The sequence below is a fragment of the Deinococcus sp. JMULE3 genome, from assembly GCF_013337115.1.
In the GTDB taxonomy this organism is placed as follows: Bacteria; Deinococcota; Deinococci; order Deinococcales; family Deinococcaceae; genus Deinococcus.
In genome coordinates this window covers 52,151-94,091 of the sequence record NZ_SGWE01000003.1, presented here as the reverse complement: position 1 = coordinate 94,091, position 41,941 = coordinate 52,151, and the positions used below count along the sequence as shown (strand labels likewise).

General features: G+C 67.7%; 45 protein-coding genes and 3 pseudogenes (1 of these 48 only partly in view). 41 read left to right on the top strand and 7 right to left on the bottom strand.

All coding sequences use genetic code 11. The features are described from left to right. A partial coding sequence (locus EXW95_RS02845) for a hypothetical protein (RefSeq protein WP_217449159.1) occupies positions 1–332 on the top strand: 332 nt, incomplete at its 5' end. Between the two features lie 43 nt (positions 333–375). Here EXW95_RS02845 and EXW95_RS21245 read toward each other — a convergent pair. Beyond that, positions 376–501, bottom strand: a pseudogene (locus tag EXW95_RS21245) (IS701 family transposase); the annotation flags it as partial. 103 nt (positions 502–604) lie between these two features. On the opposite strand from EXW95_RS21245, the pseudogene EXW95_RS02840 reads away from it, so the two are divergent. Then, a pseudogene (locus tag EXW95_RS02840) lies at positions 605–1,410 on the top strand (IS5 family transposase). A gap of 33 nt (positions 1,411–1,443) precedes the next feature. Then, positions 1,444–1,932, top strand: coding sequence for a HEAT repeat domain-containing protein (locus EXW95_RS21240; protein WP_174366171.1), 489 nt, complete (start codon positions 1,444–1,446; stop codon positions 1,930–1,932). Positions 1,933–1,945: 13 nt separating this feature from the next. Here EXW95_RS21240 and EXW95_RS02830 read toward each other — a convergent pair whose 3' ends face one another. From EXW95_RS02830 to EXW95_RS02810, 5 genes are all read right to left on the bottom strand, one after another. Continuing rightward, positions 1,946–3,010, bottom strand: a complete 1,065-nt coding sequence (locus EXW95_RS02830) for an IS4 family transposase (protein ID WP_174366170.1) — start codon at positions 3,008–3,010, stop codon at positions 1,946–1,948. A gap of 532 nt (positions 3,011–3,542) precedes the next feature. Then, positions 3,543–4,037 carry a hypothetical protein gene (locus EXW95_RS02825; protein WP_144012425.1) on the bottom strand — a complete coding sequence of 165 codons (495 nt, stop codon included), beginning with the start codon at positions 4,035–4,037 and terminating at the stop codon, positions 3,543–3,545. Positions 4,038–4,480: 443 nt separating this feature from the next. Beyond that, on the bottom strand, positions 4,481–5,356 hold the full coding sequence (locus EXW95_RS02820; RefSeq protein WP_174366169.1) for a thioredoxin fold domain-containing protein: 876 nt from the start codon (positions 5,354–5,356) through the stop codon (positions 4,481–4,483). Positions 5,357–5,596: 240 nt separating this feature from the next. Then, the gene (locus tag EXW95_RS02815) at positions 5,597–6,661 is read right to left on the bottom strand and encodes an IS4 family transposase (RefSeq protein WP_174366168.1); all 1,065 of its coding nucleotides are present in this window, start codon (positions 6,659–6,661) and stop codon (positions 5,597–5,599) included. A 402-nt stretch (positions 6,662–7,063) separates the two neighbouring features. Further along, a complete protein-coding gene (locus tag EXW95_RS02810) occupies positions 7,064–7,903 on the bottom strand; it encodes a DUF4238 domain-containing protein (protein WP_174366167.1) in 840 nt (279 codons plus the stop codon). 328 nt (positions 7,904–8,231) lie between these two features. On the opposite strand from EXW95_RS02810, the gene EXW95_RS02805 reads away from it, so the two are divergent. The 26 genes and pseudogenes from EXW95_RS02805 to EXW95_RS02685 all read left to right on the top strand — a co-directional run bounded on the left by EXW95_RS02805 (position 8,232) and on the right by EXW95_RS02685 (position 26,452). Next, on the top strand, positions 8,232–8,624 hold the full coding sequence (locus EXW95_RS02805) for a hypothetical protein (protein WP_174366166.1): 393 nt from the start codon (positions 8,232–8,234) through the stop codon (positions 8,622–8,624). Between the two features lie 164 nt (positions 8,625–8,788). Beyond that, on the top strand, positions 8,789–9,088 hold the full coding sequence (locus tag EXW95_RS02800) for a hypothetical protein (RefSeq protein WP_174366165.1): 300 nt from the start codon (positions 8,789–8,791) through the stop codon (positions 9,086–9,088). Positions 9,089–9,232: 144 nt separating this feature from the next. Beyond that, a complete protein-coding gene (locus EXW95_RS02795; protein WP_174366164.1) occupies positions 9,233–10,405 on the top strand; it encodes a hypothetical protein in 1,173 nt (390 codons plus the stop codon). A gap of 295 nt (positions 10,406–10,700) precedes the next feature. Further along, positions 10,701–10,937 (top strand): hypothetical protein, encoded by a 237-nt coding sequence (locus EXW95_RS02790; RefSeq protein ID WP_174366163.1) that lies wholly within the window; start codon positions 10,701–10,703, stop codon positions 10,935–10,937. A 58-nt stretch (positions 10,938–10,995) separates the two neighbouring features. Further along, positions 10,996–12,333, top strand: coding sequence for a DNA methyltransferase (locus tag EXW95_RS02785; RefSeq protein ID WP_174366162.1), 1,338 nt, complete (start codon positions 10,996–10,998; stop codon positions 12,331–12,333). Then, complete coding sequence (locus EXW95_RS02780; protein ID WP_174366161.1) at positions 12,330–13,034, top strand: hypothetical protein; 705 nt, start codon at positions 12,330–12,332, stop codon at positions 13,032–13,034. Before EXW95_RS02785 ends, EXW95_RS02780 begins: the two co-directional genes overlap by 4 nt. Next, positions 13,031–14,122, top strand: coding sequence for a DNA cytosine methyltransferase (locus EXW95_RS02775; RefSeq protein ID WP_174366160.1), 1,092 nt, complete (start codon positions 13,031–13,033; stop codon positions 14,120–14,122). Before EXW95_RS02780 ends, EXW95_RS02775 begins: the two co-directional genes overlap by 4 nt. After that, a complete protein-coding gene (locus tag EXW95_RS02770; RefSeq protein ID WP_174366159.1) occupies positions 14,119–14,301 on the top strand; it encodes a hypothetical protein in 183 nt (60 codons plus the stop codon). The genes EXW95_RS02775 and EXW95_RS02770 overlap by 4 nt, the downstream gene beginning before the upstream one ends. 69 nt (positions 14,302–14,370) lie before the next feature. After that, positions 14,371–14,796, top strand: coding sequence for a hypothetical protein (locus EXW95_RS02765; protein ID WP_174366158.1), 426 nt, complete (start codon positions 14,371–14,373; stop codon positions 14,794–14,796). Positions 14,797–14,825: 29 nt separating this feature from the next. Beyond that, entirely contained in the window at positions 14,826–15,686 is an 861-nt protein-coding gene (locus EXW95_RS02760; RefSeq protein ID WP_174366157.1) for a terminase small subunit, read from the top strand. 139 nt (positions 15,687–15,825) lie between these two features. Continuing rightward, a pseudogene (locus EXW95_RS20950) lies at positions 15,826–16,578 on the top strand (terminase large subunit domain-containing protein); the annotation flags it as partial. A gap of 3 nt (positions 16,579–16,581) precedes the next feature. Further along, on the top strand, positions 16,582–17,163 hold the full coding sequence (gene terL, locus EXW95_RS20945; RefSeq protein ID WP_371809873.1) for a phage terminase large subunit: 582 nt from the start codon (positions 16,582–16,584) through the stop codon (positions 17,161–17,163). Positions 17,164–17,176: 13 nt separating this feature from the next. Further along, positions 17,177–18,604, top strand: coding sequence for a hypothetical protein (locus EXW95_RS02750; protein ID WP_174366156.1), 1,428 nt, complete (start codon positions 17,177–17,179; stop codon positions 18,602–18,604). Between the two features lie 50 nt (positions 18,605–18,654). Then, positions 18,655–18,996, top strand: a complete 342-nt coding sequence (locus EXW95_RS02745; RefSeq protein ID WP_174366155.1) for a hypothetical protein — start codon at positions 18,655–18,657, stop codon at positions 18,994–18,996. 34 nt (positions 18,997–19,030) lie between these two features. Then, the gene (locus EXW95_RS02740; RefSeq protein WP_174366154.1) at positions 19,031–20,473 is read left to right on the top strand and encodes a hypothetical protein; all 1,443 of its coding nucleotides are present in this window, start codon (positions 19,031–19,033) and stop codon (positions 20,471–20,473) included. Between the two features lie 52 nt (positions 20,474–20,525). Further along, positions 20,526–20,954, top strand: coding sequence for a hypothetical protein (locus EXW95_RS02735; protein ID WP_174366153.1), 429 nt, complete (start codon positions 20,526–20,528; stop codon positions 20,952–20,954). Positions 20,955–21,033: 79 nt separating this feature from the next. Further along, positions 21,034–22,260 (top strand): hypothetical protein, encoded by a 1,227-nt coding sequence (locus EXW95_RS02730; RefSeq protein ID WP_174366152.1) that lies wholly within the window; start codon positions 21,034–21,036, stop codon positions 22,258–22,260. A gap of 83 nt (positions 22,261–22,343) precedes the next feature. Then, positions 22,344–23,009: a hypothetical protein gene (locus EXW95_RS02725; RefSeq protein WP_174366151.1), complete on the top strand. Its 666-nt coding sequence runs from the start codon at positions 22,344–22,346 to the stop codon at positions 23,007–23,009. Positions 23,010–23,014: 5 nt separating this feature from the next. Continuing rightward, the gene (locus EXW95_RS02720; protein ID WP_174366150.1) at positions 23,015–23,425 is read left to right on the top strand and encodes a hypothetical protein; all 411 of its coding nucleotides are present in this window, start codon (positions 23,015–23,017) and stop codon (positions 23,423–23,425) included. Beyond that, positions 23,422–23,799: a hypothetical protein gene (locus EXW95_RS02715; protein WP_174366149.1), complete on the top strand. Its 378-nt coding sequence runs from the start codon at positions 23,422–23,424 to the stop codon at positions 23,797–23,799. Before EXW95_RS02720 ends, EXW95_RS02715 begins: the two co-directional genes overlap by 4 nt. Beyond that, entirely contained in the window at positions 23,799–24,236 is a 438-nt protein-coding gene (locus tag EXW95_RS02710) for a hypothetical protein (RefSeq protein ID WP_174366148.1), read from the top strand. The genes EXW95_RS02715 and EXW95_RS02710 overlap by 1 nt, the downstream gene beginning before the upstream one ends. 16 nt (positions 24,237–24,252) lie before the next feature. Beyond that, the gene (locus EXW95_RS02705) at positions 24,253–24,945 is read left to right on the top strand and encodes a hypothetical protein (protein ID WP_254605467.1); all 693 of its coding nucleotides are present in this window, start codon (positions 24,253–24,255) and stop codon (positions 24,943–24,945) included. Between the two features lie 73 nt (positions 24,946–25,018). After that, positions 25,019–25,204, top strand: coding sequence for a hypothetical protein (locus EXW95_RS02700; protein WP_174366147.1), 186 nt, complete (start codon positions 25,019–25,021; stop codon positions 25,202–25,204). After that, positions 25,201–25,614, top strand: a complete 414-nt coding sequence (locus EXW95_RS02695) for a hypothetical protein (protein ID WP_174366146.1) — start codon at positions 25,201–25,203, stop codon at positions 25,612–25,614. Before EXW95_RS02700 ends, EXW95_RS02695 begins: the two co-directional genes overlap by 4 nt. Next, a complete protein-coding gene (locus EXW95_RS02690) occupies positions 25,611–25,976 on the top strand; it encodes a hypothetical protein (protein ID WP_174366145.1) in 366 nt (121 codons plus the stop codon). Before EXW95_RS02695 ends, EXW95_RS02690 begins: the two co-directional genes overlap by 4 nt. Next, a complete protein-coding gene (locus EXW95_RS02685; protein WP_371809872.1) occupies positions 25,973–26,452 on the top strand; it encodes a hypothetical protein in 480 nt (159 codons plus the stop codon). The genes EXW95_RS02690 and EXW95_RS02685 overlap by 4 nt, the downstream gene beginning before the upstream one ends. Here EXW95_RS02685 and EXW95_RS02680 read toward each other — a convergent pair. Next, the gene (locus EXW95_RS02680; protein ID WP_174366144.1) at positions 26,449–26,898 is read right to left on the bottom strand and encodes a hypothetical protein; all 450 of its coding nucleotides are present in this window, start codon (positions 26,896–26,898) and stop codon (positions 26,449–26,451) included. The genes EXW95_RS02685 and EXW95_RS02680 overlap by 4 nt on opposite strands. 41 nt (positions 26,899–26,939) lie before the next feature. Here EXW95_RS02680 and EXW95_RS02675 point away from each other — a divergent pair, with 41 nt between their 5' ends. The 12 genes from EXW95_RS02675 to EXW95_RS02620 form a co-directional block, all read left to right on the top strand. Continuing rightward, complete coding sequence (locus EXW95_RS02675; RefSeq protein ID WP_174366143.1) at positions 26,940–32,195, top strand: phage tail tape measure protein; 5,256 nt, start codon at positions 26,940–26,942, stop codon at positions 32,193–32,195. Beyond that, entirely contained in the window at positions 32,192–32,608 is a 417-nt protein-coding gene (locus tag EXW95_RS02670) for a hypothetical protein (protein ID WP_174366142.1), read from the top strand. Before EXW95_RS02675 ends, EXW95_RS02670 begins: the two co-directional genes overlap by 4 nt. Before the next feature lie 8 nt (positions 32,609–32,616). Continuing rightward, positions 32,617–32,961, top strand: a complete 345-nt coding sequence (locus tag EXW95_RS02665; RefSeq protein WP_174366141.1) for a hypothetical protein — start codon at positions 32,617–32,619, stop codon at positions 32,959–32,961. A 4-nt stretch (positions 32,962–32,965) separates the two neighbouring features. Beyond that, positions 32,966–35,209 (top strand): hypothetical protein, encoded by a 2,244-nt coding sequence (locus tag EXW95_RS02660; protein WP_174366140.1) that lies wholly within the window; start codon positions 32,966–32,968, stop codon positions 35,207–35,209. Further along, positions 35,202–35,393, top strand: a complete 192-nt coding sequence (locus tag EXW95_RS02655; protein WP_174366139.1) for a hypothetical protein — start codon at positions 35,202–35,204, stop codon at positions 35,391–35,393. Before EXW95_RS02660 ends, EXW95_RS02655 begins: the two co-directional genes overlap by 8 nt. Next, complete coding sequence (locus tag EXW95_RS02650; RefSeq protein WP_174366138.1) at positions 35,386–36,885, top strand: hypothetical protein; 1,500 nt, start codon at positions 35,386–35,388, stop codon at positions 36,883–36,885. Before EXW95_RS02655 ends, EXW95_RS02650 begins: the two co-directional genes overlap by 8 nt. A gap of 17 nt (positions 36,886–36,902) precedes the next feature. Next, entirely contained in the window at positions 36,903–37,559 is a 657-nt protein-coding gene (locus EXW95_RS02645) for a hypothetical protein (RefSeq protein WP_174366137.1), read from the top strand. Beyond that, positions 37,556–38,941, top strand: coding sequence for a collagen-like protein (locus tag EXW95_RS02640; RefSeq protein ID WP_174366136.1), 1,386 nt, complete (start codon positions 37,556–37,558; stop codon positions 38,939–38,941). The genes EXW95_RS02645 and EXW95_RS02640 overlap by 4 nt, the downstream gene beginning before the upstream one ends. Next, the gene (locus tag EXW95_RS02635; protein WP_174366135.1) at positions 38,941–39,663 is read left to right on the top strand and encodes a hypothetical protein; all 723 of its coding nucleotides are present in this window, start codon (positions 38,941–38,943) and stop codon (positions 39,661–39,663) included. The genes EXW95_RS02640 and EXW95_RS02635 overlap by 1 nt, the downstream gene beginning before the upstream one ends. A gap of 78 nt (positions 39,664–39,741) precedes the next feature. Then, a complete protein-coding gene (locus tag EXW95_RS02630; RefSeq protein ID WP_174366134.1) occupies positions 39,742–40,737 on the top strand; it encodes a hypothetical protein in 996 nt (331 codons plus the stop codon). Next, positions 40,734–41,930 (top strand): hypothetical protein, encoded by a 1,197-nt coding sequence (locus EXW95_RS02625; RefSeq protein WP_174366133.1) that lies wholly within the window; start codon positions 40,734–40,736, stop codon positions 41,928–41,930. Before EXW95_RS02630 ends, EXW95_RS02625 begins: the two co-directional genes overlap by 4 nt. After that, positions 41,927–41,941, top strand: partial view of a hypothetical protein gene (locus EXW95_RS02620; RefSeq protein WP_174366132.1) — the beginning only. 312 nt of this gene lie beyond the right edge of the window; the window shows 15 of its 327 coding nt (coding positions 1–15); the start codon lies at positions 41,927–41,929; its stop codon lies off the right edge, out of view. Before EXW95_RS02625 ends, EXW95_RS02620 begins: the two co-directional genes overlap by 4 nt.

Here is a 41,941-nt window from a genome sequence, read left to right as displayed (position 1 = left end):
GGCTGCTCAGACCGACCGAGGCGGACGTGGACGGCCTGCACACCTTCCTGTTCTGGGAGCTGCTGGCCATCTTCGGCGCCAGCAGCGGCCACGGCTTCCCCGACGTGTTCGAGGGCGGGGCGATGCACCTCGTCCCCTGGAACGCCCCCACCCCGGCAGGCATCATGGTGCGGGACACGACGACCGGCGCGACCGCGACCTACGTCGCGCACGCCACGCACGTCGCCGGACGCGGCCCCGCGCAACCCGCCGCGCTCCTGCACGTGGACGGCCACCACTTCACCGTGAACGCCGAGCACTTCGCGCGGCACTTCGTGGCGGTCGTGCCGTGAGTGAGGAGATCACGTGGCTATGTGGCAAGCCCGTCTAGGACCGCCCCAGATAAAGGAACATGCCGAGCGCAGCCTCAACGCTGCGCTGCTGGTAGATCGTGCGGGGGGCGGAGAGCAGGTGATCTGCCAGAATACGAGCGCGCTTCCCGGAAAGTCTGATGTCGTTCACACTCTAGTTCTCTCCTCTGGGAGCGCGTTTTGACTACCTATTCAGGTGCAAGATCTGAGGGACACTAAGACTCTGTTTCACAGCCGGGGAGTAGGGTGGCCGGATGGTGGAAACTCTCGTCCCCGACCGCCTCTGGGCGCTTGTCGAGCCACTCCTCCCTGCCGTCGAACAGCCCAAGGGTGGCAGACGCTTCGCTTGTCCTCGAGCGACCCTGGCTGGGATCGTCTATGTCCTCAAGGAGGGCATTCGCTGGAACGCTCTTCCCAAAGGCTATGGCTTTCCCAGCGGCGTCACGTGCTGGCGACGCTTGCGTGACTGGCAAATTGCCGGAGTATGGCAGGCCGCGCATCACGTCCTCCTCCATCAACTCCAAGCCTTGGGTTGTGTGGATTGGAGCCGCGCCGCCCTCGACTCGGCGAGCGTCCGCGCCGTAAAAGGGGGGATCTAACCGGCCGTAACCCCACCGACCGCGGCAAACTCGGGACCAAACGTCACCTCCTCGTGGATCGGTAGGGACTTCCCCTCGCGGTCCTGCTCTCGGGGGCAAACACCCACGACAGCAAGATGTTCGAAACTCTTCTGGACGCCGTTCCATCCCTACGCACTGGACGGCGAGGACGACCACAACGAAGACCCGATAAGGTGCACGCTGACAAAGCATACGATTCCGCACGGTGCCGTCAAGCCTGCCGCGCCCGCGGTATCCAACCGCGCATCGCTCGTCGGGGGATCGAGTCGAGCGAGCGTTTGGGCCGCCACCGTTGGGTCGTTGAACGGACGCTCAGTTGGTTCAACGGCTTCAGGCGACTTCGTTGGCGCGGGGAGCGTGACGCTGAGCGCTTCTTCGGACTTCATCTGTTGGCTTGCACATTGCTGTGCGCTCGCGCCCTCGAGCGGCATGTTGCATGAGGGGTGGCGTGATATCGGAGGCAAAATAGTAGGGTGGATTCTGGCATCGCGAAACTGGTCGAACACCTCATCGCGGCTCGTCGTCAAGGCGATATCGGCCACCTCATCACTCAAGTTCGGGTTCTGGACGACAAGTCTCGGCAGGAGGCGCTGAGTCTCGCTTGGCGCCGCATGCAAGAAACTCAAGGGCAGGACCAGGAAGAGGCGCTGGATGTCGGTCGCATGATCGTTGGGGACGCCCCGACCTCCTTCTTGAATGAGGTGCTCATCGCACCTTTCCCGGATGATTTGAAGATACATGCGTGCTGGCTTTTGGAGGGGTGGGGTGACGCGTCATCTCTCCTTGCCCTCCAACAACTGCTGCACTCGCCAGCTGGGTCGAGTGTCAAACAAGCGGCACTTCTTCCGCTTGCGATGATCAAAGACGTGAGCGTCGACGACGTGCTCTTGGAAGCGACTTTGGATGACGACGAGGCTGTGACGGAGCTGGCACGCGAGCTACTCGAGGAGCGGCGGAGATGAGGCCTTTCCCTGACTACCCCTCAAAACGGGGCATGAGTGTGCTCAAGGCGCGCCAGGATGCGCCGGACGGATGCAGCAGAAGATCTTGGAGATGATCAAGCCCGAGTCGAAACACGGACACCGCACGGTGTCCGTGTTTCTTTACTTTGGTCGCCGTTCGACGTGCTACGACCTCGCCCGTCACGCACGCCCAGATGAAGGCGACGCTGACGACCGTCAGGAGCGAAGACACTCGTTCGGCGCGTGTCAGACCCGTATCTTCCAGGTTGAACCCTCTGGTTTTCAACGCGGCGTGCAGATTCTCTGTTTGCCAGCGCAGGGCATACCGGCGCATGTTCGGCAGGGCGCGGCCCCGATACGCCAGGTACAGCATTTCACCGGCTGCGTTTTTCGTGGCCGCCACCCGCAGATTCACACCGTAGATGCGGGTCTGGCGATGCCAGACCCTGACTTCACCCACCTGAAGGTTCTTGAAGACTGCCCAGACCGGCATGCAGTACGCGCCGATCGTAGCGCGAGCTGGGAGACGAATGCAGGGCGCAATCCCGTGCTGGTCGAGGAATCGAAACCAGTGCTGCCCAATGAATTCACGATCCGCGAGCAGGCACCGGATCTCCCGATCTGGGCAGAGCTTCAGGAAGCGCTCCACGAGCGCTTCCCGGACACAGGAACGACTGGCCCCCCCGTGCGGGAGCAGTGTCCACATCAGCGGCAAACTGAACCCGTTCCACACGGCAGAGAGCAGGACAATATTGACGTCCTGCTGTCCAAGTTTCCAGTTGGTGCGGTCGAGAATGAGGTCGACTGGGCCGGGCGGGAGAAAGGACAAGGCGAATCGGGGGAACAGCGCCTCAGGAAACGGGAACTGGACGAACCGGCAGAGCCGCTGATACCGAGTCGTCAACGAGCCTGGGAGAGCGACGTGTGTCTTCAAGCTGTACAGGACGACGGTGCGCGCCTGAATGACCGCCAGGATCAGTGCCGTGAAGACGACGAGGCGGCGGGCGTCCACAGGGAAAGCAGACCGCAAGGCGGTCTGCAAGGTATCGTGAGGTGGTCGGTTCCCAAGGGTTTTCATCGCAGAAATACCGTACAGGAGCCGACTTTCTGCTGCCTACTGTGCGTTTTGAAGGGTAGTCAGGTCGTTGACACTTAGGAGCTCGGGTGGACTGGAAGCCCCTCGCTCTCACAGGCGCTGTTTGCCGGTGGACACCGTACTTTCGGAAACGCTGGGCACTTGGGCGGGCCTTTTTGGAACTAGCTCGTTTGCGGTGAGAAGCTGCTGGGCACACAAACGCCGTTCTTGCGGTGGTTGATGGGTCAAGCTGAAGATTCGCCATACACGGAGTACTTCCCAACTCGGTCTTCCGTCGCTCGCTCATACCGGAATAAATAAGAGAGGGCCCCCACACCGGGGGCCCTCTTCGCCGTCAATTGCAATGAGACACTCCAACAATTCACCAACTGTCGCTTCGCCTCCAGCGTCTGGCGCTCAAACGCGTGCCCCAGTAAGGGTGGTCCGGCCAGAGCGTCTTGCGCGTGATCGAGCCTTCCGCACAGCGTGGGTGCATTATTTACCCCGAATGTTTGAGCCGAAGCGGCCCACGACCTCACTTCCGCCGAACAAGCTCCCACTCATTGACAATCGCTTCCTGGGGCCACTCGAAACGCTCGCGTACGATTCCGAGCCCAGCAACCCACCAGCGGTCGAAAGTGATCGCATCTGTAGCCGTACGAACTACGTAACACGGCCGTTCTTCCCACTTCGTCACGTCTAAGAGCGACAGTTGCCCATCTTCTAATCGGTCACTCTTGGCAACCGTCTGACCATGCTCAGCTGCTGCTGGCAACTCAAGGACAGGGCTAGACGATCGCACATCGTCGCCATTCTCACTGCGAGGAATCTGGGCTCCGTGGCAGTAAATTCCGTCCGGGGCCACCAAATACACTTCTTTGGTTTCTCCGGCTTCGGAGTCGCCCATTGAACTAATGACCTCGAATCGTTGGTCATCAATTTGAGAGACTTTTCGGTGCAATTCCTGTCCAGTCGCCATCTGGAAAACGAACTCTCCAGGAACCAAGAACTCAGTTGGGTTGATTTGCATTGTCGCCCACCGCCTCAATATTTTTTGAGGGGCACGAGAGGCCCCTCAAGTTACTCATCCAAAGCTATTGACTGTTGGCCTCGCACACTGCCGTACAAGCAATGTAGCACGCGGCAACAAGCGGCGGCGAAACTGCACGTGGGCACAGCAGTGAGCATCTCAAGAAACAATCCAAAAGGTCCTGCGGTTCCGCCTCACCAGCGTTTTCCTCTACGAGGGCTGCCCAAGCAGCATCAGCGGACACCGGGGTGGACGCGGCGCTGCCAGTGGTGGAGACGCTCACCTCCGGCAGGTTTGCCCCAACCAAAGCTCCTGCTGGAGCACTCGAAGCCGCGTCTCCAGCTTGCGCCTGCGCGACTGCCCCCCACCCCACGACAGGGCCAAAAGAACGAAGACACTGACAAATCCTTTCATGATTTCTCCCTTCGCAACCTTCGTAGACATCACCTAATGGGTATCTTCTGCAAAGATGTGTTGCCTGTGCCTGATCCAGTAAGTCTCCATGTGATCTCCCCAAGTTCATTGATGAGTATGAATGTCGGCGTTGCTTTGACGTTATACTCATTATATATTTTTCGATTACTTAACTCATCAGATAAAATATCTATGTTGTTTTTTGCGCCAGCACTCTTAAATTGAGATTGCGTTTCGCTTATATTACTTGGAGCGATCACAAACATCCGCAGACTTGGCTTGTCATAGCTTAACTGGATGACTTTAGGCAATTCTTGCCTGCAAAATTCACAATCAAATTGATGGAAGACCAGCAATGTATACCTGGAGTCAATCCAAGCCACACCTTCTATTGGCGTAGCTCTGGCGCCGGGGGCACCTTTGGCGTACAACACAGTTTTCAAATCACCTTGAGAAAATTCACTTGCCAACTTCTCCAATTCCTCTAATGACAGTAGACCTTCGTAGAATCCCCGAATGACACTCCCTGAGTCGACAAATACGATTGCAGGGATGGATTTTAAGCCGTACTGGACGGCGATTTTGGCGTCCCTGTCCTCTTGTACTTCCGCAGTTATAGAGCTGCCAGCCAGCAGAGTTCTTCGAGCGACCGCTTCATCTGGAACGATGAGCGAAACTCGGATGCCGCCAAGTTGCTTCTGTATTACGGCCAAATGCGAGATTTGTAATGCACAGGATGAGCAGTCCGGTCTGACAAATAGATAGATGGTCGGCTGGACAGCCGAAGTACTCATGTCCTGTTTAAAGGATGAGCCATGTAGATCACCTCTCGTTATGCCAGCGAAAGCCTGTGCTGATGAGACAAGCAGGCAGACGAAGAGACAAATGAGCGCAATGGCACGCATTGAAGTACCCCCGATGTCTTGAATTTCGATGAGCGTAACAGTCTCAGCTCGACTGGTTGGCGCAAGTGTGGAGTCATGGCGGAAGTTAAATAAATAATTAATGTTTTAGAACATAACTTTAAACATTAAACTGTTTGAACTAAAGGAACGTAATTTTATGGTGTGACTTCCTGTGGCGTGATTTCCTGTAAAAAAGATTGAATGCCGTTTAGCACAAAAGCTGGGGAGGCTTATTGCTGACTACCCCTCAAAACGGGGCATGAGTGTGCTCAAGGCGCGCCAGGATGCGCCGGACGGATGCAGCAGAAGATCTTGGAGATGATCAAGCCCGAGTCGAAACACGGACACCGCACGGTGTCCGTGTTTCCTTACTTTGGTCGCCGTTCGACGTGCTACGACCTCGCCCGTCACGCACGCCCAGATGAAGGCGACGCTGACGACCGTCAGGAGCGAAGACACTCGTTCGGCGCGTGTCAGACCCGTATCTTCCAGGTTGAACCCTCTGGTTTTCAACGCGGCGTGCAGATTCTCTGTTTGCCAGCGCAGGGCATACCGGCGCATGTTCGGCAGGGCGTGGCCCCGATACGCCAGGTACAGCATTTCACCGGCTGCGTTTTTCGTGGCCGCCACCCGCAGATTCACACCGTAGATGCGGGTCTGGCGATGCCAGACCCTGACTTCACCCACCTGAAGGTTCTTGAAGACTGCCCAGACCGGCATGCAGTACGCGCCGATCGTAGCGCGAGCTGGGAGACGAATGCAGGGCGCAATCCCGTGCTGGTCGAGGAATCGAAACCAGTGCTGCCCAATGAATTCACGATCCGCGAGCAGGCACCGGATCTCCCGATCTGGGCAGAGCTTCAGGAAGCGCTCCACGAGCGCTTCCCGGACACAGGAACGACTGGCCCCCCCGTGCGGGAGCAGTGTCCACATCAGCGGCAAACTGAACCCGTTCCACACGGCAGAGAGCAGGAGAATATTGACGTCCTGCTGTCCAAGTTTCCAGTTGGTGCGGTCGAGAATGAGGTCGACTGGGCCGGGCGGGAGAAAGGACAAGGCGAATCGGGGGAACAGCGCCTCAGGAAACGGGAACTGGACGAACCGGCAGAGCCGCTGATACCGAGTCGTCAACGAGCCTGGGAGAGCGACGTGTGTCTTCAAGCTGTACAGGACGACGGTGCGCGCCTGAATGACCGCCAGGATCAGTGCCGTGAAGACGACGAGGCGGCGGGCGTCCACAGGGAAAGCAGACCGCAAGGCGGTCTGCAAGGTATCGTGAGGTGGTCGGTTCCCAAGGGTTTTCATCGCAGAAATACCGTACAGGAGCCGACTTTCTGCTGCCTACTGTGCGTTTTGAAGGGTAGTCAGGGCCTTTCCACGATCGGCGGACGTCAATTTGAATGCGTTCGACGCTGGATGGAGTTGTGAAACGAGTTCTAAGCTGCCTCAATACCTCTCTGTGGCGACTTAAGTTTGAATAATTGGCAATCAATGCATTCCAACCATTGGACCTCCCTGCGGAGTGCACATGATACGGACGACGGTGCGATTGAACACTGCATTACTGAGGTCGGGTACGTTTCAGATGGTTGCGACTCACCCATACGGAATGACGGCGGAGATGTTTATGGCGTCCAGTATGGTTTTTGATCGATAATTACTTAATAAGTATTACTCAAGAAGAATCTCGTAGATTCATTAATGTATCTAGTGCATTTTTATCTGAGATAGCAATTCAAAATCTAAGTAATGATATGCCGTTGTAAAAGATTCATCCGAGGGGAAAATTAGAATTCTGACGCCTGAATTGGCAATAGCCATCGCTAGTTTTCTATACAATGCTTCATCTAAGTTGATTACACTTCCATTGCTACTAAATGTGTCTCTCTCTTCGGAATCGTATATATAAATGATGTAATCCTTCGTGATGGGGAATATAAAATTGAAGGAAAAGGCATCAGATCCGATATCGTAGGTTTTATTCATAAATGTATTTAGATCAAATGATGCACCTTCTTCATTATTGTAGAAAGGTATAACGGGGTTATCGCTGGTAAATATTGGGAATTCGTTTGAACCTTTTAATATTACCCACTTCGCAGATAATGCTCTTCGGGTAAATCTTTCAATTCGATTCCTATTAAACATATATCTAATATGATCTATTTTTGATTCTTCGGATCTTCGCTCTTTTGGCAATTCTTGTGGAACTCTCACAAACTGAAAATAAATGTACACCACGCAGAGTTCTTTAAATCTTTCGATGCTAATTCTACCATTCCCTAAGTCTGCACAATATTCTGGAAATTTGCTGGGCCTTGAATCTGCGTGTTCAGAAAAAAATTTTTCAATAACATTATCATCCACTTCAATGCTAAAAATGGAAGGATTTGCTTTATAGAAATCATCCTCAGCTGCAATCTGATTATTGGCTTTGCCTAAGCGCTTTGAATTGCTCAGCTTATCATATACAACAAAGTTGCCACTTTCATTATTTAAAAAATTTCTTAGATAACTTTTAGGTACATAATGTTGTTTCTGTCCCATACATCAAAAATATACTCCATCCCGTTTAGGGTTGGCTCAGCACCTGACACTGATGTCCTGTCGGTTGGGAACGGCATTCCGAGGAGCCGTAGGCAGTCCCAGAAGAGCTCGCCGCCCCACCCCGCCGGTTGATTTAGGATCTGCCACCCGATCCGAGTCACGCTCACGACCGCTCGGCCGCGTACGAGGTCGAAATGCTCGTCAGCCTGGACGCCGACACGCACCCATGCGAGCCCGCTCACCTGACACCACGTGAGTGGGTGAGCTTGTGAGCACAGATGTCCAGCCGTTCCCCACCGATCACCTCTCCCCTCCCCGAGGTCACCCTATGAAGAAATTCCACCTGCCTCTCCTGGCCACTGCCCTGCCTGCCCTGCTCGCCGCGTGCGCGGACGACGTGGATCTCGACGGGTACGGCCGCCGCGCGTTCCGCACCGACGCGGAGTGCCGCGTGGCGTACAAGCGCGAACTCCAGCGCGGCCTCACCAACCCCTGCGCGGGTGAGCGGGTCGGCAGCAGCGGCCGCGTCATCTACTGGGGGCCGTACACCAGCCGCGGCGCCAGCGGCACGTCCTACCTCGGCTACGACCAGACCGGGAAGGTCGCCCGCAGTGGCCTGCAGCTCTCCCCCACCGGCCGGGTCAACACGTACAGCGCCCCGACCGTCAGCCGCGGCGGGTTCAGCAGCAGCGCCCGCGCGGGCAGCACGGCGGCCAGCTGATGGCCCGGTGCAGCGGCGCCGAGCGCCGGGCCACCCGCCGGCAGATCGAGGATCGGCAGGGCGTGCAGCGCGTCGAGCAATCGCAAAGTGCGGCGCGGATCCTTTCCGATCAACCGCAAAGTGACCCCCCGGCGCTCGAGGCGCAACCGCCAGTCGAGATCCCGGTGCAGGCCCCCGACCCCCGCCCGGCTGGGCAGGTGGTGGGTGAAGCGCTGCGGGCGGCCTCGCGCCGTCCCCGCCCCACGGTCTCCCTCCCGCCGTCCCTGGTGCCGCAGCCTCTGCCGGAGCGCGCACGGGACGCCCACCCCGCCTACGGGCTGACCACGGGACAGTGGGTGCTGCTGGAACTGACCCGGGAGAGCATGCGCACCGCCGCCCCGGACTTCCCGGCCGTGAACCAGACGCTGAGCGACCTGCAGGACCTGGAGCAGCTCGCCCGGCGGATTCTGGAGTTCCGCCCCTGACCGCGTGGGAGCGAATCAACCTGCCCGCGTGACACCCCGCTCCCTTGACACCTCGCTCCCGTGACATCACGACATCATGACAGCGTGCTAGCCTGCCCGCGTGACTGCTAGCCTGCACGCCCTCCTGCACGCACGGGAGCCCGTATGACCACCCGCACCCGCGCGAAGTCCAGCCCGACGCCCACCCACCTGCCCTGCCCGGTTCGCGGCTGCGGGGCCGTGGTGCGCCGGGCAGGGGAGAGCGCCGAGCACCTCGAACCCCACCAGATCCAGATCACGGCCAGCCGCGCCACACACCCCTTCCCATGCGTCTGCCCGCGCGCGGCGCTGCTCGAAGCGGGCCGCACCTCCACGGGCGAGTGGACCCTCGCGGAAGTGCGGCCCAGCCAGGAGCACCGCGAGCATCACAACCTGATCGCCCACGCCCTGGTCACCGGGCAGGCCTTCCGGGACCGCGCCGGGTACAGCCCCACCAACCGCGCCGCCGACCCGAACAGCGCCGGGATGGTCGACGCGTTCATGGCCGGGCACAACGCCGCCATCCAGGCGTGCGTCGCCCTGAGCACGGGCCGCGTCGCCGACGCGCAGCGCCTCGCCGAGCGGGCCCTGGCCGCCAACGCCGCGTACCAGGGGCACGCCCGCGCCGTGAAGCGCGCCCGACGCGCCGACGCCCAGGTGGGCCGCTGGCACAACGCCGAGCGGTTCTGGATCAAGTTGCCCGTCACCGTGCCGCCCGTGCCGGGGCAGTCGCCCGCCGCGCCGGTCCTGCGCCGCTTCCAGTTCGAGTTCCTCGCGGTGTGGGGCACGGCCCTGACGCTGCCCGGCGCGGCCGACCGGGCAGGGGAGAGCACGGTGCAGCGCGGCAGCAACAGCCTCACTGTCCTGAACGGCCCGGACATCGAGCGGGACAGTGGCATTCAGGTGGGCGTGGACGGCTGGCGGCAGCTGATCGACCTGCTCACCCGCTTCGACGACCCCGGCAAGAGCGGCAAGGCGCCCGACCCGCTGGAACTGGTGTGGCACCGCGACGGGGAAGGCCTGAGCCTGCGCCGCCACATCAAGCAGCGGTACCCCCGCGCCGTGCACGCCCTGGAGGCGGTCCGCCGCACGCTCACCCCGGTCCCGGAGCGCCAGAAGGGCCGCGGCGACGAGCCGGACGTCCACTGGGAAGCCAGGACGCCGCAGTGGGTGTATGACGCGATCAGCGACCCGATTGAGCGGGAGGAGGACCAGATCACGGACGTCGTCTATGGTCTCGCCGACGCCCTGGACTCCTACACGCACGGCGTGCCTGTCGTGCACGACCTCGAAACGTAGGCGCCGCATTGACCGCGCCCGAACATTCCCCTAGACTCGCATTACTCTGCCCTCAGTCCACTCTCAGGCACGCCCAGCGCGTGCCTGCGCTGCTTTTCCAGCCTGACTCGTGACCGTTCACCCGCACACAGGCGCTCACGCTGTCATGCTCACACGCTCACGCGCCTACCGTTCGACCTGCACGCACGCGAGCACGTTCACACGCCGTCACGTCCGCCCGGTAACATGGCCTCACCCGAGGCCACGAGCCTGGAAGCAACGGCCTCGGGATTCCAAAAATTGTGGAGGAATCACCGTGGAGGATAGCAGCAGCGGCGACCCGCACAGGGCCGTCGAGATCAACGTCGTTCGGAACACCAGCACCGGCGAGTACCGGGTGATCATGAACATGCACCTGACCACCGCCACGTCCGTGCTGGACGATCTGGAACGCAGCGCCACCAGCCCCTACGCCCGCACCGTCGCGGGCAGCCTGCGCGAGGTCCTGACCGGCGCGGGCCTGATCGACCGCCCCCCCCGCCACACCAACTGACCCCCCCCCCACCCGCCCCGCCAGCCCCGTGCCGGCGGGGCGGGCCGCATTGGAGCCCATGACCCCGACCCCGACCGCCCGCCTGCTGAACGACCAGACCGAACTCGTGCCGGTACACGACCTCAAACCCCACCCGCTCAACCCGAATCGCAACAATCCCGAGGAGATTGCCGAGAGCATCCGCGCCTCGGGCTGGTGGGGCACCGTCACGGTGCAGCGCAGCACCGGGCAGATCCTGGTCGGCGAACACCGCTGGCGCGGCGCGATCCTCGCCGGGCTCACGCACGTGCCGGTCTTCTGGGTGGACGTCGACGACGACCGCGCCCGGGTCATCCTGCTGGCCGACAACCGCTACGCCGAACGCGCCACGCGCGACCCGGAAGCGCTGCGCCGCCTGCTCGACCAGCTGCGCGCAGGCCAGGGCCTGGACGGCACCGGGTACAGCGAGGCGGACCACGACGCCCTCCTGACCGAACTGGCCGGAGAGGTGCAGCGCGAACTCCTCACCGACGAGGATGACGTCCCGCCCCTGCAGGCCACGCCCGTCACCCGCCCCGGCGACCTCTGGACGATCGGTGAGCATCGCCTAAGCTGTGGGGACAGCACCGACCCCCACCAGCTCCAGCGGCTCACCGCGGGCCTGCAGGTGCGGCTGGTCTGGACCGACCCTCCGTACAACGTGAACTACGAGGGCAAAACCAAGGACCGGCTGAAGATCCAGAACGACGCGATGACCCCGGAGCAGTTCCGGCAGTTCATCGCGGCCGCCATGAGCGCCACGGCCAGCGTCATGCAGCCCGGTGCGTGCATCTACGTCGCCTACGCCGAGGTGGAAGGCGTCGCGTTCCGGCAGGGCTTCGACTCGGCCGGACTGAAGTACTCGCAGACCATCGTCTGGGTGAAGAACGCCGCCGTCATGAGCCGCCAGGACTACAACTGGCGGCACGAGCCCATGCTGTACGGCTGGAAGCTGGGCGCCGGGCACTACTTCGGGCAGGACTTCACCAACACCACGGTGATCGACGGCAGCGCCGACCTGACCAAGCTCAGCAAAGGCGAGCTGGTGGACCTTCTCACCCAGATCCGGGACTTCAGCACGGCCATGTACGAGAACAAACCCACCCGGAACGACCTGCACCCCACCATGAAGCCACCCAACCTCATCCGCCGGATGATCCTGAACTCCAGCAGGCCAGGCGACATCGTCATGGACCCCTTCGGGGGGAGTGGCAGCACCATGCTCGCCGCCCACCAGGCAGGCCGGATTGGTGTCCTCAACGAACTCGACCCGCACTACTGCGACCAGATCATCCGCCGCATGCGAGACGCGACCGGGCTGATCGCCACCCGCCATGACGGCCGCACCTTCCACGACCTCGAACAGGAGCCCAGATGACCCCCAAGATCCAGAGTCACCGCCTCGGCCAGCACGACATCCAGCACCTCGCCACCCTCGCGTGGGACCGCAACCCCAGGCGGCACGACCTGGAGGCCATCGCGGCCAGTCTCGGAAAATACGGGTACGGCTCCCCGATCCTGATCGACGACACCAGCGGCCGCATCGCCGCCGGGCACGGCGTGCTCGCCGCGATGCTCATCGACCAGGCCGAAGGCCGCAAGGCCCCACGCCGCGTCACGGTCGTCGGCGATCAGTGGCAGGTCGTCACCATCCACATCCAGCTCAACCCCGGTGAGGTGGACGGCTACGCCCTGAGCGACACCCGCACGAAGGAACTCGGCGGGTGGGACGATGCGCTGCTGCTCGACGTGCTCGAAGAACTCAGCCACCTCGACCCCACCCTGTACGGGACGGGCTTCACGCCCACGGACCTGGAGATGCTGCAGGAGAAGATCGGCGGCGAACTGCCCGCCAGCTTCCACGCGGTACCTGACCCTGACCCAGCCCGCCTCGCGGCCCCGGCCCCCACCCCCGCTATGCCGCCCAGCGCCCCGACCGCACCCGCCGCGGGCAGTGCCCCCCAGGCCGCCCACGCGCAGCCCGCCGCGCACGCCCCCACCCTGCCGCCCGCCAGCCTACCCGCCCCGGCGCTCCGGACCCTGACCTGCCCGCACTGCGGCGAGACCATCCAGGCGTGACGCCCTGGTTCATCAGGCAACCCAGCTACCCGGCAGAACTCCAGCGGGCCTGGGCAGACGCCACCGCCCCCCGCGCCCCGGACGCCCCGACCGTCATCAGCACCTTCGCCGGACGGGGCGGCAGCAGCACCGGCTACCACATGGCCGGGTACCACGAACTGCTCGCCGTCGAATGGGACCAGCACGCCGCCGACACCCTGCGCCTGAACTACCCCGCCCTGGACGTCTACCACGGGGACATCGCGCAGCTGAGCGTCGCCGAGGTCCTGCGCCGCACCGGCCTCCGACCCGGCGAACTCGACCTGTTCGACGGCAGCCCGCCCTGCCAGGGGTTCAGCATGACCGGCACGCGGCAACTCGACGACCCCCGCAATCAGCTGTTCCGCGAGTTCGTCCGTCTCCTCGACGGACTCCAGCCCAGGGTGTTCGTGATGGAGAACGTGCGCGGCATGGTCACCGGGCAGATGATCCAGATCTACCAGGAAGCCATCGACGCGCTGCGCACCGCCGGACCCGGGTACCGCACTGTCAGCGGCCTGATCAACGCCAAGTACCTGGGCGTCCCGCAGTCCCGCACCAGACTCATCGTCATCGGCGTGCGTGAGGACCTCGGCATTCAGCCCACCCTGCCCTCACCGCAGACCGGCGTGATCACGGTTCGGCAGGCCCTCCACGGACTGCCCGACGTGCAGGACGGCATGAAACTCCACGACAAGTGGCTCCCGGTCTGGGCCCGCACCGGCGACGGCCGTAGCTTCAAGGACCTGCACCCGCGCGGCCACATGTTCAGTCACAGCAAGATCCACCCGGACCGGCCCGCCCCCACCATCCTCAAGACGGTCGGCGTGCAGCGCGACGGCCGCGCGAACAACGGGCTGTACCACTGGCGCTGGCCGCGCCTCATGACCATCCCCGAACTCAAACGCCTCGGGTCGTTCCCTGACCCGTACCAGTTCGCGACCACCGGCGACCCGATCGACGACTTCGTGAACGCCTGGAACGGCATCGGCAACAGCGTCCCCCCGCTCATGACCCGCGCCATCGCCCAGCACATCCGGCAGACCATCCTCACCCCCGGAGACCGATGAACGACAACATCCAGCGCGAACTCGTGCAGCGCACCCCCTGGACAACCGAGCAGATCCAGGCACACCTCCAGCAGCACCCTGGCCTGAGTGCCATGCAAGTCCGCCAGCTGGTCACGCTCGCCAACGACGGCTGGACGCCCACCCGCGCCTTCGCCCAGCTCAGAGCAGCCCGGCGCTAACCCACCCCCCAGCGGCCCGCCTCCCACCCCGGAGCGCGGGCCGCACCCCACCCATGCGAGGTGATCACCGTGGCCACCCCCGGCCGGAAAACCAAACTCACCGCCGACGTCCAGTCGAAGTTCCTCCGCGCCATCCGCGCCGGGAACTGGATCGAAACCTGCTGCGACTACGTCGGCATCAACCCCGACACGTACTACGAGTGGATGAAACGCGGCGAGAAGTCCGGCGACGGCAACACCATCTACCGCGAGTTCCGCGCGGCCGTGCTCGAAGCCCGCGCCAGCGCTGAGATCGAAAGCGTCGCCCGCATCCGCGTCAGCGGCCAGAAAGGCAACTGGAAGGCAGACGCGTGGTACCTCGAACGCAGCCACCCAGAACGGTGGGGCAAACAACGCACCAGCGTCGAACTCAGCGGCCCCGACGGCGAAGCCCTCCCCGCCGCTCCCGCCGCTGTCGTCATCATCCCCAGCAACGGCCGCAGCGACGGCACCTGATCCACTCCCAGCCAAGCGAGGTGAACCCCGTGGCCCCCAGGAAACACACCCCCAAGCGGAGCCCACGGGCACCCGCCAAAACAGAAAAAACACCGCCCAGCCCGAAAAAAGACATCGAGCTGACCCCCCAGGAAACCGAATTCCAGGCCAAACTCCGCCTCTGCACCCCCCGCGAACGGCTCTTCATCCGGTACAAACTGGAAAAGAAGAACAACACCGAAGCCGCCCGCCTCGCGGGCTACAGCGAACAGACCGCCCACGTGCAGGGCAGCCAGGTCTTAAAGCGACTTAGAGTCTGGGAAGCGTACCTCGCGGGCCTCGACGCGAACGGCTTCGGCGCGCATGACATCCGCGGGGACATCCAGGACCTGCGTACGTTCGACCGCTCTGAGATCGAGCGGGAGATCCAGGTGCCGGCAGAGGAGTACGTGTCCCGGCGCGTGGCGGATCTGCTGCCGCTGGTGCAGCGGAAACTGGACGCGCTGCGGTCGTACGTGAACGGACAGGAGGGGGTCGACGAGGCCACCCTGAAGCTCCAGGGGGAGCGGCTGCTCGCGCTTCAGAGAGAGGCGATGGAGTACGTCGAGGTTCTGGCGGTGAATCCGGACGCGACGCGCGTGACGCTGGAGACCGTGATGGTCACCAAGCGCGTGCTCTGCTACGAGCTGGCCATGCAGAAGGGCCTGACCCGGTACATCAAGAGCGTGAAACCCACGAAGTACGGGGACGTGATCGAGGTGTACGACTGGCTGGACGGCGTGGAGATGGGCGCGAAGGTGCTGGGGATGTTCAAGGAACGCCACGAGGTCACGGGTGAGAACGGCGCGCCGCTCACTGCTGCGACCGTGGTGGTGCTGCCCAGCAACGGGCGGGACGGGGGCGCGCCGTGACGCGCCGGAAGGGGGGTGAACCCCAACCCCCAGCAGTGAAAGAGCTCAGGCCGCAGCCTGGGCCGCAGACGCAGTTCTTCGAGTCGCCCGCCGACATCGTGATCTACGGCGGCGCTGCCGGGGGTGGCTAGGTAAGTCCTGGTCCCTGCTGGTCGAGCCGCTCCGGCACATTCACAACCCGAAGTTCGGCTGCGTGATCTTCCGCCGGGAGGGCGTGCAGATCTTCAACGAGGGCGGTCTGTGGGACGAAGCGTCCCAGCTGTACCCGATGTTCACGGCGCGCAGCAACCGCAACGAAAAGACGTTCTTCTTCCCGAGCGGCGCGAAGATCGGCTTTGATCACCTCCAGCGGCAGGATGACGTGCAGGCCTACCAGGGCTCGCAGATCGTCCTGATCGAATACGACGAGCTGACGCACTTCCTGGCGTCGCAGTTCTGGTACATGTTCAGCCGGAACCGTTCGACGAGCGGCATCCGGCCGTACATCCGCGCGAGCACGAACCCCGACCCGGACTCCTGGGTGGCGGACCTGATCGCGTGGTGGATCGATCAGGACGAGCTGCTCCCGGACGGCGAACCGAACCCCCGGTACGGCTTCCCGATCCTGGAGCGCGGCGGCGTGCTCCGGTACTTCGTGCGCGAGGGCGGCGTGATGATCTGGGGCGACACGCCCGAGCAGGTGCTGGAGCAGATCCCGCACGCGGGCCTGAGCGCCGAGCAGGTCAAGAGCCTCACGTTCATCCCGGCCAGCCTGCAGGACAACCAGGTGCTCGTGAACGCCGACCCGGCGTACCGCGCGAACCTGATGGTGCTGGACACGGTGGAGCGGGCCAAGCTGCTCGACGGGAACTGGAAGGCCAAGGCGAAGGAAGGGACGCTGTTCCGCCGCAGCTGGGTGCAGTTCGTGGACGCCGCGCCCCGCGCAGCCCGCCGCATCCGCTACTGGGACCGCGCCGCGACCGAAGTCACGAAAGACAGTCCGGACCCCGACTGGACCGTCGGGGTGCTCATGGCGATCGCCGAGGACGGCCTGATCTACATCGAGGACGTCGTCCGCTTCCGCGGCGGCCCCATGACCGTCGAGCAGATGATCCTCGCGACGGCCGAGATGGACCACCAGACGTACGGCCTGAACGTCACCATCGGCATCGAACAGGACCCCGGATCAGCCGGGAAGTCCGACGCGGCCAATTACGTCCGCCTGCTGTCCCGCTTCAACACGCGGGTCTTCCCGGTCAGCAAGGCCAAGGTGGTGCGGTTCGGACCGTTCAGCGCCCAGGCGGAAGGGAAGAACGTCCGTATCAAGCGCGCCGACTGGAACGAAGCGTACCTCCGCACCCTGGAGAAGTTCCCCACGCCCGGCGTGCACGACGACGACGTGGACGCCACCAGCGGCGCATACAACGCACTGAAAGACACCCCGCAACCCAAACCTCGTGCCGCCGCCGCCCAGCTCGGCCCCGGCAGTCTCGACTAGGAGGTGATCACCCGTGACAACGCTCTACGGCCCGGACGGCCAGCCCCTCCGGCGTTCGCAGGAGACCCGCGCGGTGCAGATCCGCGGCGGGCAGCCCCCCGCGTTCGACCCGACCATGTTCAACCCCGGCTGGCGTGACGGCGCGCCCAGCGCCGGCGCAGGCATCTACGGCCGGTACGGCTTCAGCCGCGCCTTCGCCCGGCAGACGTGCCGCACCCTGTACCACGCCAACGGCCTGTTCCAGATCGCCGTGGAGCTGGCCGCCGCGTTCCTCGTCGGGGACGCCATCCGGTACGGCACCCTGGCCGACAAGGGCCTCCAGCAGATCCTCGACGACTTCTGGATGGCGAACAGCCTGGAACACGTGATCAGCAGCCGCATGATCAACGAGTGGATGCTCGACGGGGAGCAGGCCGTGGTGTTCCCGACCGGCCCGGACGCCCCGCCGCCGGACGTGCCCGCGCTGATCGGCCTGATCGACGTGGACATGAGCGGGTTCACGGTGGACTTCAACACCCGGCGTGGCGCCACGCCGAGCGACATGGCGGAGCGGCTCAGTCTGGAACTGGCTGATCAGCAGAAACTCACCTGGGAGCAGGGGCAGTTCGTGTGGAACGCCCACAACGCGTTCTACAACGATCCGCGCGGCTTCCCGGTCGCGCTGGGCGCCGCGGACTTCGCCATCGCGTACGTGAACATGATGAACATGCGGCTGAACGTTCACCAGTTGCAGCAGCGCATCCTCGCGGTGTACAAGGCGTTCCTCGACCCGAACGGCGAGGACGCCAACGGCGTGCGGGACGGCGGCGTGCACGGCTGGCGGATGAAAGCCCTGGGCTTCCGGCACCTGCCCGAGCAGGGTGGCGTCATCCCGCTGATCCACCAGCCCGGGTACACCGACGCCAGTGGCGTGAAGTACGACGGCGTGAACGAAAGCCTGGACTTCCTGAAGCCCGCGCAGGGCGCCGCGGACGCCGCGCAGGACATGAAGCTCATCCTGCGCATGGTGGCCCTGACGATCGGCGGTATGCCCGAGCATTACTTCGGCGAGGGCGGCGGCGCCACCCGCACCACCGCCGAGGCCATGGGCCTGCCCAGCATCCGCCTCGCGAACAAACGCCAGGCGGCCTTCCGGCACACCATCGTCCGCACGCTCCGCGCCGAGGTGATCCGCCGGGGCGGCCGCGACCGCCGGTGGCAGGCCAGCAAAGGCAGCCGCCGCCGCGTGCCCATCGACCTGATCGACTTCCCCATCGAGTTCCCCGAGATCCGCGAGGAAAGCCTGGAGATGATCATCCGCCGCGCTGAATTCGCCGCGACACACGGGTACGCCAGCGCGCAGACCCTCACCAGCGACATCGGCTTCGACGCCGCCCGCGAGAAGGAACGCGGCGCGACCGCCCTGCAGGACAACCCCCCGCCCGCACCGGGCACCCCGTGACGTGCCCCCAGCCGCCCCGAGCTCGCAGCCCCTGCCCCCGAGGTGCCCCTATGACCGACCCCATCGACGCTGCCCACGCCGCCCAGCTCGCCGCGCACGCCCAGCAGGGCCACGCGGACCGCAACCGGGAGGCGATCCGGCCCGCGCTGGAGCACGCCGACACCCAGATCCGCGACGCCGCCAGCGGTCCCGCGGGCCTGACCGGCGTGCAGCTCGACCTGCGCCCCTTTCACCTCAACCCGGACCAGCTGCTCGCCGTGCGCCGCGACCTGACCCGCCGCGGCTTCCAGGTGCAGCCGTTCGGTGGCGCTCAGGACGTCCTGAACATCGGCTGGTCCCGCGCCACGACGCGCGGCCCCGGCCTGCCCGGACAGCAGCACCTCGCCGAATAGGAGGCACCCTCGCATGAAAATCCGTAGTCCCTGTTTGACCGCCGCACTCGCCCTGGGTGCGGCGGCGTCCATTCGCCCCGTGCCGCCCGGCATGACTCTCCTGCAGGAGAGTGCCCCGGCCGCCCCACCCCGCGTCACGCCGGAAACCCTGCGGGAGCGCGGCGTGCGCGACGGGCAGACCGACAAGGGCGTCAGCCTGCACGAACGCGCCGTGCACCTCGGGAAGATCCAGGTGCTCGAAGCCGAAGGCGGCAGCGAGCAGGTGCCGTTCAAGGCGAACATCGCGGTGTGCGACATCATCAACCTCAACTGGCGCTTCTACCCCCGCAGCGCCTACGAGGGCGCCATCGCCCGCGCCCAGGCGGACATGCAAGTCGGGAAGCTCACCGCGCTCGTCGAACACCCCGGCTGGGAGGACGGCTGGAAGGGCAACCTCAAGGCCATCGGCGGCATCTGGACGAAGCTCAGCATCGAGGAGATGGACATCGAGTGGCCGCCCGGCAGCGGCAGCGTCGCCCGCCACGCCGTCGTGGTGGGGGAGGGCCTGTACACCCGCAGTGAAAGCGGGCAGCTCATCCAGCAGCTGATCGCGGATGGCGTGTTCGTCGGCATCAGCACGAACGGGTACAGCAGCGTCAAGTGGAAACGGTTCGGGGACCTCGGCATCGCCGACCCGACCGGCCTGCTCGACCCGGAAACGGAGATCTCCGTCACCGGCGACGACCTGACGTTCCTCACCATCGACTTCGTCGCGCTGCCCGCCAACGCCATCGGGCAGGTCACGGCCGAAAGCGGCGGGTTCGCCCCGCCCCCCACCAAGCCCCAGCCCGCGCCTCAGCCTGCCCCCACCCCAAGTCCGGCCCCCGCGCCGGCACAGGAGACCACCGTGAAACACCACCCCAAGATCACCGCCCTCACCACCCGCCTGGGCAGGAGCCTCGAACAGGTCAAGGCCGACCACCCCGCCGAATACCAGGCGGTGCTGGAAGAAATCGCCACCGAGACCGAAACCACCGCCGTCGAGGCCGCGAAGGTGCCCGGCCTGCAGGCCCAGGTCGTGAACCTCACGACCGAGCGTGACACGGCCCGCAGTGAACTCCAGACCGAACGCAGCAACGGCGTGCGCGAAAGCCGCACCCGCATGGTCGACGACGCCATCAAGGCCGCCAACCTGCCCGAACTCGCCCCCTACCAGGAAGGCGCGACCACCATCGACCTCGCCAGGGTGTGGCGCGACCAGCTCGTCGAAGCGGCCGTCAGCGCCACCAGCAACGAGGCCGCGCAGGGCGTCGTCACCAAGGAAGTCAGCCTGCGCCAGCACATGCTCGGCGGCCGCACCACCGAGAGCACCCAGCGCCCCGCTCCGAGCGGCCCGACCCTGCCCGGCGGCGACAACGACAACCCCGCCCAGCGCACCACCGAAGGCGTCGGCGCTGGCCTGCTCAGCAACGGCCTGATCCAGGGCCTGCGCAACTGACCACGCCCGCACCCGCACCGGCCCACCGCCCCTCACCGCCACGGAGGCACTCATGAACAACGCTGTGTACAAAGCTGAAACCGGGGAAGGCCTGAAGATCGCGCTGCCCCTCCCCCTGATCGCCACCAACGGCATCCCCACCACGTACGGCCCCAGCGGCCTGCGCGTCATCCCGCAGACCGACGTCGCCACCGCCGCCCTGCGCACCCTCGGCAAGGTCCCCCAGGGCCTGAAGAACGGCGAGGCCAGCTGCATCCTGCCCGGCATCACGCTGGTGCTCGACCTGGGCACGCTGCCCCCCGGCACGCAGGGCGGGCAGGGCATCTACCGCGCAGCCGACGGCGACCTGACCCTCACCGCGACCAGCGACTTCATCGGGTACGCCCTCCCCATCGCCGCGCCGCGCGGCGGCTGGGGCGTCGGCATTCCCGCCAACACCGCGCCGGTACCGCAGCCCGACCTGACCCCCGTCCAGCTCTGAACCACCGTCGCCCCACGCGCCGCCCCCACCCGGGCGGCGCGTTTCCGCACCCCGCCTCTCACGCCCCAGGAGGGCCCACATGTCCACCAACACCGACGTCGTCAGTCTCCGCTACGGCCTGCGCGAAGCCGCCAAGCACACCCCCCTGCTCCGCGGCGAAAGCCCCGACCGCCTCACCGCACTCACCCTCGCCATGCGCGGCACCAAACGCTTCTACGAAGGCTTCTACGGCCAGCGCTTCAAAGAGCAGCTGCGCAAGGGCGCCGAGCTGCGCCTCGACAACCCCAGGGCGTACGAGGCGGCGCTGGAACGCCACGCCGAGCACACCCGCGACTTCCCCGGCCTGCAGCGCCAGGTGCGCGCCCTGGAGACCATCACCAGCAGCGACCTGACCTACGCGATCGGCGCGACCCGCGAACTCGAACGCCTCGACCCGCTGCCCTCCTTCGCCACCGACCTGTTCATGCTGGTGCGCCGCCGCACCCGCACCGACCTCAGCCCCATCACGGCCGGCGGCGGCGTGAACCTCGCCCACCGCTTCCTGAACGTCCGCGCCGAGGGCACCACCCACACCCGGAACAGCTGGGTCGGGCGCGGCACCACGTACAGCCTCCTGAACCTCGAAGACGGCTTCGACCTCACCTGGGAAGCCGTGCTGAACAACAAGCTCGGCGAGTACGAGGACGCCCTGTTCGAACTCGGGCAGAACGGCGCCCGCACCCGCGCGTGGCTGATCCTCGACGCGATCCGCCGCGGCGGGACGTTCCTCGACCTGCCCGACGCGAACCTCGGGCCGAACATCAGCAACCTCGAAGCGGCCGACGCCTACCTCGGCGAGCAGCTGATCGACGGCCGCGTGTACAGCGCCAACCTGACCGACGTGTTCGTGCCCGGCACGTACCGCGCCGTCGCCCGCCGCGCCCTGACCGCCCCCACCGTGCAGATCGTGGGCGGCGCGAACGGCACCCCCACCCAGACGCCCAACGACAACCCCATGTACCAGAAGGGCGACCTGCACAGCGAGGCGATCATCACCGAGGCGCCCATCGACGCGGCCGACATCGCGCGCGGCATGAGCAACCGCGACTGGATCGTCGCCGACCGCAGCCTCCAGCCGGTCGAATTCGCCACGCTCGCCGGATTCGAAACCGGCCCCCGCCTGCTCACGAAAATCCCCGAGATCGTCGAATTCGACAACATGGGGTCTTTCGGCGAGCACATCATCTCCACGAAGGTCAGCGACGTCGCCGCCGCCGAGGTGCGCGCGAAGGAAGGCGTCATCCTCGTGCGCGGCCAGCGCAACTGATCCCCACCCCCGGCCCGACCGGCTGAACCCGCAGGTCCGTCCCCGTGACGGGCCTGCGTCCCTACTCCCGCCCAGGAGGCACCATGCCCGCACCGAAAAAGACCCACGTCGTCGTCAAGCCCCTGTGGCACGACAGCCGCTTCTACTACGAGAACACCCTCTTCCCGCCCGACGACCTCACCATCAGCGAGAGCCAGGTCGAGAAGTACGCCAGTGGGGGAGAGCAGGCTTTCCTGATCACCAGGGCCGAGAGTGAACGCCGGAAGAACCCCGAGGCGTACGACGCGCAGCAGCAGGCCCGCGCGCAGGCGGACGAACTCACCCGGCTGCGTCAGGAGAACGCGGACCTGCGCGCCGCCGGGACCAGCGTGGACTTCACGCCCCTCCACGCCCTGCTCGGCCCGGTCAGCAGCGTCGACGACATCCGCACCGCGACCGCCTCGCTCAAGACCGAACTTGCCACCGGGCACGGCACGCAGGCGGACAGGGACCGCGCCCTGGCCGAGAAGGACCGCGAACTGGCCAGCGCGAAGGCCGTGGCTGCCGGGTACGCCGCGCTGTACCCCACCAGGGCCGGCACGGAACTGCCCAGCAACTTCAGCCGCCGCGGCGTGCTCGCCACGTTCGGCCTGACCACCTACGAGAGCCTGCAGGGCTTCACCGCCGGGCAGCTCACCCAGCTGCCCGACATCAGCGACGACCAGGCCAAGAAGATCGTGCAGACCGTCGCCACGCACTTCCAGGGCTGACCGGGGTGACCGCCTCGGAAAACCCCCCGGCCCTGACGACCGTCGACCGCCTCGAGGGACTGTACGGCCTGACCGGCACCGACCTGGGCCTCGACGAGGCGGCGTTCACGCGGCGCGTCACGCTGTGGGAACAGCTGGCCGCCGAGCAGGGCGGCACGCCCCGGCAGCAGCAGGCGCGGGTCCGGGTCACCGCGCTGACCAACGCCATCACGGCCCTGATGCGCCGCGCCGACAAGTTCCGCGCGGAGGGCGACATCACGACCGAACGGGACATCCTCGGGCGCGTCGAGGTGTTCCAGGGCTGGCTCAAGGCAGCGGAAGCCGAGGCGGACCCCGCCAGCCCCAGCAGCGGCGGACCCAGGAGTGCCAACCCCGCCCCGGACATCACCGGGTACGGCATCGGGGGTGACCGGTGAGCCTCGCCCCAGATCCGGAACTGGCCGCCCTGCGCGCCGAGGCGGGCTGGGAGATCCAGGCGAACGCGGGCCTGATCTTCCGCCACCAGCTGACCTTCACCCTCGGGGAGCACACCTGGGAGGTCCGGTGCGGCGTGACCGACCCGCAGCGGCTCAAGCCGGACGAACAGTCCAGGTGGCGGGCCGTCGCCACGGAACGCCGCGTGCCGTTCGAGGACCTCCGCATCCTGAAGGTCCGCCCCCAGGACCGCCCCCCGTTCCCCGGCGCGGCCGCCACGGACTTCGACGACGGCACCCTCGAAATCCTGGAATACGGACAGGTGAGCGACTTCACCGGCATCCGCGTCGGCACCTGCGTCCTCCGGAGGCCGTGATGCAGAACGTCCCCCTCGACCTGCGCCGGAAGATCAGCGCCGCGCTGCCCGGCGTGAACGTCCTCCTGCCCGACGAGCAGCAACTCCCCCTGCAGGCCGCGCCGGTCGACGAACAGCGCCGCCCCGCCATCGGCGCCGGGGAACGCGGCCTCGGCGCGTACCTCGCCAGCCGCCCACTCGGATACGTCCAGATCGAGTGGCCGCGCCCCATCACCGGCGAGGAGTACTGGACGCCCGTCGCCGCCGTCGCCACCACCTCCACCGCCGCCGCCACCCTGGCCCACCAGATCCGCGAGGCGGTCGCCGGAGCGCCCGGCGACGTCAGCTGGTACGTCCTCCAGCAGCCTCCCGCCCTCACCCCCCTGCCGGGCCGCGCCGTGATGAGCCGCGCGGTGTACGCCATCGAACTCCTGCACGGCGAACTGCCACCCACCTGAACCCCGGAGGTTCCCCATGACCCAGACTGCTCCCTTCAAGGCCATGAACGCCACCACCGCGCACCTCGCCGCGAACCTGCTGCGCGAAGGTCGCGTCGTCCTCGTCGACCCGGTCGAACCTTTCGAGGGCATCACCGGATTCATTGACATGGGCCTGTTCCCTGAGGATGCCGTGATCGTCGCGGGCAGCGACGTCAGCCGCGACCCGATCCGCGCCCTGAACCCCGAGGGTGGCCCGCCCATCGTCGTGGACGAGGAAATCACGGACGTGACCGTCACGTACGAACTGCCCTGCCTCACCCCGGACGCCAACGTCCTGGCGCTGCATGCCGGAGCGCCCAGCGCCGAACTGACCGACCCCGATCTGGCGGGCGTCAAGATGGCGGCGTTCAACCCGGGCGCCAGCGTCCTCACCCGCGTGATCGTCATCGCCAAACGCCCCGGCATCGACCCGGACCGCGAGATCCGGGTGTTCTGGCACCAGCGCGCCGCCCTGCAGAGCAACGGCACGGACCGCCAGGGCACCCGCGATGTCCCGCAGTTCCTGGTGACGGTCCGCGCCTTCACCTACGAACTCGGCCCGGAATTCGCGGGCTTCGACGCGAACATCACCCCGTACGGCGCGGTCTTCACGCTGCCCCTGAGCAAACTGAACGCCCTGCTGCTCGCCCTGGACGGCGAGGCCCTCCCCGAACCTGCCGCACCCTGACCGCCGCGCCGCTCACGCCCCCCATTTCCCGGCGTGGGCGGCCCACCCCTCCGCTACCACCAACAGGAGAGCCATGATTTCCCCCGACCACATCGCCGACGAACTGAACCGCCGCGCGCCGGCCGCCCACGCCGCGACGATCCCGACCAGCCTGATGCTGGACGTGCTGCGCCAGCTGGGCTGTCCGGACCCGGACGCAGGCCTGCGGCGCGCTCTGCAGGACCTCGCCCGCCCCGCCGCGCGAGGCCTGCGGGCATGATCATCGTCCGCACCACCGTGCCGCTCAGCACCGGCACCGTCACCCTGCACGCCTGGAGCGCCGCGCACGTCGACGCGCACCTCCTCGACCTGCTCACGTTCACCGTGGGCCTCGGCGCGATGCGAGAGCACTGGGACGACATCAGCGAGGACGACGTCGACCCGAACCTCTGGCAGCGTTTCGACCGGCTCGTGCAGGCCAGCCTGCGCGGTCAGTCCCCGCCGGTGCTACTCAGCTGGCCCGACCGTCTCGCGCTGCTTGACGCGATGTGGGTGCTGAACGACGTGGATGACACCGAGGGAAAACTGACGGCCCTGGTGACGCGGGCAAGGGCGCGGCAGGCGAAACTGACCGCCCTGTACCAGCAGCGCCTCCAGGGCCTCCAGACAGCACCTTCGACGAGTACGTGATCCGCGTGTTCGGCGTGCACCGCTACGACGCCGTCATGGCCATGCCCGACCGCCTGATCGCCCGGGCCGCCACCATCGAGGGGGAACGGGACGCCGAACGGCGCCTCACGCAGCTGCGCGACCTCAGCCTCGCCGCGGGCCTGAAGCTCGGGCAGCAGCTGGTCGACCCGAAGAACCCCAGTGGCCGCCCCGGTCCGGGCGAGGCGTACCACACGCTGAAACCCTTCAACGATCACGTCGAACAGCTCGACCAGATCGCGCACCCGTGGGAGCACACCCGCGAGGCCCGCATCGCCCGGCGTGAGGCGGAGGAAGCGCGCCGCTTCGACCGGATCGCCAGCGCCCTGGGGAGGAAACCGTGAGTGGCATCGACGTGGACGACCGCGCCCTGCGCGCCCTGTTCCAGGGCGTACTTGACGCCTGTGACGAACTTCCCGCCATCGCCGCGCGGGTCGAAGCGGAAACCTGCGGGCACCTGATCCTGGGCGCGCAGGCGAACATCTACAACACCACGCCCGGCGCGTACCAGCGGACCGAGGACTACCTGCGGTCCCTGGACGCCAGGGCTCGCGCCACCCGCACCGGCATCCGCGTCACCGTCAGCAGCGACAGCCCCTACGCGTCCCTGATCGAGTACGGCCGGGACGACGTGGACCCCGCGCAGCTCCAGGCCCAGGCCGAAGCGCAGGCCGACCCGTCCCAGCCGTACACCGTCGGACGCTCCGGGCAGGCCTGGTGGCTCCCCGGACCCGTGATCACCGGCGCGCAGGTGTTCGCCGCCCGGCGCATGGCGGAACTGTTCTCCAAGCAACTCCAGCTGGCCCTGCGCAGCCGTTAGTCGTTCCTGGCCAGCACCAGCGCGTTTTGCTCCGGGAAGATCATCGCCGTCATCGTCGCGTTGTCCTCAATCGCGAAGATCCCGCTCGTGAACGGCCCGTCCTCCCACGGGGACGCCTGATTGCGCCCATGCGCGATGTCGATCATTTCTCGCGTCGTGTCCGCCCCCAGCGTCATCCGGCCGCACACCAGCCCGCCCGCGCCGCTGCTGACCTTCTGCACCGCGCCGTACATCTGATCGCCCAGCAGCCCGGCACAGTCGCTCTTCACGGCCTTCGTGTCGATCAGGTACTGGTCGGACGCCCGGGCAAACGCTGTTCCCGTCCCTGCCTGCTCAGCGGTCCCGGCGGCAGGGGCCGACGCTCCAGCTGCCGCAGGCTGCGCCTCCTGCTTCTTGCACGAGCCCAGCCCCAGCAGCACCAATCCGATCAGCAGCACGTTCCGCATCTGCCCACCGTACCCCGCCACCTGCGCCTGGAGGCATCAGAATGACCAGCCCCACCCCACTGAACACCGTGGCGAGCATGGACGTCGCCCCCCTGCGCAAGGGGGCGCGCGACGCCCTGAACGCCATCAAGGAAGTCACGGACTTCGCCCGGAAACATGGCACGCTGACCCTCACCGCGAAACTCAGCGGCGCCACGCCCGCCGCGCTGCGTAGTCAGATCACCAGCGCCATCGGCACGTCCCCCCTGAAGCTCCCCATCACGCTGGAGCAGGCCAGCATCGACACCGCCCTGAACCGCCTGCGCACCCAGCTGAACGCCGTGGTCAGCATCAACACCAGCGCCCTGACCGCCGTACAGACGCAGATCAACACCCAGCTGGCCGAGCTGCGCGCCCTGATCGCCCAGCTGCGCGCCCTGGGCGGCAGCGGCGGCCCAGGTGGGGCCGGGGGCGGCGGGGGACGCGGTTCCCTCAGCGCCAACGCCCAGAACCTCCTCGCGGATCTGGAGAAACTCAACAACGCCTACCGCCGTGGCGACGTCGACGCGAACGCGTACGCCGTCCGCCTCGCGGGCCTCCAGAGTGCCCTGAGAGTCGCGTCCGGTACCGCCGCCGCGGGCAGCGCGGAGTTCAAGGCGCTCGACCAGGCGCTCACCCGCACCACGCAGGGCCTGCGACAGGTGCAGAGCGACGGCATCACCAAACTCCGCACGGATCTCGCCGGGGCCCGCGCGCAGTTCGACGCGGCCGCCGTCGCCGCCACGAACCTCGCGCAGCGTCGCGCGGCGGTCGCCGCGTACACCGCCGACCTGACCCGCATCCGCACCAGCCTGCAGGGCGTGGCCGCGAGCGGGCAGTTGACCGCCCAGCAGCTCGGCACGGTCAACCGCCTCCTCGCCCAGACCGCCCGCGAGGCGAACACCATCCAGGGCCGCGTGAACATCGCCGGACTGAGCGGGAACGTCACGAACGCCCTCTCGCAGCTGAGCGCGTTCGTTCCCGGCCTGTCGCAGGTCAGCGGCATCATGACCGGACTCCCGGTCGCGTTCCTCGGTGTGGCCGCCGCCATTGCCGTGTTCACCGCCGCGATGGCCGCCAGCTTCAAAACCGCGGCCCAGTTCCAGCAGGGCATGGCGGACATCCAGGCGCTGACCCAGCCGACCGCGGAGGGCTTCAACGACCTGCGCGCCGCCGCGCTGACCATCGGGGAGCCCCTGGGTATCGGGGCGCGCAAGGCCGCGGCGGGCATCCTCGAACTGAACCGCGCGGGCCTCAGCGCCACGCAGGTGATCGGCGGCGGGCTGGAAGGCGCGATGAACCTCTCCGGCGCCGCCGGGATCGAACTCGCCCTGGCCAGCAAGCTTGGTGCCGCCGCGATGACCGCGTTCAAACTCAGCGCCGCGGACCTCCCGAAGATCGCCGACAACTTCGCGAACTTCAGCAACAGTACGTTCCTCGGCGCGGAGGATCTCAGTCTGGCGATCGCTGCCGTGGGTCCCGTGGCGGTCAGCGCGGGCCTGAGCATCGAGCAGTTCGGCGGGATCATGGCGACGGCCGCGCAGGGCGGCTTCAAAAACATGTCGGACGCCGGGACCAGCCTGAAGACCATGCTGCTGTCCCTCCAGTCCCCCAGCGAGACCGGCGCGGCCGCGCTGGAACGCATCGGCGTGAACGCGTACAACGCGGACGGCAGCTTCCGCCCGTTCCTCGACACGGTCGACGACCTGCGCGGCGCGCTGCAGGGCATGAGTGAACAGGGCCGCAACAAGGTCCTGCGGGACGTGTTCGGGCAGGACGCCATCCGCATCGCCACCATCCTGATGGACCAGAACAGCGAGGCCATCCAGCGGAACATCGACGTGCAGGGCAAGGCCGGTGAAGCGGCCCGCATCGCGCGGGAACGCACCGCGACCTTCCAGGGTGAAGTGGACCGGCTCAAGGCCCGCTTCGAACGCCTGCAGATCGTGGTGGGGGAGAAGCTCCTGCCGGTTGCCACGAAGTTCGTGCAGTTCCTCTCCGCGGGCGTCGGGCAGCTGGAACGCTTCGCCAACGGCACGGACAACCTGCTCGGGTACGTGCTGCCCCTCGTGGCGGCATTCGTGGCCTTCCGGGGAGCCGTGATCGCCGCCGCGGCCCCAGCGATCTGGGCGAGCCTCATGGCCGCCGTGAGCACGTTCTTCAGCACGGTCAGCGCCTGGGTGGCGAGCAACCCGTTCGGGCTGGTCGCCACGGCCGTCGCCGCGCTGGCCGTCAGCGTCAACAAGATCATGCAGGACACCGCCCGGATCTACGACGAGATCGACCAGTCCGCGAACGAAGGGCACGCCCGGATGATGAAACGCGTCCAGGAACTCACCGCCGCGGGCACCGAACTCAGCCGCACCCAGGCGAAGCTCCTGCTGGCGATGGACACCCTCCAGAACGCCGAGCAGGGCGACCTGACCGGCACGAACTTCTGGGGGGAACGCACCTACCAGGTCGACCCGAAGAAAGTCGACGAGGCCCGCGAGCGGGTCGAGGCACTCCGGACCGAGCTGGCCGCACTCCGCACCGAGGCGGGCCGCCGGGGCGAGAGCGGCGGCGCGGTCGCGGCCGTGGACCCGGCCAAGGTGAAGGAACAGAGCGAGGCGGTCCGCAATCTGAAAGCCACCCTCGACGACCGGGCCTTCCAGCTCAAGATCGGCGGGCTGGACGGCTTGGAGAAAGAGGTCGCGCAGGTCGGCAAGGCCTTCGACGAGCTGCGCAAGAAACTCAAGGCCAGCTTCGGCGGGAACCTCAACAGCGACGAGCTCAAGAGCGCCCTGGCTGAACTCTCGACCGCGCAGCTGAACGAGGAAAAAGCCGTCCGGGCGAAGTACGCCAAGGAAAAAGCCGCCGAGCGCCTGAAGGAGTACCAGCAGGCCGCCGCCCAGGCCCGGCAGGGGGCGTTCGACGTGCAGCGCGCCGAGATCCAGGCGATGCAGGAGGGCCGCGCCAGGACCCAGGCGGAACGCGACCTGCAACTGGCCGAGCTGCGCGACAGCGTCGCCCGGCAGGTGGCCGAGTACGCCAGGTACGCGGACCTGAAAGCCCAGGCGGAAAGTGGCGGTAGGCGCCAGGAGGTCGCGCTGCGCCGCCAGTGGCAGCGTGAGGACATCGAACGCGCCGAGCAGCAGGCGGAGGCGGTCGCCGCAGCCGAGGGTGAAGCCCGCACCGCGCTGATCGCCACCCTCGCGGACGAGAACGAACGGCGCCGCCTGTCCCGCGAGGACGAGATCCGGCAGGTCCGGCAGACCGTCCGGGACCGCGTCGCCGCCCTGGCCGGGTACCCGGCGGCGCAGCAGCGCATCCTGAACGCCGGTCGGGTCCAGGAACAGGCCCTTCAGAACCGCTGGGCGCAGGAGGACCAGCAGAGTGCCCGCGAGCGCGCCCAGCGCATCGCCCAGGCATTCCAGGCAGCCACCGACGCCGAACTCAAAGCCCGCGGCGCCGCCCGCGACGCCGAGCAGGCCCGGGTGGATCTCGACACGGCCCGCCGCGTCGCCCAGGCCCGCGGGAACGCTGAGCAGATCGCCGACATCGAACTGGACGCCCAGCAGCGCCGCCTCGCCCTGCAGGAACAGGCAGCGACCGACGAACGGGACGTGCAGCGCCGTCAACTTGACCTCACCCTCGACCAGGCGCTGCGGGCGCAGGGGCTCAGCCAGGAGGAACGCGCCGCCCTCGTGCGGAAGTACAACGCGGACGTCACCCAGCTTGACCGGCAGTTCACCGCCGGGCAGATCGGGCGTGCCCGTGACCGTGAGCAGGCCGAACGGGACGCCGCCGAGAAGATCCGGCAGGCCCGCATCACGGCCGCGTTCCAGCCTGCCGAGGACGCCCAGCGGCAGATCCGGGACGTGCAGCGTGAACAGGGCCTCGCGCAGAGCACCGCCGATCGCCTCGCCGCGCAGCGGGCTCTGACCGCCGCGCAGGCCGAGTACTCGACCCGGCTCGCGCAGGGGCTCGCCACGGCACGGGACCTGAATCTGACCGACGAGGAACGCCGGCAGCGGCTGGACGCCCTGGCCGACGCGCAGGCTGAGGTCATCAAGGGGCAGCAGCAGGAACTCGACCTCGCCCGGCAACTCGTGCTCGAAGCACGCGGGGTGGAAGCCGCGTACACCCGCATCAGCCTCGTCCTGTCCGACCCGGGCGGCGCGACCATGCAGCGCGAACTGGCCCTCGCCACCAGCGACGTCGCCGACGCCTACGCCCGCGCCGCGCCGTACCTCCAGCAGTTCCGCACCGCCAGCCTGAAGCTCGGCGACTTCAACGCTGCCAGAGACGCCCTGGAGGGGCTGGTCACGGCGCTCGAAGCGCAGCGGCAGAAGCTCGAAACCCTGCGCGGCGAGTACGACCGGCAGCGCACCGCCCTCCAGGGCATCCAGGACGTCCTGCGCGGCTTCGGACAGGAGTTCGGCGACGAAGGCCTCCTGAATAACGCCGTGCAGTTCAACCAGGGCGCGTACAACCAGGCGCGGGCTGCGCTGACCACCCTCCTGCAGGGCGGGAAGTACGACGCCGCGCAACTCGCCGACGCCACCCAGAAACTCCAGGCGGCCTACGGCGGCCTGAAAGACAGCGTGGTCGCGGTCGGGGACGCGCAGGCCAGCGTGTTCGAGAAGGAAAGCCGCGCGCTTCAGAAAACGACCGACGCCCGCCTGAAGGTCATCGACACCCAGCTCGACGCAGCCCGCAGGGCCGGGAACGACACCCTCGTCAGAAGCCTCGAGGCGGACCGGGACCGGATCACCCGGGAGACCGAAGCGAAGGTCGACGAACTCGAAACCCGCGCCGACGCCGCCAGGAAGGCCGCCCAGACCGCCCTGACCGACCGCACCAGGGGCCTCCAGCAGACCCTCGGCGCGGTAGCGCAGGGCACGCAGGTCGCGCAGCGGGGCGTGCAGGACCTCGGCGGGCAGGTGCAGCAGGCCGAACGGGACATGCAGTCCAGCGCCGAGCGCATGAAGGCCAGCCTGACCGGCGTGTTCAAGGGCCTCCCCGCCATCGCCGCGAGCGCCGGGCAGCAGGCCGGGCAGGCGTTCGTGCAGCAACTCCAGGCGCAGCTGAACACCGCCCGCCTCCCCGTTCCCACCGCCGCCGCCCGCGCCGTGCCGGGCGGCGCAGGAGACACGTACGTGACCAACCTCTATCTCAACGGTTCGCGCGCGTCCGCGCCGCAGGACCTTGCGCAGCTCGCCCGTGATATCACGCCCCTGATCCGCGGTGAGGCGCAGCGCCGCAACCCCGGCGGCCCGTGCGCGGGGCAGCGGTGAGCGGGATCGTCACCGCGCCGCCCGTCCTGACGATCGGCTCTGTGGGCATCCCGCGCAGGCACCTGCCGCCGGAGGACGCCGTCACCGCCGAGTGGGAGGCCAGCGCCAGCGAGGACGCCCTGCTGAGCGGCTTCTTCGCCGGGCAGGTCAGTCCCGCTGGCGCGACGGCCGCGACCCTCACCATCACCAGCCCGGACCGGTTCTTCGTGCCGCACGCCACCGGCCTGCAACTCGAAGCGATCCGCCCCGGCATGACCATCACCCTCACCGAGAGTTACACCCGCCCGGACACGCAGCGCACCTGGGTGAACTGCGAGGTGCTCACCGCGTCCGTCCGGCGCGTCGCCACGACGCCCGGGCGGACCGGCGCGTGGTACAGCTACGCGTTCACCCTGCGCTGGCGCAAGCAGTAAGGAGCCCCATGGAATACCAGATCGATGGCGTCCCCACCAGCGACGCGAACTTCGGCCGTGTCCTCGCCGGGCAGACCGGCCCCACCATCACCGTGCAACTCGTCAACACCGGCGCGGAAGCCCGCGCCGTGCAGCTCCGCATCCGCCAGGACGACGCGACCGCGGGAACCGGCGCGGCCAGCGTCACCCTGGCCGGGGTGCCCACCCCGCTCACGGACGCGTGGCTGGACTGCGGCACCCTCGCGCCAGGCGCGTCCCTCACCCTGACGTGCTCGTGGTTCACGGCCTCCGGCGCGCCCGCGGAGCAGTACCGCGCCGAGGACCTCGCGTTCGTCGAAGCCGACGTGGCCTGACCTAATGCCGTTCATCCTGACCCGCCGCCGCTCCCGGCTGCTGACCCTCACGCTGCGCGCCCAGACCCGCGAAGTTCAGCGGTTCACGCTCACGCTGCGGGCCAGCGCCGCGCCCGGCACGTACCGCGTCACCCTGGCCCTGCGCGCCCAGACCGCCCCGGACCCCGCGCGGATCTACACGCTGACCCTGCACGCCCAGACCACGGGCCGCGCCAGCGACCCGCCCACCCGCGCCGAGGTGCTGTTCGGGCAGCCGTCTATCCGCACCGCCACCCGCCTGACCCTGAACGGCGTCCCGCTCGACGGGATCTCCTGGCAGCACACCCGGCACGAGATGTACGTCGAGGCGGAATTCACGGTGCGCGGCCTCGTCCGCCCCGCCCTGGGCGACGTGATGACCGTCGAGGTGCAGCAGCGCCTGCCCCGGCAGGGACCCACCACCGTCACGTATGAATCCGTCCCCGCGGACGGCGACTACCAGATCACTCGCACGCCCGACGGCGGGTACCGCACCACGTTCCGGGGCCGCACCACGCAGGATCAGGACCTGCAGAACACCCGCCTGCCGGAACTGATCCCCTGGGTGGCGAACCCCAGCCGCCAGATCGAGAGCCCGAACTACCGCAGCGTCACCCGGCAGGTCGCGGGCGTCCGCGAGATCCTGAGCCTCGCGTTCAGCGCGGCGGGGCAGAACCTCTCCGGCACGGACATCCTGCAGGGCGAGTACTGGGAGGAAACCCGCCGGGAGTTCACCACCCGGGACCGCTCCCCAGTCGACGTGTACGGCGACACGTACGGGCGCCTGAACGTCCGCCTGATCCTGCGAGAGTCCACTCAGAACACGTGGCTGATGTTGCCGCCCGGCCAGTCGGACAGCGCTGCCCAGCTGCGCCCGGAGTTCCTGACCGGCCTGGGGGAACAGGCCGAGTTCAGCCGCACCCCCACCCGCGTCACCCTCCAGGTCGGGGACCGGTTCACGCAGGTGGACGACTACCTGCAGGAGGTCGTGGAGTCCGAGCAGCTGCCGGACGTGCTCGGCGAGGACGGGCAGCCGCAGCAGCTGGAGATCCGGGACAGGAACGCCGCGCGCTTCGAGGTCAGCCGCGACGCGGTCGTCACCGGCTTCGTGGACCGCGACGGCCGCCGCACCGCCACCCTCACCCGCAAGAAAGGCGGGCGGGTCGTGCAGGTCGTCGAGGTGATCACCGGCGTGATCGAACTGACCGAACCGGTCACGCCGGACGACGTCCTCGCCCGGTACCGGACCACCCTGCTCAGCAGCCCGTACTGGCAGGGGCAACTCATCCAGCTCGACCAGCTCCGCCAGCTGAACGTCGTGTTCAGCATCACCGAGACGACCTTCACGTACCTGCCCGGCACGGAGGACAGCCAGGCGCTCGCCGAGAGCCTCACCACCCGCACCGCGTACACGTACACCTACACGACCGTCCCGCAGGGCGCGCAGGGCATCCCCGCCGACCTCGCCGCCCTGGTGCCCGGCGCGGTCCAGGGGGACCTGCTGGGCCGCGAAAGCACCCGCGTCCGGAACGTCTGGAGTCCGCAGGGCAGCTGGCTGCGCGAACGGATCACCGTGGAAAGCCGCGCCGGGGAACTCGGACAGACCGGCCTCGACGACCCCACCACCGCGCCGCCCCCCGTCGCGCTGACCGTCGAGGAGTACACCACCGCCGAAACGTACAAACCCACCGGGGCGGGCCTGTGGCTGTACACCCGCACCCGCACCGGACCGCAGAAACTCCCGGTGCGGGACATGGACGTCGGGGAGATCGTCAAGACCGAGCGGCGCGTCGGCGTGCTGGAGCACAGCGTGGAACTCACTGAGAACGCCCCGCCCACCCTGCGCGACGAGGTGCCCGACGTGGACGCCCAGGCGACCGGCAAGACGGGTGGCGCTGGCGCGGGAAGCATCAGCGGTCTGCCCTGGCCCCGCGTCACGTACCTCCGCGACCCGCAGATCGCCGTCGCCGAGAACGCCGACGGGCCCGCCCCGGAGATCGCAGTAACGCTCGACGCGGTCCGCGATCAGGACCGCGCCGGGACACTGGTGGGCCTGCTGAACCGCGACTACCAGCCCCGCGTGATCCGCACCGTGCAGACCCCGCAGGCCGCCCGCCTGCGCCCCGGCCTCGCCCTGGCCGGGCTGGGCGTGATCCGCCTCGTCACGGCCCGCGGGCAGGGCCACACGCACACCCTGGAGGTCGAAACCGTGGAGATCCGACGTGAATGACCAGCGCGGCCTCGTCCTGCTGCGCGTCGCCGGAGGCCTGATCGTCCGGCTGAGCGGCACGCCCGGACGGGTCCTGGCGGTGCGGGTTGACCACCCGGCGCCCAGCACGGTCGCGCCCGGCGATCAGGTCACGCTCGAAGGCACCGGCGGGCAGCGGCGCGTGAAGGACGTCCGCCGTGACTGAGTGGACCTGGGCCGAGTTCCTCGAATGGCTGGACGGCTGCTGCTGTCGGCAGGATCTGCCGCCCGGCCGTTGTGTCGAGGGGATCGTGGTGGCCGCGCACCCCGGAGCGGTCACGGTGCGCCTCGACACCGGGCAGGCGGTGCGGGGGCAGCTGACCGCCGGATCGTTCCCCCGCCCGGGCGCACGGGTCCGGGTGTGTTTCGACGGGGTGCATCACGTCGACCAGCGCACCCTGCACCAGCCGCGCCGACCCAGCTTCACGCCGGACGACGCGCCGGACGTCCCCCACCTGCCCGCCTACGCCACCGGGCAGCGCCCGTCGAACTTCGGCATGCCGCACGTCCCGCAGACCGGACCGGACGGCCACCCGGTCCCCCAGACTGGGACTGCTGACAGTTTCAGCCGCGTCACCCTCGACAGTGGCGAGATCCGCCGCCTGGACGTCCCCACCCTCGCCGACCATCAGGCCCGCGTCCTGCACCTCGCCACGGTCATCACCGGGGACGCCGTCATCCGCGATCAGGCGCCAGGCGAGCTGTTCACCGTGAACGCCCGCTGGTGGGAGTACGCCCTGCAACGCGGTGGCCAGTGGGAGGTGGAGTTGAGTACCCAGATGGCTGGCAGTCTGGTCGGGCGACGCTTCGGCATCCTGCGGGACCGCACCCTGTCCTACGCCACGGGCGAGGAAACCGGCACGCGCGACACCCGCACCCGCGCGAACGGCAGCACGCTCGTGAAGTTCCTCTGGCGACCGGACGCGTCATCCCCCCTGCAGGAGCCCGCGCTGCTGCGCCTGCGTGCCCAGCGGGTGCAGCAGACGGCGCCGCTCAGCGGCACCCGCCTCGAGTACGCCATCCAGGGACTCGTCACCCTCGGAACGGCGCAGCACTGGCGAACGGTGATCATCAACCAGAACTGGTACCCGCCCGTCGACCCGGACGCCACGAACGAGGCGGACGCGTGGCCGTTCGCCCTGCACGAACTGCGGGATCTGCCCGTGCACAGCGGCGTGCCGGGCGACCCGGTGGTGTACGCGTACAGCGACCCGGTGAAGTTCGCGTACGCCACGGACGGGGTTTCCGAGCCGACGCTGCCGCAGCCCACCGGGCCGCGCTGGCTCAGCCCGGACGGCCGCGTCCGCATCGAGGGCCCACTCACCGCCGATCACGCCCACCTGAGCGACCTGGACACTCTGCACGTCGGGGACAGCGTGAGCATCCCCGGTCCGGGCAGCTGGGCCGCGTACCGCGGCGCGCACGGGCAGACGGTGCTGCTGATCGAGGCGGGCGGGCAGGTCACCCGCGTCGACCTCCCGCCCGCCGACCCGCCCGGTCAGGCCCCGACCGTGCAGGCCGTTGCCCTCGCGACGTGGCTCTCGGCGCTGGAGATCCCCGCGCAGGACTGGGTCGGCTTCGCCCGCAGCGGCCCGCTCTTCAGCGCGTGGCCGCCGCATGAAGCCCTGACCCGTGACCCTGAACTCATCGAAACCTGACCAAACAGGAGACCCCCATGGCCCACGTCCTGCGTGACCACGACCCGTGGCGGGACGCGCGCGCTGAGGACTGGCGCGAAGCCCGTCTCGCCCGGCCCCGCACGCCCCCCGCGCCGCCCCTCCCGCCGGACCGTCAGCCGCCGCCGCCCCCGCTGGGCGTGGCGAGTGTGGACCGCGTGCCCGGCCCCGACCGTGACGAACCCCTCCCCAGAGGGCACGCCCCGTGGCTCCAGCCCACCCTCGTGCAGCGCTGGGACGCCCAGGCGCAGGCGTGGGTGGACGCCCCGGCCGCGCTGGAGATCCTGGCGCGGAGAAGCGCGTACAGCCCAGCCGGGTGGACCGACGAGATCGACGACCGCCGCAAGGTGCTCGGCAAGCTCCGCGTCACCTACCCACCCGGACCACCGCTCCTCGATCAGCCCTTCACACGCGTCCTGACCGCACGCGGCACCCTCCCGCCCCGACCCTGGCTGATCGACGACCAGCCCGCCGACCTCTGGCCCCTGGGTCCCTACGCCCGCCTGAACGCCGCCGGGCGGTACCCGCGCGGCGTGTACCCGCTGGCCGTGCTCACGCCGCTGTTCACCGCCCCGAACGCTCCCCTGACGTTCACGCTCGACCTGCGCGGCGGGCAGCTCATGCAGCTGCTCCTCTCGCTCTCCGGAGGCCCATGACCACCCCACCCCCCACCCCGCCCGACCCTGCCCTCTGGACGTGGACGGATCAGTTCGACCGGACGTTCCTCGGGCCGGACTACACCGCCACGAACGGCGTCACGCTCGCCAGCGGCCAGCTGAAATTCGGCCCGCTCGCGTACGGCGTCCAGTCCATCGGTGTTCAGCAGCCCGCAGGCGTCCTGCGCGCCACCATCGGCCAGAGCGTCTGGTCCAGCGCGGACCTCCAGCTGCAGCTCGACTGGAAGTACACCTGGCAGACCACAGCCGCCAGCACGTACCTCGCGGTGGGCTTCGACCTCCTCGCCCTGGTCCCCACGAGCGGCGAGGCGGGCACGCGGCGGCTGCTGCGCTGGGCGAACGGCCTCCTCTCGTACGGGTACGCCCAGAACGCCGAGGGGAATCCGCTCTCCGGCCTGCCCGACCGGCTGCTCGCGCCGAACACCTGGGAGCGGCTCCACCTCACCATCGACGCGGCGCAGGGACGCCTGCAACTGCAGGAGGGTGAGCAGGCGTTCGACCTCGCGCTCCCCAGCGATTTCCTCGCGGAGTACGCGGGCGGCGCGGAACTGAGCGTGATCGTCCGGCAGGTGCAGGCGGACGGCCCGCCGCCGAACATCACGCTGTACGTGGACAACCTCGCAATCCGGAGCGGGGACGGCACCGCCGACCTGAGCACCGGCACGGCCAACTCGTCGGGCGGCATCCGCCTGGGCGGCGAGTGGCGCTTCGCCCCTGGCCCCCCGGACGACAGCGTGGGCAGCGACGGCGACGTGTGGGCGGACTCGACCACCGGCACGATCAGCCGGAAGACCGGTGGCGTGTACGTGGACGCCATGCAACTGCTCGGCGCACCCGGCCCGCAGGGCGAACAGGGACCACAGGGTCCGCAGGGCATCCAGGGACCCGCCGGGCGTGACGGTGTGGACGGCCAGCCCGGCGAGCTGGTCGGCGCGGTGGCCGTGCCACTGCTGCTCGGGGACGCCACCCCGGACGGCGGCCTGCTGATCCCGCTGAACCCCGGCCCGGGCAGCCTGATCGGGTCCGAACTGCTCGGCGTGGACGGCCCGGCCGTCCTCGTGGAGCACGCCAGCGACGGCAGCACCTGGGCACCCGTCGCGTTCCCGTTCGTGCTGCCTGCCGGGGTGCTGCGCCTGACCCGCGCGGACGACAGCGGCGCGGTCGCGGTCCTGCGCGCCCGCAGTCAGCCCGTACCGGGCGGCGGCAGCGGCCCCGGCTTCACCGTGCAGACCGACCCGGAAGGCTTCGAAACCATTCCTGAAGGTGAAACCGCCGCCGATCCTGACGGCTTCGAACTCATCACGAACGCCACCGCCACCCCCGACCCGGACGGTTTCGAAACCGTCGAAAGGAGCCTCTGATGCCTGCCGGACCCTACCCCACCAAACAGCAGTTCCTGGCCCACGCCGCCCGCCTCACCGCCCTGGAGCAGAGCAGTGGGGGTGGCGCGGCCCCCGCCGCGGGCGCACTGAGCGACGCCCACTACGCCGGTATTCAGCTGCCCGGCTCGACCACCCCCGCACTGGTCAGCCGGGTGCTTCTCACCCCGACCGCCGACCTGACCGGCCCGGGCAGCTACGTCGGCCTCTCCCTTCAGGGCGCCACTGGCCTGAGCGCCCAGAACGTGCAGGTGGAGGTGCTGACCATGCGTGCGGCGATCCCCATCGAGGTGACCGGCGTGACGGAAGAAAATGGCTTCGCGCTCATCCACACGCCGCCGTTCCTGTTCGGGCACAACGGCGACCATGTGCGCGTCACGCTGACCCCGCCGATCAGCCTGCCCAGCGCGAACGGGGCGGTGATCTCGACGTTGAGCGCGGAGGTGCGGGACGAAAACGGCGTGGTGCTCCCCGGCGTGCTGGTGGGCGCGAACCTGACGCCGACGCCGGTGGTGGCCGCGCCGGGTCCGATCGGCCCGGCGGCCATGCCAGTGGTGCGGAGACCGTCAGGGTACGCGTTCCGCGAGGGACACACGGAACTGGTCCTGGAGGCCGGGCAGGTGCCGGTGCTGCGCGTGTTCCACCAGGGGGAGTGGTACGGGACACCCATGGCGCTGGAAAGCGCGGGTGGCCCACCCGTCTGATCGCACCTCGTCTCGTTCTGGCCCCCACCGTCGTCCGGCGCGGTGGGGGCCTTCCCTTGCAGCCGGAGAGGAGACCCGATGAGTGAAGTCCCACCCCGGAACGCCCTGAACCTCTGGAAAAGCGGCGCGGTTGCCCTGGCGCTCGAAGGCGTGGACGGGCAGGCGCGCATGCTGGGCGCGAACAATCCCCTGCCCGTCGCGTTCCCGCCCGGCGCGACCAGCGACCCGGACAGCGCCCGCGAGGCGACGCAGCAGGAGATCCTGGCGCAGGTCCTCCTGGCCGTGAGCGCCCTGCAGGTGATGAGCGGCAACACGGACGGCCTGGAAGTGTTCGCGCAGCAGTCCAACACGCTGCTGACCCAGTTGACCAGCTACAACGACGGCGTCGAGACCCTACTCGGGAGCCTGAACAGCAACACTGACGGCATCGAGACCCTGCTCGGCAGTCTGGGTCTGAAGGACGACAACGTCCTCTCGAAGCTCACCGAGATCCTGGCGAAGGACGAGCAGATCCGCGTGCTGCTGGCCGCGCAGGCCGCCAAGACTGAGGCGCAACCCGTCAGCGCCGCGTCCCTGCCCCTGCCCGCCGGGGCGGCGACCAGCGCCCTGCAAACGTCCGCAAACACCATCCTCACCGCCCTCCAGACGGCCGTGGGCCTGCTGGGCACCGAGGCCACCCAGGTCGCCATCCGCAACGCCCTCCAGGGCACGCTGCAGGTCAAGCTCAACCCGGACATCCCGGCCATCATCGTGCTGAACATCCCGACGAACGGCACCGCCAGCGACCCGATCCTGCTCAACACGCAGACCGTCACCATGATCGACGTCAGCCTGAACTGGTCCGCTGCCGACCTGTCCCTGGAGCACAGCACGGACGGGGGCGCGACGTGGCTTCCGGTGTACGACCGCTTCGGGAACGCCCTGACCTTCAAGGTCACGGCCAACCGGGCGATCACCCTGGAGCCCAACGACCTCTGGCGCAAGGGCCGCGTGCGCTTCCGCTCGGGCGTCCCCGGCGCGTATGTCGCCCAGGCGGCCGCGACCACGCTGACCCTGACCGTGGTAACCGGGTGACGCGGGCGGTCCTGGCCGCTGCGCTGAGCCTCCCCTTGGCCGGGCTCGTCGCCGCTTACGATTTCAGCGCCCCGAACCTGACGCCACTCAGCGAAGGGCCGCTCGCCAGCATGGTCAGGGGCGGCGCCCCTGCCATCACGGAGGTCGCCGGGAGCAACGGGTACGCCGCGTGGCTCGTGTTTCCGGCGGGCGTGCCGACCGGCGCGCAGTACGCCTACTCCACCGCCCTGGGCATCCTGCCCAGCACCGCGTACACCATCGGCGTCGTCGTGAAGATGGATGGCGGCGGGGCGCCGGTCCTCGGTTCGTCGAGCGATCCGGCAGCGGACTTCTCGCTGGTGCTGGCGAACAATGCCATCACGGCCAGCGCTGCCAACAGCGGGGTCGAGAACCTCGGCGGCGGCCTGTACCGGGTGTGGATACGCGCCACGACGAGCAGCAGCGCGCCCGGCAACTACTTCGGGGTGGTGCGGTACACCGCCCAGAGCGGGCGCGGGTTCCGCGTCACCGCGTTCCACCTGCGCGCGGACGCAGCGGCGACCTACGAGCGCACCACCGACCTGCAGACCCTCCCGACCTTCCGCTCGGACCCGACCCGCGCCGGGACGCTGGGCAGCGCCGCGACCGCCGACAGCAACGATCCGACGTGGGGGCCATACGGCCTGAACTTCGACGGCGTGGACGACTACGTGAGCCTGAACGCCCCTGCCGGAGCCAGCGGGGAAACGCTGATGTTCCGCGTGCCCGGCCCAGCCCTGTCCGGGCGCGCGAACGACGTGGCGACCGTGTACAGCCAGGGGACGCAGAGCGGCGGCGCCGCGCCGTACCTGTGGGTGTACACCTCTGGCGGGGTGCTGACCATCCAACTGGCGGACGGCGTGACCCGCATCACGGCCAGTTCACCGGCCGTCAACGTGGGCGACCTGTGCGCCGTGACGGTGGACTACGCCGCCGGGGAGGTCCGCTGGTACCGCGCGGGCGAACGCACCCGCACGGTCCAGAACCCTCGCGCATTCCTGCCCGTGGCGGCCTCAGTCGCCCGGCTGGGCATGTACGCCGCTTCCATCGCGCATACCGGCTCGGGCATCCAGAGCTGGTTCTCCAGGCATGACCGCGCCCTGTCGGACGCCGAGGTCATGCGCGCCTACCGCTTCATCCGTAACCACCTGAGCCGACGAGGAGTGACCGTATGACCCTGACCGAC

Excerpts from the sequence above, each read along its gene's own strand:
- EXW95_RS02830 (WP_174366170.1), bottom strand. The coding sequence starts at position 3,010 with ATGAAAACCCTTGGGAACCGACCACCTCACGATACCTTGCAGACCGCC.
- EXW95_RS02825 (WP_144012425.1), bottom strand. The coding sequence starts at position 4,037 with ATGCAAATCAACCCAACTGAGTTCTTGGTTCCTGGAGAGTTCGTTTTC.
- EXW95_RS02820 (WP_174366169.1), bottom strand. The coding sequence starts at position 5,356 with ATGCGTGCCATTGCGCTCATTTGTCTCTTCGTCTGCCTGCTTGTCTCA.
- EXW95_RS02815 (WP_174366168.1), bottom strand. The coding sequence starts at position 6,661 with ATGAAAACCCTTGGGAACCGACCACCTCACGATACCTTGCAGACCGCC.
- EXW95_RS02810 (WP_174366167.1), bottom strand. The coding sequence starts at position 7,903 with ATGGGACAGAAACAACATTATGTACCTAAAAGTTATCTAAGAAATTTT.
- EXW95_RS02805 (WP_174366166.1), top strand. The coding sequence starts at position 8,232 with ATGAAGAAATTCCACCTGCCTCTCCTGGCCACTGCCCTGCCTGCCCTG.
- EXW95_RS02795 (WP_174366164.1), top strand. The coding sequence starts at position 9,233 with ATGACCACCCGCACCCGCGCGAAGTCCAGCCCGACGCCCACCCACCTG.
- EXW95_RS02785 (WP_174366162.1), top strand. The coding sequence starts at position 10,996 with ATGACCCCGACCCCGACCGCCCGCCTGCTGAACGACCAGACCGAACTC.
- EXW95_RS02780 (WP_174366161.1), top strand. The coding sequence starts at position 12,330 with ATGACCCCCAAGATCCAGAGTCACCGCCTCGGCCAGCACGACATCCAG.
- EXW95_RS02770 (WP_174366159.1), top strand. The coding sequence starts at position 14,119 with ATGAACGACAACATCCAGCGCGAACTCGTGCAGCGCACCCCCTGGACA.
- EXW95_RS02745 (WP_174366155.1), top strand. The coding sequence starts at position 18,655 with ATGACCGACCCCATCGACGCTGCCCACGCCGCCCAGCTCGCCGCGCAC.
- EXW95_RS02735 (WP_174366153.1), top strand. The coding sequence starts at position 20,526 with ATGAACAACGCTGTGTACAAAGCTGAAACCGGGGAAGGCCTGAAGATC.
- EXW95_RS02730 (WP_174366152.1), top strand. The coding sequence starts at position 21,034 with ATGTCCACCAACACCGACGTCGTCAGTCTCCGCTACGGCCTGCGCGAA.
- EXW95_RS02725 (WP_174366151.1), top strand. The coding sequence starts at position 22,344 with ATGCCCGCACCGAAAAAGACCCACGTCGTCGTCAAGCCCCTGTGGCAC.
- EXW95_RS02710 (WP_174366148.1), top strand. The coding sequence starts at position 23,799 with ATGCAGAACGTCCCCCTCGACCTGCGCCGGAAGATCAGCGCCGCGCTG.
- EXW95_RS02705 (WP_254605467.1), top strand. The coding sequence starts at position 24,253 with ATGACCCAGACTGCTCCCTTCAAGGCCATGAACGCCACCACCGCGCAC.
- EXW95_RS02700 (WP_174366147.1), top strand. The coding sequence starts at position 25,019 with ATGATTTCCCCCGACCACATCGCCGACGAACTGAACCGCCGCGCGCCG.
- EXW95_RS02695 (WP_174366146.1), top strand. The coding sequence starts at position 25,201 with ATGATCATCGTCCGCACCACCGTGCCGCTCAGCACCGGCACCGTCACC.
- EXW95_RS02680 (WP_174366144.1), bottom strand. The coding sequence starts at position 26,898 with ATGCGGAACGTGCTGCTGATCGGATTGGTGCTGCTGGGGCTGGGCTCG.
- EXW95_RS02675 (WP_174366143.1), top strand. The coding sequence starts at position 26,940 with ATGACCAGCCCCACCCCACTGAACACCGTGGCGAGCATGGACGTCGCC.
- EXW95_RS02665 (WP_174366141.1), top strand. The coding sequence starts at position 32,617 with ATGGAATACCAGATCGATGGCGTCCCCACCAGCGACGCGAACTTCGGC.
- EXW95_RS02660 (WP_174366140.1), top strand. The coding sequence starts at position 32,966 with ATGCCGTTCATCCTGACCCGCCGCCGCTCCCGGCTGCTGACCCTCACG.
- EXW95_RS02645 (WP_174366137.1), top strand. The coding sequence starts at position 36,903 with ATGGCCCACGTCCTGCGTGACCACGACCCGTGGCGGGACGCGCGCGCT.
- EXW95_RS02640 (WP_174366136.1), top strand. The coding sequence starts at position 37,556 with ATGACCACCCCACCCCCCACCCCGCCCGACCCTGCCCTCTGGACGTGG.
- EXW95_RS02635 (WP_174366135.1), top strand. The coding sequence starts at position 38,941 with ATGCCTGCCGGACCCTACCCCACCAAACAGCAGTTCCTGGCCCACGCC.
- EXW95_RS02630 (WP_174366134.1), top strand. The coding sequence starts at position 39,742 with ATGAGTGAAGTCCCACCCCGGAACGCCCTGAACCTCTGGAAAAGCGGC.